The 57,443-nt window shown below is 60.7% G+C and carries 53 protein-coding genes and 1 tRNA gene (2 of these 54 cut by a window edge); 21 read left to right on the forward strand and 33 right to left on the reverse strand.

What is annotated here, in order from left to right; translation table 11 throughout:
- A protein-coding gene (locus BLT89_RS13310) for a lysophospholipid acyltransferase family protein (protein ID WP_197673512.1) crosses the window boundary here: on the reverse strand, positions 1-498 show its 5' portion. The gene continues 273 nt to the left of window position 1, outside the view; 498 of the gene's 771 nt are visible here — the first part of the coding sequence; it begins with the start codon at positions 496-498; its stop codon lies off the left edge, out of view.
- Positions 499-774: 276 nt separating this feature from the next.
- Here BLT89_RS13310 and BLT89_RS13315 point away from each other — a divergent pair, with 276 nt between their 5' ends.
- A complete protein-coding gene (locus tag BLT89_RS13315; RefSeq protein WP_172829133.1) occupies positions 775-1,689 on the forward strand; it encodes a LysR family transcriptional regulator in 915 nt (304 codons plus the stop codon).
- Between the two features lie 210 nt (positions 1,690-1,899).
- Here the strand turns inward: BLT89_RS13315 and BLT89_RS13320 are convergent, their stop codons facing one another.
- Positions 1,900-2,403: a DUF2845 domain-containing protein gene (locus BLT89_RS13320; protein ID WP_090196296.1), complete on the reverse strand. Its 504-nt coding sequence runs from the start codon at positions 2,401-2,403 to the stop codon at positions 1,900-1,902.
- A 37-nt stretch (positions 2,404-2,440) separates the two neighbouring features.
- Here BLT89_RS13320 and BLT89_RS13325 point away from each other — a divergent pair, with 37 nt between their 5' ends.
- A complete protein-coding gene (locus tag BLT89_RS13325) occupies positions 2,441-3,613 on the forward strand; it encodes a hydroxymethylglutaryl-CoA reductase (RefSeq protein WP_090196299.1) in 1,173 nt (390 codons plus the stop codon).
- A 5-nt stretch (positions 3,614-3,618) separates the two neighbouring features.
- Here BLT89_RS13325 and BLT89_RS13330 read toward each other — a convergent pair whose 3' ends face one another.
- Both BLT89_RS13330 and BLT89_RS13335 read right to left on the reverse strand, forming a co-directional pair.
- Positions 3,619-4,422, reverse strand: coding sequence for a formate/nitrite transporter family protein (locus BLT89_RS13330; protein WP_231975022.1), 804 nt, complete (start codon positions 4,420-4,422; stop codon positions 3,619-3,621).
- Positions 4,423-4,587: 165 nt separating this feature from the next.
- On the reverse strand, positions 4,588-5,595 hold the full coding sequence (locus BLT89_RS13335) for an NADP-dependent oxidoreductase (RefSeq protein ID WP_090196302.1): 1,008 nt from the start codon (positions 5,593-5,595) through the stop codon (positions 4,588-4,590).
- 209 nt (positions 5,596-5,804) lie between these two features.
- Here BLT89_RS13335 and BLT89_RS13340 point away from each other — a divergent pair, with 209 nt between their 5' ends.
- Complete coding sequence (locus BLT89_RS13340) at positions 5,805-6,047, forward strand: exodeoxyribonuclease VII small subunit (protein ID WP_090196305.1); 243 nt, start codon at positions 5,805-5,807, stop codon at positions 6,045-6,047.
- On the forward strand, positions 6,044-6,931 hold the full coding sequence (gene ispA, locus BLT89_RS13345) for a (2E,6E)-farnesyl diphosphate synthase (protein ID WP_090196309.1): 888 nt from the start codon (positions 6,044-6,046) through the stop codon (positions 6,929-6,931). The genes BLT89_RS13340 and ispA overlap by 4 nt, the downstream gene beginning before the upstream one ends.
- A gap of 80 nt (positions 6,932-7,011) precedes the next feature.
- Here ispA and dnaB read toward each other — a convergent pair whose 3' ends face one another.
- The 7 genes from dnaB to rnr form a co-directional block, all read right to left on the reverse strand.
- Complete coding sequence (dnaB, locus tag BLT89_RS13350) at positions 7,012-8,406, reverse strand: replicative DNA helicase (protein WP_090196312.1); 1,395 nt, start codon at positions 8,404-8,406, stop codon at positions 7,012-7,014.
- A gap of 209 nt (positions 8,407-8,615) precedes the next feature.
- Positions 8,616-9,062, reverse strand: a complete 447-nt coding sequence (rplI, locus tag BLT89_RS13355) for a 50S ribosomal protein L9 (RefSeq protein ID WP_090196314.1) — start codon at positions 9,060-9,062, stop codon at positions 8,616-8,618.
- 21 nt (positions 9,063-9,083) lie between these two features.
- Positions 9,084-9,977 (reverse strand): hypothetical protein, encoded by an 894-nt coding sequence (locus tag BLT89_RS13360; protein ID WP_090196317.1) that lies wholly within the window; start codon positions 9,975-9,977, stop codon positions 9,084-9,086.
- Between the two features lie 34 nt (positions 9,978-10,011).
- Complete coding sequence (gene rpsR, locus BLT89_RS13365) at positions 10,012-10,242, reverse strand: 30S ribosomal protein S18 (protein WP_090196321.1); 231 nt, start codon at positions 10,240-10,242, stop codon at positions 10,012-10,014.
- A 27-nt stretch (positions 10,243-10,269) separates the two neighbouring features.
- The gene (rpsF, locus tag BLT89_RS13370; RefSeq protein WP_090196324.1) at positions 10,270-10,707 is read right to left on the reverse strand and encodes a 30S ribosomal protein S6; all 438 of its coding nucleotides are present in this window, start codon (positions 10,705-10,707) and stop codon (positions 10,270-10,272) included.
- A gap of 208 nt (positions 10,708-10,915) precedes the next feature.
- Positions 10,916-11,671 carry a 23S rRNA (guanosine(2251)-2'-O)-methyltransferase RlmB gene (gene rlmB, locus BLT89_RS13375; RefSeq protein WP_090196327.1) on the reverse strand — a complete coding sequence of 252 codons (756 nt, stop codon included), beginning with the start codon at positions 11,669-11,671 and terminating at the stop codon, positions 10,916-10,918.
- On the reverse strand, positions 11,668-14,253 hold the full coding sequence (gene rnr, locus BLT89_RS13380; protein ID WP_090196330.1) for a ribonuclease R: 2,586 nt from the start codon (positions 14,251-14,253) through the stop codon (positions 11,668-11,670). Before rnr ends, rlmB begins: the two co-directional genes overlap by 4 nt.
- Before the next feature lie 204 nt (positions 14,254-14,457).
- Here rnr and BLT89_RS13385 point away from each other — a divergent pair.
- Positions 14,458-14,544: transfer RNA gene (locus BLT89_RS13385), tRNA-Leu, on the forward strand.
- Positions 14,545-14,672: 128 nt separating this feature from the next.
- On the opposite strand, the gene BLT89_RS13390 is transcribed toward BLT89_RS13385, so the two are convergent.
- The 12 genes from BLT89_RS13390 to BLT89_RS13445 form a co-directional block, all read right to left on the reverse strand.
- Positions 14,673-15,968, reverse strand: a complete 1,296-nt coding sequence (locus BLT89_RS13390; RefSeq protein WP_090196333.1) for an adenylosuccinate synthase — start codon at positions 15,966-15,968, stop codon at positions 14,673-14,675.
- 51 nt (positions 15,969-16,019) lie between these two features.
- The gene (locus BLT89_RS13395; RefSeq protein WP_090196336.1) at positions 16,020-17,207 is read right to left on the reverse strand and encodes an ATP phosphoribosyltransferase regulatory subunit; all 1,188 of its coding nucleotides are present in this window, start codon (positions 17,205-17,207) and stop codon (positions 16,020-16,022) included.
- 36 nt (positions 17,208-17,243) lie between these two features.
- Complete coding sequence (locus BLT89_RS13400; RefSeq protein WP_090199023.1) at positions 17,244-17,429, reverse strand: DUF2065 domain-containing protein; 186 nt, start codon at positions 17,427-17,429, stop codon at positions 17,244-17,246.
- Positions 17,430-17,554: 125 nt separating this feature from the next.
- Positions 17,555-18,424 carry a protease modulator HflC gene (hflC, locus tag BLT89_RS13405; protein WP_090196339.1) on the reverse strand — a complete coding sequence of 290 codons (870 nt, stop codon included), beginning with the start codon at positions 18,422-18,424 and terminating at the stop codon, positions 17,555-17,557.
- Complete coding sequence (gene hflK / locus BLT89_RS13410; RefSeq protein WP_090196341.1) at positions 18,424-19,572, reverse strand: FtsH protease activity modulator HflK; 1,149 nt, start codon at positions 19,570-19,572, stop codon at positions 18,424-18,426. The genes hflC and hflK overlap by 1 nt, the downstream gene beginning before the upstream one ends.
- Before the next feature lie 97 nt (positions 19,573-19,669).
- Positions 19,670-20,971, reverse strand: a complete 1,302-nt coding sequence (hflX, locus tag BLT89_RS13415; RefSeq protein WP_090196343.1) for a ribosome rescue GTPase HflX — start codon at positions 20,969-20,971, stop codon at positions 19,670-19,672.
- 14 nt (positions 20,972-20,985) lie between these two features.
- A complete protein-coding gene (gene hfq / locus BLT89_RS13420) occupies positions 20,986-21,249 on the reverse strand; it encodes an RNA chaperone Hfq (protein ID WP_090196346.1) in 264 nt (87 codons plus the stop codon).
- 79 nt (positions 21,250-21,328) lie between these two features.
- Positions 21,329-22,285 (reverse strand): tRNA (adenosine(37)-N6)-dimethylallyltransferase MiaA, encoded by a 957-nt coding sequence (gene miaA / locus BLT89_RS13425; RefSeq protein WP_090196349.1) that lies wholly within the window; start codon positions 22,283-22,285, stop codon positions 21,329-21,331.
- A gap of 11 nt (positions 22,286-22,296) precedes the next feature.
- Positions 22,297-24,165: a DNA mismatch repair endonuclease MutL gene (mutL, locus tag BLT89_RS13430; protein ID WP_090199026.1), complete on the reverse strand. Its 1,869-nt coding sequence runs from the start codon at positions 24,163-24,165 to the stop codon at positions 22,297-22,299.
- Positions 24,166-24,179: 14 nt separating this feature from the next.
- Positions 24,180-25,592 (reverse strand): N-acetylmuramoyl-L-alanine amidase, encoded by a 1,413-nt coding sequence (locus tag BLT89_RS13435; RefSeq protein WP_090196353.1) that lies wholly within the window; start codon positions 25,590-25,592, stop codon positions 24,180-24,182.
- Between the two features lie 18 nt (positions 25,593-25,610).
- Entirely contained in the window at positions 25,611-26,045 is a 435-nt protein-coding gene (gene tsaE, locus BLT89_RS13440; protein ID WP_090199029.1) for a tRNA (adenosine(37)-N6)-threonylcarbamoyltransferase complex ATPase subunit type 1 TsaE, read from the reverse strand.
- A gap of 26 nt (positions 26,046-26,071) precedes the next feature.
- Positions 26,072-27,571: an NAD(P)H-hydrate dehydratase gene (locus tag BLT89_RS13445; RefSeq protein WP_090196355.1), complete on the reverse strand. Its 1,500-nt coding sequence runs from the start codon at positions 27,569-27,571 to the stop codon at positions 26,072-26,074.
- A 61-nt stretch (positions 27,572-27,632) separates the two neighbouring features.
- Between BLT89_RS13445 and queG the strand changes: the two genes are divergently transcribed.
- Positions 27,633-28,718, forward strand: a complete 1,086-nt coding sequence (queG, locus tag BLT89_RS13450) for a tRNA epoxyqueuosine(34) reductase QueG (RefSeq protein WP_090196357.1) — start codon at positions 27,633-27,635, stop codon at positions 28,716-28,718.
- On the opposite strand, the gene orn is transcribed toward queG, so the two are convergent.
- Complete coding sequence (gene orn, locus BLT89_RS13455; protein WP_090196361.1) at positions 28,715-29,257, reverse strand: oligoribonuclease; 543 nt, start codon at positions 29,255-29,257, stop codon at positions 28,715-28,717. The genes queG and orn overlap by 4 nt on opposite strands.
- Positions 29,258-29,378: 121 nt before the next feature.
- On the opposite strand from orn, the gene rsgA reads away from it, so the two are divergent.
- The 5 genes from rsgA to BLT89_RS13480 all read left to right on the forward strand — a co-directional run bounded on the left by rsgA (position 29,379) and on the right by BLT89_RS13480 (position 36,384).
- Positions 29,379-30,410: a small ribosomal subunit biogenesis GTPase RsgA gene (rsgA, locus tag BLT89_RS13460; protein ID WP_090196364.1), complete on the forward strand. Its 1,032-nt coding sequence runs from the start codon at positions 29,379-29,381 to the stop codon at positions 30,408-30,410.
- Positions 30,411-30,517: 107 nt separating this feature from the next.
- The gene (locus BLT89_RS13465) at positions 30,518-31,333 is read left to right on the forward strand and encodes a rhodanese-like domain-containing protein (RefSeq protein WP_090196365.1); all 816 of its coding nucleotides are present in this window, start codon (positions 30,518-30,520) and stop codon (positions 31,331-31,333) included.
- Between the two features lie 136 nt (positions 31,334-31,469).
- Positions 31,470-32,321 carry an archaetidylserine decarboxylase gene (gene asd, locus BLT89_RS13470; RefSeq protein ID WP_090196367.1) on the forward strand — a complete coding sequence of 284 codons (852 nt, stop codon included), beginning with the start codon at positions 31,470-31,472 and terminating at the stop codon, positions 32,319-32,321.
- Between the two features lie 133 nt (positions 32,322-32,454).
- Positions 32,455-34,266, forward strand: coding sequence for a molecular chaperone (locus BLT89_RS13475; RefSeq protein WP_090196369.1), 1,812 nt, complete (start codon positions 32,455-32,457; stop codon positions 34,264-34,266).
- Positions 34,267-34,329: 63 nt separating this feature from the next.
- Positions 34,330-36,384, forward strand: a complete 2,055-nt coding sequence (locus tag BLT89_RS13480) for an EAL domain-containing response regulator (protein ID WP_090196372.1) — start codon at positions 34,330-34,332, stop codon at positions 36,382-36,384.
- A gap of 60 nt (positions 36,385-36,444) precedes the next feature.
- Here BLT89_RS13480 and serB read toward each other — a convergent pair whose 3' ends face one another.
- A complete protein-coding gene (gene serB, locus BLT89_RS13485) occupies positions 36,445-37,659 on the reverse strand; it encodes a phosphoserine phosphatase SerB (protein WP_090196375.1) in 1,215 nt (404 codons plus the stop codon).
- 132 nt (positions 37,660-37,791) lie between these two features.
- Here serB and BLT89_RS13490 point away from each other — a divergent pair, with 132 nt between their 5' ends.
- Complete coding sequence (locus BLT89_RS13490) at positions 37,792-39,309, forward strand: AhpA/YtjB family protein (protein ID WP_090196380.1); 1,518 nt, start codon at positions 37,792-37,794, stop codon at positions 39,307-39,309.
- A gap of 32 nt (positions 39,310-39,341) precedes the next feature.
- Here BLT89_RS13490 and BLT89_RS13495 read toward each other — a convergent pair whose 3' ends face one another.
- On the reverse strand, positions 39,342-40,127 hold the full coding sequence (locus tag BLT89_RS13495; protein WP_157718875.1) for a hypothetical protein: 786 nt from the start codon (positions 40,125-40,127) through the stop codon (positions 39,342-39,344).
- Positions 40,128-40,423: 296 nt separating this feature from the next.
- Between BLT89_RS13495 and BLT89_RS13500 the strand changes: the two genes are divergently transcribed.
- The 3 genes from BLT89_RS13500 to BLT89_RS13510 all read left to right on the forward strand — a co-directional run bounded on the left by BLT89_RS13500 (position 40,424) and on the right by BLT89_RS13510 (position 43,860).
- Positions 40,424-41,194: a hypothetical protein gene (locus tag BLT89_RS13500; RefSeq protein ID WP_090196393.1), complete on the forward strand. Its 771-nt coding sequence runs from the start codon at positions 40,424-40,426 to the stop codon at positions 41,192-41,194.
- 230 nt (positions 41,195-41,424) lie between these two features.
- Positions 41,425-41,829, forward strand: coding sequence for a phasin family protein (locus tag BLT89_RS13505; protein WP_157718876.1), 405 nt, complete (start codon positions 41,425-41,427; stop codon positions 41,827-41,829).
- Positions 41,830-42,735: 906 nt separating this feature from the next.
- Positions 42,736-43,860 carry a methyltransferase gene (locus tag BLT89_RS13510; protein ID WP_090196397.1) on the forward strand — a complete coding sequence of 375 codons (1,125 nt, stop codon included), beginning with the start codon at positions 42,736-42,738 and terminating at the stop codon, positions 43,858-43,860.
- Positions 43,861-43,866: 6 nt separating this feature from the next.
- Here BLT89_RS13510 and BLT89_RS13515 read toward each other — a convergent pair whose 3' ends face one another.
- From BLT89_RS13515 to BLT89_RS13530, 4 genes are all read right to left on the reverse strand, one after another.
- Positions 43,867-45,693, reverse strand: coding sequence for a long-chain-acyl-CoA synthetase (locus BLT89_RS13515; protein ID WP_090196399.1), 1,827 nt, complete (start codon positions 45,691-45,693; stop codon positions 43,867-43,869).
- A 179-nt stretch (positions 45,694-45,872) separates the two neighbouring features.
- A complete protein-coding gene (gene dctP, locus BLT89_RS13520; protein ID WP_090196402.1) occupies positions 45,873-46,925 on the reverse strand; it encodes a TRAP transporter substrate-binding protein DctP in 1,053 nt (350 codons plus the stop codon).
- A 144-nt stretch (positions 46,926-47,069) separates the two neighbouring features.
- The gene (locus BLT89_RS13525; protein WP_090196404.1) at positions 47,070-48,395 is read right to left on the reverse strand and encodes a TRAP transporter large permease; all 1,326 of its coding nucleotides are present in this window, start codon (positions 48,393-48,395) and stop codon (positions 47,070-47,072) included.
- Positions 48,392-48,901: a TRAP transporter small permease subunit gene (locus BLT89_RS13530; RefSeq protein ID WP_172829135.1), complete on the reverse strand. Its 510-nt coding sequence runs from the start codon at positions 48,899-48,901 to the stop codon at positions 48,392-48,394. Before BLT89_RS13530 ends, BLT89_RS13525 begins: the two co-directional genes overlap by 4 nt.
- A 151-nt stretch (positions 48,902-49,052) precedes the next feature.
- Between BLT89_RS13530 and BLT89_RS13535 the strand changes: the two genes are divergently transcribed.
- The 3 genes from BLT89_RS13535 to BLT89_RS13545 are packed head-to-tail and all read left to right on the forward strand — an operon-like array spanning position 49,053 to position 53,011.
- Positions 49,053-50,420, forward strand: a complete 1,368-nt coding sequence (locus BLT89_RS13535; protein ID WP_090196407.1) for a glutamine synthetase family protein — start codon at positions 49,053-49,055, stop codon at positions 50,418-50,420.
- A 25-nt stretch (positions 50,421-50,445) separates the two neighbouring features.
- On the forward strand, positions 50,446-51,834 hold the full coding sequence (locus BLT89_RS13540; protein WP_090196410.1) for an aldehyde dehydrogenase family protein: 1,389 nt from the start codon (positions 50,446-50,448) through the stop codon (positions 51,832-51,834).
- Positions 51,835-51,850: 16 nt separating this feature from the next.
- On the forward strand, positions 51,851-53,011 hold the full coding sequence (locus BLT89_RS13545; protein WP_090196414.1) for an iron-containing alcohol dehydrogenase: 1,161 nt from the start codon (positions 51,851-51,853) through the stop codon (positions 53,009-53,011).
- Between the two features lie 197 nt (positions 53,012-53,208).
- On the opposite strand, the gene BLT89_RS13550 is transcribed toward BLT89_RS13545, so the two are convergent.
- Together BLT89_RS13550 and BLT89_RS13555 are read right to left on the reverse strand one after the other, a co-directional pair.
- Positions 53,209-53,544, reverse strand: a complete 336-nt coding sequence (locus tag BLT89_RS13550) for a DUF3703 domain-containing protein (protein WP_090196417.1) — start codon at positions 53,542-53,544, stop codon at positions 53,209-53,211.
- Positions 53,537-54,172, reverse strand: coding sequence for a cation transporter (locus tag BLT89_RS13555; RefSeq protein WP_090196420.1), 636 nt, complete (start codon positions 54,170-54,172; stop codon positions 53,537-53,539). Before BLT89_RS13555 ends, BLT89_RS13550 begins: the two co-directional genes overlap by 8 nt.
- Positions 54,173-54,233: 61 nt before the next feature.
- On the opposite strand from BLT89_RS13555, the gene BLT89_RS13560 reads away from it, so the two are divergent.
- On the forward strand, positions 54,234-54,644 hold the full coding sequence (locus BLT89_RS13560; RefSeq protein WP_090196424.1) for a MerR family DNA-binding protein: 411 nt from the start codon (positions 54,234-54,236) through the stop codon (positions 54,642-54,644).
- Between the two features lie 107 nt (positions 54,645-54,751).
- Positions 54,752-55,975, forward strand: coding sequence for an MFS transporter (locus BLT89_RS13565; protein WP_090196427.1), 1,224 nt, complete (start codon positions 54,752-54,754; stop codon positions 55,973-55,975).
- Positions 55,976-55,993: 18 nt separating this feature from the next.
- On the opposite strand, the gene BLT89_RS13570 is transcribed toward BLT89_RS13565, so the two are convergent.
- On the reverse strand, positions 55,994-56,548 hold the full coding sequence (locus BLT89_RS13570) for a DJ-1 family glyoxalase III (protein WP_090196430.1): 555 nt from the start codon (positions 56,546-56,548) through the stop codon (positions 55,994-55,996).
- A 161-nt stretch (positions 56,549-56,709) separates the two neighbouring features.
- On the opposite strand from BLT89_RS13570, the gene BLT89_RS13575 reads away from it, so the two are divergent.
- Positions 56,710-57,443, forward strand: partial view of an NCS2 family permease gene (locus BLT89_RS13575; protein ID WP_090196433.1) — the 5' portion only. 562 nt of this gene lie beyond the right edge of the window; the window shows 734 of its 1,296 coding nt (coding positions 1-734); the start codon lies at positions 56,710-56,712; its stop codon lies off the right edge, out of view.

A 57,443-nucleotide genomic window follows, 5' to 3' on the forward strand; every position in this document is an offset into this window, starting at 1 on the left:
TTTGGCCAGACCGCGCCCCTCGGAGAGCACGAACAGCGTGTCATGCCCGCCGATAGTGGCGACCGGCACGATGGGCACGCCACTGCGAATCGCCAGCCTGATGAAGCCCTTGCGCCCGCCGAGTACCGCCTGATCGCGCTTGGTCCATTTGCGGTACGCATCAACCTCGCCACCGGGCCAGAGAATCACATCATCGCCGCGCTGGAACGCCGCCTGAATACTTTCACCCGAGGGCGAAATAGTCCCCATACGACGAAAATATCGGCCGAGCAGCTTGTTCTGCATCAGCACATCATGGGCCGTGGCATGCAAGGTGCGTGATCCCTGAAAATGCCGCCACCAGGCCATGTTGACGGTCCAGGCATCCATTGTCAGCGGGCCGCCGGAGTGCACGCCAATCAGCAAGGAAGGCTGTGCCGGTAATTTATCCCAGCCAGCAATTTCCAGACGGAAGTAATACTGCATCAGCCAGTCCCATAGCCCTGCCTGCTTTTGCATCAGCAGCGGATCAGGCCCATACAGGCCTTCTGCGGCGCGAGCCGCAGTGGCTCTGCCGGGAGTACTTACTTTACGGGTAACCGGCTTCTTCGCCACAACCGCAGGTTTGCGGGTGACCGTCGCTGATTTTATTGCCTTGCTTTTCACCGCCTTAGTGGCCATTGGCCTACACCTCCGTGAAGGAGTAACTGGATTTTTGGAATGCACATTTTCAATGTGCATTGCACTGCCGTCCAATGCATAATCTTTAGATACTTAATGCACAGGACGCATGGCATGGATCTGAAGCGCATTCGTCACGCCCTGGCGCTGGCCGAAGAAATGAATTTCATCCGCGCTGCCGAAAAAGTGCACCTCAGCCAGCCGGCCTTCAGTCGCAGCATTCAGGCTCTGGAAAATGAACTGGGCTTACCGCTGTTTGATCGCAGCAAGCAGGGTCTGGCGATCACCGCAGTCGGCGCCCAGTTCCTCGCCCGCGCCAGACGCCTGGCCCATGAGGCACGCAATCTGGAGCGCGACATGGCGCTGACCCGTAACGGCGAAATTGGTCAGGTGAGCTTTGGTTTCGGCCCACTTCCGGCGGCCAGCATGGCGCCAAAATTACTGCAGCAGTTGCGCCAAGGACGGGCGGAATTCCGTGTTTCCTTGCTGGTGAACAATTCAGCGCATCTGCTGACCAGCCTGCTCAATGAGGAGATAGAGTTCTTCATCGCGGACACCCATGACATTCAGGCTGGCAGTGAAATAGCTGTAACCCCGCTGACCAGACAGCACGGCCCGTTTGTTTGCCGGGCAGGCCATCCGCTGCTGGCACTGGACAACCCGCAACTGCAGGATCTGCTGCCCTACCGCTTCGCCTCGCTGAACATTCCCAAAGACCACGCCGACCTGCTGCACCATGTGTTTGGCGTCGCGCCGGATCAGCCACTGCCGGTGGTGCTGGAGTGCGATGACATCAGCGTCCTGACCCAGGTTGTGTGCAATGAGGAGCTGATCCTGATCATCTCGCACGCAGCTGTCGCCAGAGAGATAGCTGCCGGACTGTTGTGCCCGCTGCAGGTGGATGGCATGCCGCCGCTGTTTGCCGAAATGGGTATCGTGCAATTGCGCGGCAGGACACTGTCGCCCGCTGCGCAGCTGGTTATTGGCACGCTGCAGGAACAGATACTGATTGATCAGGTTGCAAACTAGCTACGTAGAAGCCGCACAGTTCCCCTGATCGAATCCAGTCCCGGGCTGGCTGGCGATGCTCAGCACACTTCACAACATACAAGCATGCGCCTGACCGGAGCGGGAACGGCCAGCACCGGTGAACTGGCGCTTGCCTGCTGCAATTTCCCGGCTGGGGAAATGACCTGTCCCGCCTGGAGCCGGCAAGGGTCCATTTATTCCTGAACCGCCTCAGTCCATTGGCAGCGCGGTGATGCGCCCTACCGTGTCATCAGCTGAAAAATAGACCACGATGGTTGGCTGGGTATCGCCGCGGTTGTAAACCCATTGCTCGCCTTCCTTGCTGGTTGGCTCACCGCACCAGCTCAAAACGTCAGCCTTGGCTGCTCCGGTTTCAACCAGATTGGTGCCACAGCGCAAATCGGTATCCGTGCCGTCTTCGGCAAACGATGGAGTAGCTGCCAGCAGTGCTGCGAGCGGCAACAGAAAATGCAAAGCTTTCATGGGAGATTCCTTGTTCTCGGTTTGGCACGCCCGCAGGATGCAGGTCAGCCGTTCAGCGTAATGCGCCACCGATTTCAAGATAGTCAAGCGCGCAACAACTTGCAGCGGCAAGCGCTGGGAAAAAACCAGGCCCGCCGCCCAATCCGGGCGAGTGAACATCAGCGCCATAAACATCCGGCTATTTATCCGGCTATTGATTGCGAATTCATCCGCCAGATCAGCTAGGGTCATTAGCTGACCACCAGCCCCGGACACTCAGGAGACCCCCATGGCCCGTGCAGAATCGATCCCGCGCGACAAGGACAACAACTACAGTGAAGAACAGGCCAGACGCCGGCGTACCTTCATCACCGAAAAAACCGGCGCCGAACTGCCCAGCCTCGCCAGCTACAGCATTGATCCGCAAGTGACCCAGGGCAATATCGAGAACTTCATCGGCTGCGTACAGATGCCGCTGGGCCTGGCCGGACCGATACATATCACCGGTGAGCATGCGCGTGGCGACTTCTACATTCCCATGGCCACCACCGAGGGCACCCTGCTGGCCAGCTACAGCCGTGGCATGCGCGCCATCAGCGAAAGCGGCGGGGTGAAGACCACGGTGGTCAAGCATTCCATGCAGCGCGCCCCGGTATTCCTGTTCGCCGATGCAATGCAGGCCCGCGAATTCGGTGCCTGGCTGGTCAGCCGGTTCGACGCGATCAAGGCCGCCGCCGAAACCACCACGCGCAGCGGCAAGCTGTTCGAAATCGAGCAGTACCCGGTGGCCAACATGCTCTACACGCGCTTCTGCTACACCACCGGCGATGCCGCCGGGCAGAACATGACCAGCAAGGCGACCTTTGCCGCCTGCGAATGGATCAAGGCCAACCATCCGGATCAGCCACGCTACATCCTCTCCGGCGCCATCGACACCGACAAGAAACACTCGGCGATGAACATGATCCAGACCCGCGGCAAGCGGGTGATTGCCGAGTTCACCCTGAAGCGCGAAGTGGCCCGCGACCTGCTGCGCATCGATACCGCACAGCTCTATCGCTACCGGCAGATTGCCGCTGTCGGCGCCTTGCAGGCCGGCTCGGCCTACAGCGGCGCGCACGCCGCCAATGGCATTGCTGCGCTGTTCATTGCCACCGGTCAGGATGCCGCCAACGTGGCCGAATCCCACGGCGGCATCACCTACGGCCAGCTATTGGAGAATGGCGATTACTACTGGTCGGTAACGCTACCGGCGCTGATCTGTGCCACCCACGGCGGCGGCACCGGCCTGCCGAGCCAGCGCGAGTGTCTGCAGATACTTGGCTGTGTCGGCACCGGCAAAGCCGACAAGCTGGCGGAGATCATTGCTGCAGTGGTGCTGGCCGGCGATGTCTCGCTGACCTCGGCGGTGCTGGCCGGCGACTGGGTAAGCAGCCACGATGCCCTGGGACGCAACCGCTGAGGCACTCAGCCGTGGCCGTTGCGCAGATAGGCCAGCCAGTAGACGCCGGCCACCAGCAAGGTTCCCCCGACTATATTGCCTGCCGTAGCCGCCAGCAGATTGCCGGCGGCAGCGCCCGGGGAAATCGAGCTTTGCGCATCCAGCAGCATGGCAAAGGGTAAAAAGAACCAGTTGGCGATCGAGTGCTCGAAACCCAGCGCGACAAAGGCCATCACCGGGAAGATCACCGCAAGAATCTTGTCGGTGACACTGTGTCCACCCATCGCCAGCCAGACCGCCATGCACACCAGCGCATTGCACAGGATGCCGCGACTGAAGGTTTCCAGCAGGCTCAGCTCGCCTTTGCCACGGGCAATCGCCAACGCTGTTTCACCCACCGCGCCATTGCCCATGGCAGCGCTATCCGCCAGCAATACCAGCGCCACCGTGCCCAGACAACCGAGCACATTGCCCAGATAGGACAGCACCCAGTTACGCAGCAAAGCCCGTGAACTGATGCGCCTGCTGGCCCAGGCCATGGCCAGCAGGTTGTTGCCGGTAAACAGCTCGGCGCCTGCGACTATCACCAGCACCAGCCCCAGGCAGAAACCCAGTCCGCCGAGCAAGCGTGTGACACCAAAGCCCAGCTGGCTGTCGGTGATCACTACGGTGAACAACAGGGCTGCCAGTGAGATGAAGGCACCGGCCAATAACGCCAGCACAAAGACTGTCAGTGAGTCGGCATTGGCCTTGCTGACACCCATCGTCTCGATTTTCAGGGCAATTTCTTTCGGGGCATAGGCATCCATCGATGCAAGCGGATTGTCCACTCTTCAGCTCCTGGTTATGTGCATAGCAACCACTGTGCACCAGCCAGCAGCTTCAGCGCCAGTCCGCAGACCCGGGACAAACCTGTTCAGCCAGCCAACCACCCCGGGCGCAACAGGCAGGCTGCCTGATCTGCCTTCTGGCTGCCTGCGACTGCAGCAATCTACTCAGTCAACTTTCAGAACCAGTTTGCCAAGATTCTCGCCACTGAAGAGTTTCAACAGGGTTTCCGGGAAGGTCTGCAGCCCTTCGACAATGTCTTCCTTGCTCTTGATCTTGCCGCTGGCCAGCCAGCCACCCATCTCCTGTGCGGCCTCGGCAAAACGCGGCGCATAACTCATCACCACCATGCCTTCCATGCGCGCACTGTTGACCAGCAGGCTCAGATAGTTTGCCGGCCCCTTGACCGCCTGCTTGTTGTTGTACTGGCTGATCGCGCCACACAGCACCACCCGGGCCTTGTGCGCCAGCCGGGTGAGCACCGCGTCGAGGATGTCACCACCGACATTATCGAAATACACATCGACACCCTTGGGGCATTCGCGTTTGAGGCCGGCGCTGACATCTTCGTTTTTATAGTCGATGGCACCGTCGAAGCCGAACTCGTCGATCAGTGTTTTGCACTTGGCCGCACCACCGGCAATACCCACCACGCGACAGCCCTTGAGCTTGGCGATCTGCCCGGCAATGCTGCCAACCGCACCGGCCGCTCCGGAAATCACCACGGTTTCACCGGCTTTCGGCTGCCCCACATCGAGCAACGCGAAATAGGCGGTCATGCCGGTCATACCCAGCGCCGACAGATACAAGGGCAGCGGCGCGCGACTCGGGTCGACCTTGTAGAACCCTTTTGGCTTGCCCAGAAAGTAATCCTGCACGCCCAGTGCGCCGTTGACGTAATCACCCACGGCAAAGTCGGCATGCCTGGACGCGACTACCTTGCCGACGCCGAGCGCGCGCATTACCTCACCGATCCCGACCGGTGGAATGTAGGACTTGGCATCGTTCATCCAGCCACGCATGGCCGGGTCGAGCGACAGATATTCGTTGCGAACCAGAATCTCGCCTTCAGCGGGCTCGCCCACGGCAGTTTCTGCATAACTGAAGGTTTCCCGGTCAGGCAGACCCAGCGGGCGGCGGGCTAGCAGAAACTGACGGTTGATTTGCGCAGTCATGGAAAAATCTCCTGGATGGTTAGGCAGAAGTTGCCAACACTCTCTGATAGCCCTCTACACGCTTCAGGGCAAGTGTTTCCCTTCAAGCGAATAGCGGCGGATCGATACAGGTGATGCAATAAATTGCCGGTGGACGGCTCGTTCAATTTGCCCGCACCGCGCTGCTCTGCTAGTGTCGCGCCGGTTGCCCGAGCGCCGAGACCCTGCTGATGGCCCGCAAGAAAAGCACACCCGATTTCGAACAATCCCTGGCTGAACTGCAAGCGCTGGTAGAGCGCCTTGAGAATGGCGAGCTGTCCCTTGAGGACTCCCTGACCACCTTCGAGCAAGGCATCCGCCTCAGTCGCGAGTGCCAGACGGCGCTGCAACAGGCCGAGCAGAAAGTACAGATTCTGCTGGAACACGACGGCGAGCTGGCCGAGGCACCCTTCAGCCCGGATGCTGATGCATGATTGCAGGCTATCAACAGCGCTGTCAGGCCCGCGTCGATGCCGCTCTGGAACCGCTTTTCCACGCCCCACGCACAGACCTGCAACCGCTCTATGCCGCCATGCGCTACAGCGTGTTCAACGGTGGCAAGCGCATTCGCCCGCTGCTGGTCTATGCCGCCTGCGAGGCACTCGAAGGCCAACCGCAACAGGCCGATGCCGCCGCCTGCGCGGTCGAGCTGATTCATGCCTATTCACTGGTACATGACGATCTGCCGGCCATGGACGACGACGACCTGCGCCGCGGCCAACCGACCACACACAAGGCCTTTGATGAAGCCACTGCCATTCTCGCCGGTGATGCCCTGCAAAGTCTGGCGTTTGAAGTGCTGGCCGATCCGCAACTGAACGCCCACGAAGCCGAAACCCGCCTGGCCATGCTCGGCAGCCTCAGCCGCGCAGCCGGCCCGGCCGGCATGGTCGGCGGCCAGGCGATTGACCTTGGCGCAGTCGGCAAACAGCTCGACCAGCAGGCACTGGAACAGATGCACCGGCACAAAACCGGCGCGCTGATCGAGGCCAGCGTGGTACTCGGCGCCCTGGCCAGCGGCAAGGCCGATCCGGTCAGTCTGAAGGCCTTGCAGCGCTATGCCGCTGCGATCGGTCTGGCGTTCCAGGTGCAGGACGACATTCTCGACGTGGAAAGTGACACCGCGACGCTGGGCAAACGCCAGGGCGCCGATATTGCCAGAGACAAACCGACCTACCCTGCCCTGCTCGGCATGCCCGCTGCCAAGGCCTATGCACTCGAACTCTGCGAACAGGCGTTGCATGCCCTGCGTCCGCTGGGCAGCAGCGCGGAAGCGTTGCGCGATCTGGCGCGGTTTATCGTGCAGCGCCGCAGCTAGGGGCAAGACATAGCAAAAACGGGCGCTTGCAGCGCCCGTTTTGTTATTCCCTGTCAGTCAGCAATCCGCCAGCAGCGACGTTACTCTTCGTCAAACTGGTAGCTGCCCGGCGCCAGATTATCAAACCGCGTGTACTTGCCGAGGAAGGCCAGTTTGATCGCACCGATCGGGCCGTTCCGCTGCTTGCCGATGATGATTTCGGCAACGCCCTTGTACTCGGTTTCCGGGTTGTATACCTCGTCGCGGTAAACAAACATGATCACATCGGCGTCCTGCTCGATCGCCCCCGACTCACGCAAGTCGGAGTTCACCGGACGCTTGTTCGGTCGCTGTTCCAGCGAGCGGTTGAGCTGCGACAGCGCCACCACCGGACAATTGAATTCCTTGGCCAGCCCCTTCAGCGACCGGGAGATTTCGGAAATCTCGTTGGTGCGGTTTTCGCCGCCCTTGCCGCCCAGCTGCATCAGCTGCAGGTAGTCGACCATGATCAGCCCCAGTTCGCCGTGCTCGCGCACCAGGCGCCGGGTACGCGCACGCATCTCCGACGGCGAAATACCCGCCGTGTCGTCGATGAACAGCTTGCGGTCCTTGAGCAGATTGACGGCCGAGGTCAGCCGCGGCCAGTCGTCTTCATCGAGCCGGCCGTTGCGCACCTTGGTCTGGTCGATACGCCCGAGCGAGGAGATCATCCGCATGATCAATGAGTCGCCGGGCATTTCCAGCGAGTACACCAGCACCGCCTTGTCGCCGCGCAGTACCGCACTCTCCACCAGATTCATGGCAAAGGTGGTTTTACCCATCGAAGGTCGCCCGGCAACGATGATCAGATCAGCCGGTTGCAGGCCACTGGTCTTCTCGTCCAGATCGGTGAAACCGGTGCTGATGCCCGTGATGCCGCCGTCGCTGTTGAACAGGGTATCGATGCGGTCAATGGTCTTGGTCAGCAAATCGTTGACGAAGACCGGGCCGCCGGATTTGGGCCGGGCTTCGGCGATCTGGAAGATCATGCGCTCGGCTTCATCGAGCACTTCATTGCCGCTGCGGCCCTGCGGGGCATAGGCGCTGCTGGCGATATCGTTACTGACGCCGATCAACTGCCGCAACGTGGCGCGCTCGCGGATGATCTGCGCGTAGGCCTTGATGTTGGCCACCGACGGGGTGTTTTTTGCCAGCTCGCCCAGATAGGACAGACCACCAACCTGCGCCAGCTGGCCTTCCTTGTCCAGTTGCTCGGACAGGGTGACCACGTCAAACGGGTGATTGCGGTCCGCCAGCTTTTTAATCGCCCGAAAGATCAGGCGGTGATCATGCCGGTAGAAGTCGCCATCGGAGACCTGATCGAGCACCCGCTCCCAGGCATTGTTGTCGAGCATCAGACCACCCAGCACGCCCTGCTCCGCCTCGATCGAGTGCGGCGGCACCTTGAGCGCGGAAGTCTCCAGGTCGTATTGCTCGGGGATGCTGATATCGTTCATGGCTAGCTGATCCGTTCGACGGACGGGAATTACCGTGAAGTTCGTTCGACCCTGCGGACTGCTACAGCGTAAATACGCAACAGGAAGCAACGAGTATCGCGGCTAAAAATTCTGGACTGAAAAGACAACGGGCACGGCATCGCTTGCGCAATGACGTGCCCGATTGTCAACAGGCTGGCGCTTGTGCGCAAGCCTGCCGGACGAATGACTTAAGCAGCCACCACGATCACTTTGACGATTGCTTCAACATCGGTGTGCAGATGCACATCAACATCAAACTCGCCAAGGTGACGGATAGTGCCGTTCGGCATACGTACTTCGCTTTTCTCTACTTCAACGCCGGCAGCGGTGATGGCATCAGCAATATCATGCGTACCGATCGAACCGAACAGCTTGCCTTCTTCACCGGCTACCGCAGAAATGGTGATCTGCAGCTCGGTCAGCTGGGCAGCGCGAGCTTCGGCTTCAGCCTTCTTCGCGGCAGCTGCTTTTTCCAGCTCGGCACGACGCAATTCAAAAGCAGCGACGTTTTCCGCAGTAGCGGCGGCAGCCTTGCGTTGCGGCAGCAGGTAGTTACGACCGTAACCGGCCTTGACATTCACTTTGTCGCCCAGGTTGCCCAGGTTGGCGATTTTTTCCAGCAGAATGACTTCCATTTGAGTCTTACCTCTTAACTTTTAACCTTCACCATTCGCTGGGCCTGCTCCAGAGTCTGAAACCAGACGCCCGCGAAAATCAATCAGACTGTCGACTACGGCCAACACCACCAGTAACGGATAAACCAGCTGCATAAACAGCAGCAGCGATACATACAGCCCCACCAGCCAGAACCGCGCCAGCTTGCCCTTTGTGACCAGCCCGTGCAGTAGCGCCATACCGGCAAACACCAGCGGAACACTGCACAGCGGCATCAGCATGGCCAGTTCGACGCCAAAATTCGGCGCTACCAGCATGACCAGCAACAACCCGATGGCCATCGGTGCCGGGAGTCGCAGTGCGCGAAATTCGCGACCAAAACCGCCCGGGTTGTACAGTTGTGCCTGCCAGTAGCGACCCAGCAACAGGGCCAGCAAGCTTACAATCTGCAACACCGCAGCCATCAGACCGACCATCACCGGTGCCAGCAGGCTATCCAGTTTGGCCTGTTCAGCTGCCGTGAGCTGCTCGTAAACACCTTCGAGCATCTTCGGCAACAGAGCCTGTAACTCGCTTACCGTGGCGGCAATCAGCTCACCGAACTGCGATCCCAGCACCAGGCTGTAGATCACGCCCAGACCGATGCTGAGCATCAACACCCGGGGCCACGACGTGCTGGTGCGCAGCACCAGAGCCAGACCCAGCGTGCCAAGCAGCACCAGCAGGGTGCGCGGTTCGCCGAAATACCACCAGACCAGTGCCGGCAACATCGCCCATACGAGGATGCCCAGGGCATCACTCAGACCACGTCGCAACAACACCAGACTGCCTGCCGCAGCACTCAGCCAGAACAACATCGGCAGAGCCGCAGCAGCTGCTACCACGAGGGTAGCCTGCATGCGGCCGCGCATGATGAAGTCAGCCAGGGCGCGCATGCGTTTATCCTTTACCTGTGACGTCTAGCCGCAATCAACGACCGTGGCTGTCGGTGTAGGGCAGCAGAGCCAGGAAACGGGCGCGCTTTATAGCGGTGCCCAGCTGACGCTGATACTTGGCTTTGGTACCGGTAATACGGCTAGGAACAATCTTGCCGGTTTCGGAAACATAGGCTTTCAGCGTGTTGAGATCCTTGTAATCGATCTCTTTCACGTCTTCGGCAGTGAAACGGCAGAATTTACGACGACGGAAGAAACGTGCCATGGAGTGGCTCCTCTATAGATCCGTGAATTACTCGTCAGCGTTATCGCTGTCGTCACCGTCACTGTCACCGTCATCGGTGCTGGTTTCGGTTTCAGCGTTATCGCTTTCAGGACGCTCGCGGCGCTCGCGGCGCTCGCTGCGATTTTCCTCAGCCTTCATCATCTCGGACGGGCCAACTTCGGCTTCGTCGCGACGGATGACCAGGTTGCGGAGCACGGCATCGTTATAGCGGAAGTTGTCTTCCAGTTCGGCCAGGGCCTTGCCGGTGCACTCAACATTCAGCATCACGTAGTGAGCCTTGTGCAGATTGTTGATTGCATAGGCCAGTTGACGACGGCCCCAATCTTCCAGGCGGTGAACCTTGCCGCCGTCTTCTTCGATCAGCTTGGTGTAACGCTCGACCATGCCGCCGACTTGCTCGCTCTGATCCGGGTGGACCAGGAACACAATTTCGTAATGACGCATAAATGCTCCTTACGGGTTGTAGCCTGCCGGAAAATCCGGTCAGGCAAGGAGTGAAAGTATCTTCGTTAGTCTTGCCGGCGAAGGGGCGCAAAAGAGCCTGCCCGCACGACAAGGGGCGCCATTCTAGAGAAGGGCACCAGCGGAAGCAAGGTGAACTGGTGATTATTTGTACAATTGCGCCAGCGGGAAATCCCCTGGCGCATGACTCTCAGGACTTCCCGTCAGCTGCCTTGCGCTGTCGCAGCGCCTCGAACAGGCAAATCCCGGTAGCCACCGAAACATTCAGACTGCTGACGCTGCCCGCCATGGGCAACCTGACCAGAAAGTCGCACAGATCACGGGTCAGACGGCGCATGCCTTTGCCCTCGGCACCCATGACCAGCACGATAGGACCGCTCAGATCCTGCTGGTACAACTCCTGCTCCGCCTCGCCGGCCGTGCCGACCAGCCACAGTCCACGCTGCTTGAGCTTCTCCAGCGTGCGCGCCAGATTGGTCACGGCAACCAGCGGGATGACTTCAGCCGCGCCGCAGGCAACCTTGCGCACCGTGGCATTCAGGGTTGCCGACTTGTCCTTGGGCACGATCACCGCCAGCGCACCGGCGGCATCCGCAGTGCGCAGGCAGGCGCCGAGGTTATGCGGATCGGTCACGCCATCCAGCACCAGCAAGAGCGGCACCCCTTCGTGCCGCTCGAGCAATTCCTCGAGCATCAACTCGCCCCAGACCTGACTGGGGCTGACCTCGGCCACCACACCCTGGTGCACCCCCTCCGCCCACTCATCAAGTTCGCGACGGTCCTTGTGCCCGATAGCGATGCGCATCTGCCCGGCCAGTTCGACCAGGGTTTTTACCCGCGGATCATTGCGACTTTCCGCCAGCCACAATTGTTTAACCCTTTTCGGGTGATGGCGCAGCAGAGCCTCGACAGCATGTACGCCAAAAACCTTTTCCAGATCACTCATGGCTTGGCCTTGCGCTTGCGCGGCTTGCCCCCACCAGCAGCTGGTGTGCCTGAAGTCGCCGATCCGCGCCTACCACCCGCGGGCTGCTTGCCGCCACCCGCCGCCGTGGCCTTGCCCGCACCGGCTCCCGCCTTGCCCGCCTTGCCAGCACCTTTGGCGCCGGACAGCAGGGCTTTCTTCACTTCGCGGCTTCTCTCCACGTCGGTATTGCCGGCTGCCGCCTTGCCTGACGCCGGCGCTGCATCAGCCGCGCCCTTGGCACCCCTGCGTCCGCCCTTACCCGGATTGGCCGCATTCGCCCGCGAGCGACCCGGCTGTGCCTTGCCCGCCGATTCCTGCGCCAATTCAAAATCGATCTTGCGCTCATCCAGATCGACACGCATCACCGTCACTTCAACGCTATCGCCAAGACGGAAACTGCGCCCGCTGCGCTCACCGGCCAGGCGGTGGTGGACCGGATCGAAGTGGTAGTAGTCACCCGGCAGGCCGGAGACATGCACCAGGCCTTCCACATAAATATCGCGCAGCTCGACAAACAGGCCAAAGCCGGTAACCGCGGTGATCACCCCGGCGAAACTCTCGCCAACGCGATCCTTCATGAACTCGCACTTGAGCCAGTTCACCACGTCACGGGTGGCCTCATCGGCGCGCCGTTCGGTCATCGAGCACTGCTCGCCCAGCTGCTCCAGCGCGGCCTCGTCGTACGGATAAATCTTCGCCTTGGGCATGCTCACTGCACCGGCGCGCCGCACATGCGGCGTATCCAGCCTGGAGCGCACCACGCTGCGGATGGCCCGATGCACCAGCAGATCCGGATAACGCCGGATCGGCGAAGTGAAATGGGTATAGGCTTCGTAATTCAGACCGAAATGCCCGCCGTTGTCCGCGCTGTATACCGCTTGGCTGAGCGAGCGCAACATCACGGTCTGGATCAGATGAAAGTCCGGGCGCTCGCGAATGCTCTCCAGCAGCTTCTGGTAATCCTTGGGGGACGGGCCGTCCTTGCCACGGTGCAGCGACAAACCCAGCTCGGTCAGGAAGGCCTTGAGCTTCTCCAGACGCTCCGGCGGCGGACCATCGTGCACACGGTAGAGTGAGGGGATTTCGTGCTTGCGCATGAACTCTGCGGTAGCCACGTTGGCCGCCAGCATGCACTCCTCGATCAGCTTGTGCGCATCATTGCGCTGGGTCGGAGTGATCTCGGCAATCTTGCGCCCGCTACCGAAGATGATGCGTGTTTCCTGCGTCTCGAAATCAATCGCACCGCGCTCATGACGTGCCGCCAACAGCACCTGGTACAGCGCGTACAACTGCTTCAGGTGCGGTAGTACTTCGGCGTATTCGCCACGCAGGGCTTTGCCCTCGCTACCCTTGGGCTGTTCGAGCATGGCACTGACCTTGTTGTAGGTCAGCCGTGCATGGGAGTGGATCACCGCCTCGTAGAACTGGTAATCGACCAGCTTGCCCAGCTTGGAGATGGTCATCTCGCAGACCATGGCCAGCCGATCAACATGCGGATTCAGCGAGCACAGACCGTTGGACAGCTCTTCCGGCAGCATCGGCACCACGCGTTCGGGGAAATACACCGAGTTGCCGCGATTCTGTGCCTCTTCGTCGAGCGCCGAACCAACCTTCACGTAATGCGAGACATCGGCGATGGCGACATACAACTTCCAGCCGCCGGAAAACAGCTTCCACGCCGAACTGTTCTTTTCGCAGTACACCGCGTCATCGAAGTCGCGCGCGTCTTCTCCGTCAATGGTGACAAACGGCAAATGCCGCAGATCGACGCGCTTTTCCTTGTCCTTCTCTTCCACTTCGGGCTTGAGTCTGGCCGCTTCCTTGACCACCGCTTCGGGCCACACATGCGGGATATCGTAGCTGCGCAAGGCAACGTCGATTTCCATGCCCGGCGCCATGTAATTACCGACCACTTCGACAATATCCCCCTGCGGCTGGAAGCGCTGGGTCGGCCAGTGGGTGATTTTCACCTCGACAAACTGGCCAATCTTGGCGTTGCCCGCGCGACCCTGCGAGATAAGTACTTCCTGCTGGATTTTCGGATTGTCGGGTATCACAAAGCCGATACCGCTTTCCTCGTAGTAGCGCCCGACCAGTGTTTCGTGGGCACGCACCAGCACTTCGGCAATCGCGCCTTCGCGGCGACCGCGACGATCCAGGCCGGCAACCCGAGCCAGTGCGCGATCGCCATCAAACACCAGGCGCATCTGCGCCGGGCTGAGAAACAGGTCATCACTGCCATCCTCGGGCACCAGAAAGCCGAAGCCGTCTCGATGGCCGCTGACGCGACCGCGTATCAGGTCTAGCTTGTCCACCGGCGCATAGGTGCTGCCACGGGTAAAGATCAGTTGCCCGTCACGCTCCATGGCGCGCAGACGACGACGCAGCGCTTCCAGCTGCTCGTCGGTGCTCAAGCCCAATTCTTCCCGCAATTGCTCGCGACTGGCGGGTGCGCCACGCTCGCTCAAATGCTGGAGAATCAGCTCACGGCTGGGAATCGGGTTTTCGTATTTTTCCGCCTCGCGGGCGGCCTCGGGATCGAGGGTTTGCCAATCGGCCATTAAGAAATTTCACCTTGGTTCATAAAGCGGGCTACTGCCCTGTGTCTATTGAAACGCGAAAACGCCATGCAGGTCAGCTTTCTGCGGATATTAAATTTTTTTGTCCCCGGGGTTTACAAGCAAATACACGATACGTATATTGCGCCCCCACAGCGACGGCAACGTTGTTGTAGTTGAAAGCGATGAGCAATCATCACTCTCAGTGCCCAGGTGGCGGAATTGGTAGACGCACATGGTTCAGGTCCATGCGGTGGCAACACCGTGGAAGTTCGAGTCTTCTCCTGGGCACCAAATTCAAAACAAAACCGAGCTCAGGCTCGGTTTTGTCGTTTCTGGCCGTGGCAAACCGGAACACTCCGGTCCACTCCGTCCAAATACTGCATACCCTGAAGCCGATTGCGGCCTCAGGGTACACCATCTCAGGCATAGGGGTGACGCAGCACGATAGTCTCGTTGCGGTCCGGGCCGGTCGAGATAATATCGATCGGCGCGCCCACCAGCTCTTCCACCCGCAGAATATAGGCCCGCGCATTGGCTGGCAGCTCTTCCAGAGTCTTAGCGCCCACCGTGGACTCGCTCCAGCCCTGCACTTCCTCGTAGACCGGCTGCAGACCCAGATAACTCTCGGCATCTGTCGGCGCATCCACCAGCAGGTTGCCCGCCTGATCCCGGTAGCCGGTACAGATACGGATGGTTTCCAGACCATCCAGCACATCCAGCTTGGTCAGGCACAGGCCGGAAATACTGTTGATCTCGATGGCGCGACGCAGGATAACCGCATCAAACCAGCCACAACGACGGGCCCGCCCGGTAGTCGAGCCAAACTCGTGCCCACGCTTGGCCAGCCGTGCACCTACCTCGTCAAACAGCTCGGTAGGAAACGGACCGGAGCCGACACGTGTGGTGTAGGCCTTGGTGATACCGAGAATGTAATCCAGATACAGCGGACCAAAGCCCGAGCCGGTCGCCGTACCGCCTGCCGTAGTGCTGGAACTGGTGACGTACGGGTAGGTCCCGTGATCAATATCCAGCAGCGACCCCTGGGCACCCTCGAACATGATGTAGGCATCTTCCCTGCGCAACTGGTGCAGGCGTGCGGTCACATCGATAACCAGCGGCTTGATGATTTCCGCATGCTCCAGCGCCTCATCCAGGGTTTTCTGGAAATCGACCGCCGGCTCCTTGTAATAGTGCTGCAGCACGAAGTTGTGGTATTCCAGCAACTCTTTCAGCTTGCTGGCAAAGCGTTCGCGATGGAACAGGTCGCCGATGCGCAACCCGCGGCGCGCCACCTTGTCCTCATAGGCCGGGCCGATGCCACGGCCAGTGGTGCCGATCTTGGCGTCACCACGGGCCTTTTCACGCGCCTGATCGAGCGCCACGTGATATGGCAGGATCAGCGTACAGGCCGAGCTGATGCGCAGACGCTCGCGTACCGGCACACCTTTCTGTTCCAGATTGCTGATCTCGCGCAGCAGGGCGTCCGGCGCAACCACCACGCCATTGCCGATCATACATTCGACCCCTTCACGGAGAATGCCTGACGGAATCAGGTGCAGCACGGTCTTCTCGCCGTCGATGACCAGTGTATGGCCGGCGTTGTGACCACCCTGGAAGCGCACCACGGCAGCCGCCTGATCTGTCAGCAGATCAACGATCTTGCCTTTACCCTCATCACCCCACTGGGTACCCAGGACGACGACATTCTTACCCATTACAGTTGCCCTCTCAGCAATTTAGCTGCCGGCGGCGCCGGCAAATTTCGTTCAGGACGCTACCGGCACGACTTGCCAGCGACCGTCTTGCAGTACCAGCTGCCGATCGCAGCCCGCCACAGCAGCTTCGGCCAGCGCCTGGCCAGGCAATGCCTGCACCACCCTGAGCCCGTCACGCCGCAGCCGTTGAATCTCTTTCCACAAGTACAGGTCGTGCACATCCGGCGCCCACACACCTTCTACCGGGGCGTCCGCAAGTCGCTGCCCCAGCGTCACCAGGGTTTTCAGATCGGTAGAAAAGCCGGTGGCCGGTCTTGCACGTCCGAAAGCGGCACCGATATCGTCATAGCGCCCACCCTGGGCGATCGACTGGCCGACACCCGGCACAAAGGCGGCAAACACCACGCCCGTGTGGTAGTGATAACCGCGCAACTCGCCAAGATCGAAATACAGCGGCAGCTCCGGGTAGCGCAACTCAAGCGCATCGGCAATTGACAGCAATTCATCCAGCGCGGCATGCACGTCATCCGGCGCCTCAACCAGACACGCCTGGGCCAGCTCAAGCACTTCGCGGCCGCCACAAAGTTCCGCCAGAGCCTGCAGCATGCTGGCCAGACCGGCTGGCATACCGGCCGTCAGCTGGGCAACTTCGTCGTGAGCCTTGCGCTGCAGCGCATCAAACAGCTGCTGCTCGGTCTCACCAGACAAACCTGCAGCCCTGGCCAGACCCCGGTAAATTCCGACATGACCAAGATCCAGATGCACGTCCGGCACCCGGGCCAAGTCGAGCACTTCCAGCAACAGGCTGATGACTTCTACATCACTGGCCGGACTGTCATCGCCATACAGCTCGGCACCCAGCTGGATCGGGCTGCGCGATGTCGATAGTGCCCGCGGCCGCGCATGCAACACGCTACCGGCATAACACAGACGACTCGGGCCGTTGCGCCGCAAGGAGTGGGCATCGATGCGCGCGACTTGCGGGGTAATGTCGGCACGAAAACCGAGCAAACGACCGGATTGCGGATCGGTTACCTTGAAGGTGCGCAGGTCAAGATCCTCACCGGCACCACTCAGAAGTGATTCGATATATTCGATGTGTGGAGTAATAACCAGCTCATAACCCCAGCACTGAAAAAGGTCGAGCACCCGTCGACGGGCCAGCTCGATACTGTCCGCTTCCGGCGGCAGTACCTCCTCGATGCCATCTGGCAGCAGCCAGCGCTCTACCGTTGCCATAATGCCTTTTCCTCTTTCGATCAGGGCGGCAAGCCTTCAGTGAAGCCAATACAGGGCGGCCGTTCCAAGCAACATGCTGGCCAACCCGATGAGACGCAATTGCTGGTCTGGCAAACCGGACAACAGCACTACTGACTCACGCCAGCGTTTTGGCGAAAGAAAAGGCAGGACGCCCTCGAACACCAATACCAGACAAAGCGCTATACCGATTTCCTGCCACATGTTTTCAACACACACGAGCGCCACAGACGCAAAAAAGCCGGGATTTTCCCGGCTGAGAAATGGTAACACAGTTTGTCCCGCGGTCATGCCGAGCTCATGCAAGCCTCGGCATGACCGCGGCACGCTCAGGGACCGGGCTTCTCCATGTAACGGAAGAACTCGTTTTCAGGATCGAGCACCAGCATATCGGTCTTCTCGGCGAAGCTTTCGCGATAGGCCTTGAGGCTGCGGTAGAACGCGTAGAACTCCTGATCCTGACCGTATGCCTTGGCATAGATCTCGGCCGCCAGCGCATCGCCATCACCACGAATCTGCTCGGCGTCACGATAGGCTTCGGCGACAATCACACGTTTCTGCCGGTCGGCATCGGCACGAATGCCTTCCGCCAGCTCACGTCCCTTGGCCCGATGCTCGCTCGCTTCACGCTCACGCTCCGAAGCCATACGCTCGAACACGCTGCGATAAACTTCCTTGGGCAAGTCGATAGTCTTGACGCGCACGTCCACCACCTCGATACCCAGCTCTTTCTGCGCCATGCGGTTGAGGTTGGAAGTGATATCAGCCATCAGCGAGTCGCGCTCACCAGACACCACTTCATGCAGCGTACGCTTGCCGAACTGGTTGGACAGCCCGGCTACCAGACGCTGCGACAGGCGATCATCAGCGATCTGCTTGAGGCCCGAGGTGGCGGTGTAATAGCGGCTTGCATCGGCAATACGCCACTTGGCATAGGCGTCCACAATCACCGCCTTTTTCTCCAGCGTCAGCAAGCGCTGCGCAGGTGAATCCAGGGTCAGCAGGCGACCATCAAACTTGCGCACCTGGTCGACATAGGGAACCTTGAAGTGCAGTCCCGGCTGGACGTTGTCCTGCACCACCCGACCGAACTGCAACAGCACGGCCCGTTCGGTTTGCGCCACAACGTAGAAGCTGTTCCAGCCGATGACCGCCAGCAATACGCCGGCAATCAGGGCAAATAATGCTTTATTGCTCATTAGCGACTCTCCCTGGAACGCGTATCGCGCTGCGGTTCAATCTTCGAGTACTGATTGTCGTCCGCGCCGGAGCCGCTGCCCGACGGACTGGCCAGCGGCTTGCCGCGGCCATCCATCATCTTGTCCAGGGGCAGGTACAGCAGATTCTGTCCCTTGTTGCCACTTACCAGCACCTTGCTGGCATTGCTCAGCACTTCCTGCATGGTGTCGATGTACAGGCGTTCACGGGTAATCTCCGGCGCCTTGCGGTACTCGGCAACCAGTTTGCTGAAACGCTCCCCCTCACCCTCGGCCCTGGCTACCACTTCATCACGGTAACCACTGGCGTCCTCGAAGGCCCGTTGTGCCTGCCCGCGCGCTTCGGGAACTACCCGGTTGGCATACGCCTCGGCCTGGTTCTTCTCGCGCTGCTCATCTTCGCGGGCACGGGTTACATCGTCAAAAGCGTCTTTCACTTCGGAAGGCGCTGCAGCGCGCTGGATGTTTACCTGAGTCACCAGAATGCCGGTGTCATAGTCATCGAGAATGCTCTGCAGGCGCTTCTGCACCTCATTACTCATGACTTCACGGCCTTCAGTCAGCACCTGATCCATCGAAGTCGAGCCCACCACATGACGCAAGGCGCTTTCCGTCGCTTCGCGCAGGCTGTTTTGCGGCTGATCGACCTTGAGCACGAAGTCCTCCAGGTTGTTGATCTTGTACTGCACGGTCAGCGGCACTTCGACGATATTTTCATCTTCGGTGAGCATCTGTCCGACCTTGGTGTAGGTACGCTCACCCCTGACATTTTCCTGGAATTTCTTGTCGATCGGCGGCAGATAAAAATTCAGGCCGGGGCCCACAGTTTCGTGGTACTTGCCGAAACGCAGCACGACAGCCTGTTCCTGTTCGTCGACCACATACACGGCGCTGTACAGCCAGGCCGCAGCCAGAATCAGCAGACCGACCAGCAACAGGCCATAGCCTCCGCCCTGACCACTGTCATTGCTGCCGCCGCGCGGCTTGCCACCACCGAAAATATTGCCAAGGCTTTCCTGCAACTTGCGCAATGCCTCATCCAAATCCGGCGGTCCCTTGCGGTCACCGCCTTTACGGCCACCCCAGGGGTCTTGATTGTTCGAGTTGCCACCGGGCTCATTCCAAGCCATAGCGATCTCCATAAATAAAAAGCCAAGGCGTGCCGATGACACGCCGCCCAATGCTACAGAATGCTGAACCCCAGCGCCAAAAACACTGCCCCGGGCATTATTGCAAAGTGTGTTGCTGGATGAACTCGTCCGGCTGAAAGCCTTCACGACTGATCAGGCGATTCAGCTCGGTGCGTGGCACCCGGACTTCCAGCAGCGTCTCGCCGGCCTCGTCATGGGTCTCTTTCAGCACCGCGCCAACGGCAAACAGCTGCGCGCGCAAACGGCCCAGCCTTTGCGGCAAGTGCACGGTGCCGATAAACAGGTCATTACCCAGCAATTCGGCAATCGCCTGCCGCAGAAGCTCAAGACCACGACCATCGCGGGCCGACAGCCAGACACGCTCGGGCCGACCATCCACATCACGCTGGATATGCGGCTCAATGCCTTCGAGCAAATCCAGCTTGTTATAGACCTCCAGCAGCGGAATCTCGGCAGCGCCGATTTCTCCCAGCACCGCCAGAACCTGCTCGATCTGCAACTGCCGCTCCGGTTCGTGGGCGTCAATCACATGCAGGAGCAGGTCGGCATTGCTGGATTCCTCCAGCGTCGCACGGAATGCCTCCACCAGTTTGTGCGGCAAGTGGCGGATAAATCCCACCGTATCGGCCAGCACGACTGGTCCGACATCCTCCAGATCCAGCCGGCGGAAGGTCGGATCCAGCGTGGCAAACAACTGATCGGCCGCGTAAACCCCGGAGCCGGTCAGTGTATTGAACAGGGTGGACTTGCCCGCATTGGTGTAGCCGACCAGCGATACCGAGGGTATTTCGGCCCGGCGCCGCCCACGACGCGCCTGTTCGCGCTGGCTGCGCACCGTATCCAGACGCTTGCGGATCTGCCGGATACGCACCCGCAACAGTCTGCGGTCAGTTTCCAGCTGGGTTTCACCCGGTCCACGCAGGCCGATACCGCCTTTCTGCCGCTCGAGGTGGGTCCAGCCACGTACCAGCCGCGTACTCATATGGTCGAGCTGGGCCAGCTCCACCTGCAACTTGCCTTCATGGGTACGCGCACGCTGGGCAAAAATATCCAGGATCAGCCCGGTGCGATCGAGCACGCGACATTCGAAAGCGCGCTCGAGATTGCGCTCCTGGCTGGGCGTCAGGGTGTGATTGAAAATAACCAGCTCAGCCTGCGTCGACTGCACCAGCTGGTGCAATTCATCAACCTTGCCGCTGCCGATCAGGTATTTCGCCGTCATCTGGCTACGCGGCACCCGCACGAAAGCCACCGCCTCTGCTCCAGCAGACAGTGCCAGTTCCTGAAACTCCTGAGGATCTTCCCGAACCCCGGGCTCCTGGCCCTCCAGATGAACCAGGATTGCCCGCTCACCGCCACCCGGGCGCTCGAAAAACAAATCAGCCCCCTAGGTCAGAAGTTACCCGGCTCAACAGGCGCATCGTCATCGGCCTCCGGCGTGGCCGGCAAACGTACGGGGCGACTAGGCACAACGGTGGAAATAGCGTGCTTGTAGACCATCTGGCTGACAGTGTTCTTCAGCAAAATCACGAACTGGTCGAATGACTCGATCTGGCCCTGCAACTTGATGCCGTTGACCAGATAGATGGATACCGGAACGCGCTCCTTGCGCAGGGTGTTCAGATAAGGGTCTTGTAGCGAATGCCCTTTTGACATGTGTTGCACTCCTCAAACAAACGAAAATTATTCCAGCGAAAACACGCTGCCGACCCAAAGAATAGACGGCAAATGCAACTTACCCACGCAATATTGTGGCTGAATTCAGGTATTTCAAGGCTCGCGGCAGATTGTCGCTGGCCAGACTGTCGAGCCAGTGCACCTGTTCCCAGCTACGCAGCCAGGTAAATTGCCGCTTCGCCAGTTGCCGGGTGGCAATAATGCCACGTTGTTCCAGCTCATCCAGAGTCAGATCGCCCTCCAGATAGGCCCACGCCTGCCGGTAGCCCACCGAACGCATGGACGGTAGTCCGGCATGCAGGTCACCTCGCTTGTACAGCTGTTCCACTTCGGCAACAAAACCCTGCTGCAACATATGCTTGAAGCGCAAGGCAATCCGTTCGTGCAGCAGCTGGCGCTGTAACGGCGCAATGGCCAGGCGGGCGATTCTATACGGCAAACCGGCAGCCAGGCCGAGTTTTTGTAACTCGCGATGACGGCTCATGCTCATGCCACTGACACGATAGACCTCCAGCGCACGAATCAGCCGCTGCGGGTCATTCGGGTGAATGCGCGCTGCCGACTGCGGATCAATCGCCGCCAGCTGCTCATGCAATACCTGCAAGCCGGCGCTGTTGGCCAATGCCTCCAGCTCCGCCCGCACCGCGGGATCGGCTGCCGGCATATCCGCCAGACCTTCTTCCAGGGCCTTGAAATACAGCATGGTGCCGCCTACCAGCAGCGGAATACGGCCACGCGCGCTGATTTCGGCCATTGCCTGCAACGCGTCGGCGCGAAAATCAGCGGCCGAATAGCTGTCCAGCGGATCACGAATATCGATAAGACGGTGTGGAAACGCCTCCAGTGTCTGCCGATCCGGCTTGGCCGTGCCGATATCCATGCCGCGGTAGACCAGCGCCGAATCGACACTAATCAACTCGCAGGGCAACTGTCGCGCCAGCTCCAAAGCCAGGTCGGTCTTGCCGGCCGCTGTCGGACCCATGAGGAAGATTGCCGGTGGCAACTGTTCAGACATCGGCCGGATACCTAACGGCCACGCAGGAACAGCCGATCCAGATCATCCAGCCCCAGCTGGGTCCAGGTCGGTCGGCCGTGATTGCACTGGCCGCTACGCTCGGTCTGTTCCATATCCCGCAACAGGGCGTTCATCTCCGGGACACTCAGTCGGCGGTTGGCACGCACCGAACCATGGCAAGCCATGGTGCCGAGCAATTCGTTGAGGTGAGCCTGGATGCGATCACTGCTGCCATATTCGAGCAGATCCGCCAGCACATCACGCACCAGCTGGGTAGCCTCGGCCTGTTTGAGCAGAGCCGGAGTCTGGCGAATCGCCAGGCTTTCCGGGCCGAGCCGTTGCAGTTCGAAGCCCAGGCGCTGAAACCACTGCTCATGTTCTTCCGCACAATCCGCTTCGCGCTCGCTCAGCGCCAGCGTCTCCGGCACCAGCAACGGCTGCCCGCGCAGACCTTCACTGGCCATGGCCAGCTTGAGCCGCTCATAGGTAATCCGCTCGTGGGCCGCATGCATGTCTACCAGCACCAGTCCATGGGCGTTTTCCGCGAGAATGTAGATACCTTTGAGCTGTGCCAGGGCATAACCCAGCGGCGGTACATCGCCACCGCCTTCCGGCAAGCCAGGGGCAGCAGCCTCTGCCAGCGGCGCGAGGTAATCACGGTAGGCGCCCTGCAATTCCGCCTGGGCGAAACCGCCGGAGGGCCTTGGCCCCTGATAACCCGCACCGGAACCTTGCCATCCTGCAGACACCGGCCGGGCTTCGGGCAGCTGACTGGCCAGTCCCATCTCGCCTTGCGGGCCAAATTCACCCGCGGCCGCTCCGCTGATCGGCGCAGCAGTCGCCGGAGCAGCCAGCTGGTCATCCGGACGTACATCGCCCAGGGCGCGGTGCAAGGTACCGTAGAGGAAGTCATGCACCATGCGGCTTTCACGGAAACGCACTTCGTGCTTGGTCGGATGCACATTGACATCCACCACCGCCGGATCGACTTCCAGAAACAGCACAAAGACCGGATGACGGCCGTTGTACAGCACATCACGATAGGCCTGACGCACGGCATGCACGACCAGCTTGTCACGCACCATGCGGCCATTTACATAGAAATACTGCAGATCCGCCTGGCTGCGGGAAAAGGTTGGCAAACCAACCCAGCCCCACAGATGCAGACCGTTGCGCTCGACTTCGATCGGCAGTGCCTGCTCCAGAAAGGCCGGGCCGCAAACGGCAGCAACCCTGCGCGCGCGACTCAGCTCATCGGCTGCTTCGTGCAGTGTCAGCACACTCTTGCCGTTATGCCGCAGACTGAACGCAACATCGAAGCGCGCCAGCGCCAGACGCCGGATCACTTCCTGCAAGTGGTCAAACTCGGTTTTCTCGGCACGCAGGAATTTGCGCCGCGCCGGCGTATTGAAGAACAGGTCGCGCACTTCCACCGTAGTGCCTACCGGATGTGCTGCTGGCTGCACTCTGGCGGCCATGTCGCGGCCCTCGGTTTCCACCTGCCAGGCCTGCCCGGCATCGGCGGTGCGCGAAGTCATGGTCAGGCGTGAAACCGAACTGATCGAAGCCAGCGCCTCGCCACGGAAACCCAGGCTCATCACCCGTTCCAGATCTTCCAGATCGAGGATCTTGCTGGTGGCATGCCGTTCCAGCGCCAACGGCAGGTCTTCGGCAGGAATGCCGCTGCCGTCATCACGCACCCGCAACAGCTTGCTGCCGCCCTGTTCGACGTCCACATCAATCCGTCGGGCACCGGCATCCAGACTGTTTTCCAGCAACTCCTTGATCACCGACGCCGGTCTTTCGACCACCTCACCGGCGGCAATCTGGTTTGCCAGTCGCGGGCTCAGCAGATGGATGCGACGCGCTTCGACCGGGATTCCCAACGGGTTAGTCAAGGCGTTGCAGCCAGCGTAGTGGCTGGAATATTCAGCACCTGTCCGACCTTGACCGTGTCACTGCGCAAGCTATTGGCGCTGCGCAAGGAGGCCAGACTGATCCGGTAACGCACGGCGATCATCGACAGGCTTTCGCCGGAGGACACCACATGTTCGCGTGGCCCCTGCGGAGTTTTGCCGGACTCGCGCTGGGATGCCAGATAGGTGCCTGGCGGCGGATTCTGCTGGAAGAATTGTCGTATCCCGCCGGTTATCGAGCGGGCCAACGCCTGCTGATGGCTTTTCGTCGCCAGCTTGCCGGACTCGTTCGGGTTGGAGATAAACCCGGTCTCTACCAGAATCGACGGGATATCCGGAGACTTCAGCACCATGAATCCGGCCTGCTCGACACGCTTTTTATGCAGCGGCGTCACCCGCCCCATGTTGGACAGCACTTTCTGCCCCACATTCAGGCTGGATGACATCGAGGCGGTCATCGACAGATCAAGCAGTACACCGGCGAGCATCGGGTCCTTGTCATCCAGGCTGACATTACCGGTACCACCGATCAGGTCCGACTGGTTTTCGCTGTTGGCCAGCCAGCGTGCCGTTTCCGAGGTAGCCCCGCGGTCCGACAGGGCATACACCGATGCACCGAACGCGGAAGCACGTGGCGCCGCATCCGCATGGATCGAGACAAACAGATCGGCACCTTTCTTGCGCGCTATTTCAGTCCGCCGGCGCAACGGGATGAAGTAATCGCCGGTACGCACCAGCTCGGCACGGAAGCCCTTCTCGGCATTCAGCTGGCGCTGCAGTTCCTTGGCAATCGCCAGAACCACGTGCTTTTCACGGGCACCTTTGGGCCCGAGCGCGCCCGGATCCTCGCCACCATGACCTGCGTCAATCGCGATGACCACATCGCGGCGTCCCGATGCTGGCAGGGACGGCAACACCGGCACCGGCGGCTCGACCTGAATCACCGACTGCTTGACCGGAATAGCCGGCTGGCTGGCAACCGCTGTCGAGGCCTCGTCAGCGTCGAACAGATCAATCACCAGACGGTTACCGTATTGCTGATTGGGTGCCAGCGTAAAACTTTTCGGGGTCACGGCTGCGGACAGATCCAGCACCAGGCGCAACTCCTGGGCAGAGCGCTGCGCCGAACGCACACTGGTGATCGGGGTATTGGCCAGATTCAGCTGATCGAAAGCGGTCGCCAGCGACGCGCCCTGAATATCCACGACGATACGGTCTGGCGAGCTGAGGATAAACAGGTTGTGCTGCACCGGCCCGCTGAGATCGAATACCAGCCGGGTATTGTCCGGCGCCCGCCACAGGCGCACACCGCGCACTTCCGAGGCGGCCAGGGCTTCGACACTGATAGCCAGCAACAGCAACGACGCGGCCAACAGCGCGCTCAAGCGCATACCCAACACCCCACTCTCTTATTGATTTGACAGGCCATCGAGCATTCTGCACCAGAGCAAACCACGATCCGTGCCTGGCTGCAATTGCAGTCTCCGACCGCCCGCATACTGGTCAATGGTAATGTCCAGGTCCGCCTTTGGCAAAACCCCGCTGCCGCGCTCGGGCCATTCGATCAGACATAACGCATCCTCGTCGAAATAATCGCGAATACCCAGAAATTCCAGCTCTTCCGGGTCGGCAAGCCGGTACAGGTCAAAGTGAAATATCCGCAACGGGCCGATCTCATAGGGTTCAACCAGGGTAAATGTCGGACTTTTGACCGGCCCGCAGTGCCCAAGCCCCCGCAGCAGGCCTCTGGACAGCGTGGTTTTGCCAGCCCCCAGATCGCCACGCAGAAATATCAGGCCATGTCCCGCACAGACTGTTGCCAGACGCGAGCCCAGCGCCAGCATGGCCTCTTCACCCTCTACTTGCAGGCTCAAACCAGACACGGTGAAAAAACCTCCAGTTGTTCGCGGATGGCTGGCAGCAAATCGCTCGCAGCCATGCCGCGCCCCAGTAATGCCAGCTGCTCGCCAGCACGGGCATGCAGCCAGACGGCCAGGCATGCCGCCGCATAGGCAGGCAAGCCTTGCGCCAGTAACGCGCCAATCAACCCGGCCAGCACATCACCGAAACCAGCACCGGCCATCGCCGGATGCCCGTTGCTGCAGACTGCCAGCTGCCCTTGCGGGGAAGCAATCAGGGTTCCGGCACCTTTGAGCACAATCACCGCCTGATAACGCCGGGCCAGCTCTTGCGCCGCGGCCGGCCGGTCCGCCTGCACCTGTACCGCACTGCAGCCCAGCAGCCGCGCCGCTTCGCCGGGGTGCGGCGTCAGCACCGCGCCTGCCGGCAGCGATGCCTGGCCGGCCGCCAGCAGATTCAGCGCATCAGCATCCCATACCTGCACCTGACGCCCGTTTATCGCCGCACTGAGCAAGCTGCGGCCCCAGGCCATCTGGCCCAGACCCGGCCCGACCACCAGCACATCCGCCGCCGCCACCAGAGGGTACAACTGATTGGCCGAGGCAACCGGCGCGCACATCAGCTCCGGGCGCCGGGCCAGCGCCGCAGCCACATGCTCGCCACGGGTTGCCAGTGACACCAGGCCGGCACCGGCGCGCAAGGCGCTTTCAGCCGCCAGCAAGGCCGCACCGGCAAAGCCGCGATCACCGCCAATCACCAGCAGATGGCCCAACTGCCCCTTGTGCGTCGTGCGCCGGCGCGGCGGCAACTTGGTCAGGGAGCCTGCAGCCAGCCGCTCGGCGACGGTAGCGACCGCCCCGCGCACCAGGGGGTCAGCCTGCAACTCGGCAAACTCCAGACGGCCGACCCGATCGGGGCCGGCTCCGGTAAACAGCCCCAGCTTCAACCCGACAAAAGTCACCGTCAGGCTGGCCCTGATCGCCACGCCCAGCTCGCAGCCGGTATCGGCACACAGCCCGGACGGAATATCCACCGCCACTATCGGCAGGTCGCTGGCATTGGCCAGCCGGATCGCCTGGGCATAAGGTTCGCGCACGGCACCCTGCAAGCCGGTACCCAGCAGTGCATCGACCAGCACACCCTGCAATGGCGCGCACTCACTCCAGGGCTGAATGACCACCCCGCTGGCTAGCGCCTCGGCATGAGCCCGCTGTGCATCGCCCTGCAACTGCGCCGGAGCGCCGACCGCGAGAACCTGTACCTGCCAACCGGCACGCTGCGCCAGCGCGGCGATCAGGTAGCCATCGCCGGCGTTGTTGCCGCGCCCGGCCAATACGGTAAGGCAGCCTGCCGCCGGCCACTGCTGGCGCAAGGCACGCCAGCCGGCGTGGGCAGCACGCTGCATCAACTCATAGCCAGACGTACCGGCGGCAATCAGCCGGGAATCCAGCTCGCGCACCTGGGCGGCGCTGTAAACCTGCTGGGGTAAATGTTCTTGTGAATCCGGCATGCGTGGTCAGCTCCGATGTCTGGCAGAATTATACCTGCACCCGTCAAGGTTTCCGCTTCGCATGTCAGTCTCTTACACATCAGCCGATGCACCTTTACTCGCCGAGCTGGCCGACTCCATTCGCGCCTGGGGCCGTGAGCTGGGTTTTCAGCAGGTGGGCATCAGCGATGTCGATCTGGGCGAGCATGCCGGGCACCTGGAAAGCTGGCTGGCCGCCGGCTATCAGGGCGAAATGGATTACATGGCAGCCCATGGCAGCAAACGCAGTCATCCCGAGCAGCTGGTGCCCGGCACCCTGCGGGTGATTTCCCTGCGCATGGACTACCTGCCGGGCGATACCCAGATGATCCGGGCTTTGAAGGCACCGGAAACTGCGTACATTTCACGCTATGCCCTGGGCCGTGACTACCACAAGCTGATTCGCAAGCGCCTGCAGCAACTGGCCGAACGCATCCAGCAGCAGATCGGCCCGCTGGGTTACCGCGCCTTCGTCGACAGTGCACCGGTACTGGAGAAAGCTGCAGGGCAACAGGCGGGACTTGGCTGGATCGGCAAAAACACCCTGCTGCTCAACCGCCAGGCCGGCAGCTGGTTCTTTCTTGGCGAGCTGTTTGTCGACATTCCCCTGCCCGTCGATGCCGCGCACAGCAGTGAACACTGCGGCAGCTGCACGGCCTGCCTGGACATCTGCCCCACTGCCGCGTTTGTCGGCCCCTATGTACTGGATGCGCGGCGCTGCATTTCCTACCTGACCATCGAGTTGAAAGGCAGCATTCCGCTGGAGCTGCGCCCGCTGATCGGCAACCGCGTGTTTGGTTGTGACGACTGCCAGCTGGTCTGTCCGTGGAACCGCTTTGCCAAACCGACCAGCCAGACCGACTTCCTGCCACGGCACCATCTCGACAGCACCGATCTGGCCGCGCTGTTTCGCTGGACGGAAGACGAGTTTCTCAGCCGCACCGAAGGCTCACCGATCCGCCGCACCGGTTATATCGGCTGGTCGCGCAATCTGGCAGTAGGCCTGGGCAACGCCCCCGGCACCATCGCCGTGATCGAAGCACTGCAACTGCGCCGCAACGACCCCTCGGAACTGGTGCGCGAGCACGTGGCCTGGGCGCTGCAGCGGCACGGGCGTAGCGTCGACTAGATCTTCAGGAAGTGCTGGCGGTAGTGCTGCAACTCGGCGATCGACTCGCGAATGTCATCCAGCGCCTGGTGCGTGCCGCGTTTGACGAAGCTTTCCTTGACCTGCGGCGCCCAGCGCTCGGCCAGTATTTTCAGGGTCGATACATCCAGCGAGCGGTAATGGAAGAAGGCTTCCAGTTGCGGCATGTAACGGCACAGGAAGCGCCGGTCCTGACCGATGCTGTTGCCGCAGATCGGCGACTTGCCCGCAGGCACCCACTGCTGCAGAAACGCCAGGGTCTGCGCCTCGGCCTCGGCAGTATCGATACGACTCTCACGCACACGCCGGGTCAGGCCGCTCTCGCCATGGGTGCGGGTATTCCACTCATCCATGGCGGCCAGCGCTGCATCGCTCTGGTGAATGGCGATGACCGGCCCTTCGGCCAATACATTCAGGTCACTGTCGGTGACGATGGTGGCCATCTCGATAATCACGTCGGTTTCGGGCTCCAGCCCGGTCATTTCCAGATCGATCCAGATCAGGTTCAGGGGGTTCTGCATGGATGACACTCCTTGGTTCATGCACGCAGTGTAATCAATTCGCCTGCCTCCCTGCCTGTCTGCCTCTGTGCGGCGCTTTGCCCGTGCTAGACTCGCGCCGTTTCCAACCCCGGACTATGCAATGAGCAAGCGCCAACTCACCCGCCGCCAGAGCTGGCGCATCGAGAAAGTCCAGGGCGAACGCGCGGCCAGAGCGGCCAAACGGGAATCCAGGGCGCTGGACGAGCTGGAAGGCGGCGATCTGGGCCCGGAACAGACCGGGCTGGTGATTGCCCACTTTGGCGTACAGGTCGAAGTGGAAGCGCTGGAAGGCGAAAACAGCGGACAGATCATGCGCTGCCACCTGCGCGCCAACCTGCCGCAACTGGTCACCGGCGACCGCGTGGTCTGGCGTGCCGGCAATCAGGGCAGTGGCGTGATTGTCGCGCAACTGCCACGCAGCTCCGAGCTGTGCCGCCCCGACACGCGCAACCAGCTGAAACCTGTAGCGGCCAACGTCGACCTGATCGTCATCGTCTTTGCCCCGCTACCGCACCCGCATGCCAACCTGATCGACCGCTATCTGGTGGCTGCCGAGCACGCCGGCATCCAGCCGCTGCTGCTGCTGAACAAGGCCGACCTGGTGGACGAAGAAAACGCCAGCGCGCTCGACCGGCTGCTGGATACCTACCGCACGCTGGGCTACCCACTGCTGGAGGTGTCGGCCCACCAGGGCGCGGGCATGGACGAATTGCGCCAGCAACTGGACGGGCATGTCAGTGTGTTTGTCGGGCAGTCCGGAGTCGGCAAGTCTTCGCTGGTCAACAGCCTGTTGCCAGGCATCGACACCCGCGTCGGTGCACTTTCGGAACTGACCGGCAAGGGTACGCACACCACCACCACGGCGCGGCTGTTTCACTTTCCCGGCGGCGGCGAGCTGATCGACTCCCCCGGCATTCGCGAATTCGGCCTGGGCCACGTCAGTCGTGACGATGTCGAAGCCGGCTTCATCGAATTCCGCGACTTGCTCGGCACCTGCCGTTTCCGCGACTGCAAGCACGATCGCGAGCCCGGCTGTGCGCTACTCAAGGCACTCGAGGAAGGCCGCATCCAGCCACAGCGCATGGCCAGCTACCGGCATATCCTGGCCAGCCTGCCGCAGGCAGAATACTGAGCAGTCGCGACTTTCCATGTCGCCAGTGGCAGACAAACCCTACCCGATACACCCATTTGATGGTCTTCCACTACAATCTGGCGCTTACCCTGTTAGCGGAGACCCGAATGTCCAGCTTTGCTTCCCTGCCCCTGGTGATTGAACCCACTACTCTGGCGACCCGTCTTGCCGACCCGGCACTGATCCTGATCGATCTGACCAGCAGCCAGCGCTACGCGCAGGGCCATGTTCCCGGTGCCCGCTTTGTTGACCCCAGGCGCATACAGCTCGGATTGCCGCCAGCGCCCGGCCTGCTGCCGGCACAGGCCGACCTGGAAGCCCTGTTTGCTGAACTGGGACACCACCGGGATGCGGTGTACGTGGTCTATGACGATGAGGGTGGCGGCTGGGCCGGACGTTTCATCTGGTTGCTCGATGTGATCGGGCACCACAATTACCATTACCTGAATGGCGGACTGCATGCCTGGCTTGGCGAAGGCTTGCCGTTGTCACAGGAGATTCCCGCCGCCCATAACGCAGCCTTGGCGTTGACCCTGCATGGCGAACCCACGGCAACCCGCGAATACCTGCAGAGCCGGCTCGGCGCCAGCGACCTGGCAATCTGGGACGCCCGCAGTCCGGCTGAATACAGCGGCAGCAAGGTGCTGGCAGCCAAAGGCGGACATATCCCCGGCGCGATCAATTTCGAATGGACCGCCGGCATGGACCAGGCCCGCAGCCTGCGTATCCGCGAGGATATGCAGGAGATTCTGAACGCACTCGGCATAACCGCCGACAAAGAAGTCATCACCCACTGCCAGACCCATCATCGCTCCGGTTTTACCTATCTGGCGGCCAAGGCCCTGGGCTATCCGCGGGTCAAGGGCTATGCCGGCTCCTGGTCGGAATGGGGCAATCATCCCGATACACCCGTGGAAAGCTGAGTCTGCCTGAGCGGGACACGGGCAAAAGATGCAGGGCAATCCGCGCCAAGCACGGTAAACTGCCCCATCCGCCTCAAGCCCGATGCCGGCAAACGCCTGCAGAAGACTCTCGCGCCATCGCTAGCAAGGAACACACATGAAAGACCGTCTATTCATTCTCAGTCAGTACCTGTTGCCGCATCACCTGCTCTCGCGGCTGGCCGGGTGCATTGCCGAGTGTCGCCAACCCTGGCTGAAGAACACCTTCACCGAATGGTTTGCCCGCCGCTACCAGGTTGACATGAGTGAAGCGCTGGTTGAGGACCTTACCGCCTACGAGCACTTCAATGCCTTTTTTACCCGTGCCCTGAAAGACGGCGCCCGCCCGCTGGCTGAAGCCGCCGATGCCGTGCTGTGCCCGGCCGACGGGGCGATCAGCCAGCTTGGCCCGATTGAACATGGCCGGCTGTTTCAGGCCAAAGGCCACGACTTCAGCCTGACCGCCCTGCTCGGCGGTGACGCAGAACGCGCAGCACCCTTCATGGGCGGCCAGTTCGCTACCGTTTACCTGTCCCCCAAGGACTACCACCGGGTACACATGCCACTGACCGGCACCCTGCGCGAGATGGTCTACATTCCCGGCCGGCTGTTTTCGGTCAACCAGACCACTGCCGAGAATGTTCCCGGCCTGTTTGCCCGCAACGAACGGGTCGCCTGTCTGTTTGATACCGAGCGTGGCCCGATGGCTGTGGTGCTGGTCGGCGCAATGATTGTGGCCAGCATCGAGACGGTCTGGGCCGGGCTGGTAACTCCGCCCAAGCGGGAGCTGAAAACCCAGCGCTATGACGCCGCCGCCCGCGAGCCGATCACCCTGCAGAAAGGCGCGGAAATGGGCCGTTTCAAACTCGGTTCGACGGCCATCGTGCTGTTTGGCCCGGATCAGGTAAATTGGGCCGGAGAGCTGGTCGCAGGCAGCAGTGTGCGGATGGGTCAGCAGATGGGCCAGTAGGAATTTTCGCAAACTTCACAGCAGGCCAGACTGCAGGCTGCGCAAATGGCGCAGTGCAATCCGGGGTCTGCTAGAGTTCAGAAAAAATGTGGCGGGCATAATCCTGCCACAGGCTATGGAGCTAGAAATTCACATGGGTAATCCGAGTCCGCATTTGCAGTTGCGTATTCCCACTCTCGACAAGCAGTCCTTGTCATTTTGTGATGCCAGCCCACAGGCCATGGGCAAATGGATCGCCAGCCTGCCAAAAGCCAACCTTGGCGAAACGGCCCGCCTGCTCTACCAGTGCCTTGCGGAACTCAATCAACTGCAGACACCCGGCGCCAATCGCATGCGCCTCATGGAGCTGCTGCGTCCGGAGGTCCTGTTTGTCTGCAAGCATCTGGAGAAGCACTTTCTCAATCAGTCGGTCGTTCTGGAAGAGCGCCCGCGCAAGGTTGCCAACCTTTGCCAGGCACTACAGAACCATCTGGGCATCGGCTACAAGCTGATCGTCGCCCAGGAAGCCGAGCAATTGCGCAAAGAGCAGACCCAGCAACTGGCCACTGCCATCGAGCGCAGCCTGGCCAGCATGCTCGGCCCACTGGTGCGCTCCTGCCAACTTTACTGCCCGGTGCCTGACGGCCTCTGGCTGGAAATGCATCTGCTCTACCGGATCGCCTGCCACTTTGAGCTGCAGAATCTGCCGATTGCAGACCCGCTGAGCAACTTCAAAACAGCACAAACGGTTGAGCACACCTATATTGCCGCCCTGATGCTCGGTTGTGCCCGCACCAACCAGATGCGCCAGAATGCTATCGCCAGTCTGGCCGAAGTCATGATTGCCTGGGCGCCACTGGTCCGCCTGGAAACTGCAGACAGCGATTCAGCGCAGTTCTGGGTAGATCTCGAGCAGGATGCCCCGCCGCGCCTGAAGTCCCTGTTCACCGATGCTGACAGGCAGCGCCTGCTCGGCATCAACCCCGGCCAGTTGCTGGCAGCCATTGACGAATATCTGCACGCCGACAAGATCCAGCGAGCCCAGGCCCGCCTGCCGGTCACCGAGCGTCTGCAGCTTGAGCATATTCAGCATCTGGGAGCAGCCTGGGGTGACACTGCCGAACGTGCCTTCCGGCGCATTCCTTCCCAGGGCGAAATCAAAATCTGCATAGGGATGACTTCGGTTCATTACTATCTGGCTGGTGAAAAAGCCTTTGGCGACTCGCTGAAAAACCCCGTAAATGCCGGCAACGCCCGCTTCAAGAACACCAAGGCCGGTGCAAATGATATCTGGTCCAGATCCTTTGACGCACAGCCCACCGCCACGCTGGTCCAGGGTGAGCCCATCGAGGAAATACAATACGAAGGCGCCGATGCTCCACTCGCCAGCTTTGGCGGTGGCGCCGACAATGAAAAATATCCGGTTTATTCCCTGCTGCTGATTAATCACAGTCCAAGCGGCTATCGCCTGAGCTGGCCTCGCGAGGTTCCCGGCCAACTCCAGGCCGGCGAGTTGCTGGGCATTCAGGACACCACGCAGAAAAGCTGGAATCTGGCCGTGGTGCGCTGGATTCGCCAGGTTCGCGGTGGCGGCACCCAGATGGGTGTCGAACTGCTGGCGCCATCGGCCAAGCCCTGCGGATTGCAGCTGACCCGCAAGGCCGAGCAGAGCAGCCAGTTCCTGCGGGCATTGCTGTTACCCGAGATCAGGGCAATTTCTCGCCCACCCAGCCTGATCACCCCGCGCCTGCCTTTCCAGGAAGGCAACCGGGTACTCATCAGCCTGAACGGCGTGGAGCAACGAGCGACTCTGGGTGAAAAACAAAGTGTTACCGGCAGCTTCAGCCAGTTCGAGTTTCACTATAATCAGGCCGCTCCACTCGGCACACAGCATCCCCAGACAGACAAAACAACCAGCGGCCTTCCCGGCGCGGATGATTTTGACTCGCTCTGGAAGTCACTGTAGATTGCGGACACCGTGCCGCTCTGCTCCCTTTCTCCGCGACTCCACGCTCGTTGATTACCCCAGATGTCCATCGATAAAAAGACCATTCGCCTGCTGATCCTCGAAGATTCGCAAAACGAAGCTGAACGTCTCGTCAGCCTGTTTCGCAATTCCGGCCGGTCCACCCGCGTCCATCGCCTGACATCCGCAGAGGATCTGCAGGAAGTACTCCAGCAAACCTGGGATCTGCTGATTGCCGCTCCAAGCAGCGAAAACCTGCCGCCAAACGAGGCCGTGTCGATCATTCGCCGGCTGGCCAAGGACATACCGGTCATCCAGCTGGTTGATGGCCCCGACTTTGACGCGATCACCGAAGCCATGATGCTCGGCGCCAGCTCTGCCCTGCCACAAGGTGAGGACGAGTTGCTGGTATTGCAGGCCAATCGCGACCTGGCCAGCCTGGAGGATCGTCGCGGCAAGCGTGCGGCCGAGATGGCTTTGCGTGAAGCCGAAAAGCGCTGCCAGTTGCTGCTCGACAGCTCAGTAGACGCCATCGCCTACGTTCACGATGGCATGCACATCTATGCCAACCGCAGCTATCTGGCACTGTTCGCCTACGAAGACGCCGACGAACTGGCCGGCGTGCCAATGATTGATCTGGTGTCCGGCAAAGACCAGACGGCGTTCAAGGACTTCATGAAGAATTACCGTGAGGAGGATGAAGCCAGCGATCTGGGCTTCCACGGTACCGCTGCCGACGGTAAAACCTTCAGCGCCCGCATGAGCTTTTCGCCGGCTGCCTTTGACGGTGAACCCTGCATTCAGGTGGTGATCCGTCGCGAGACCAGCGCCCATGGCTCACCGGTAGCCAATGAAGACCTGGTAACCGGCCTGTTCAATCGGCACCACTTCATCGAGCTCATGGACAAAGCCCTGGATCGCTCGGTTCAGTCAGGCAAGGCCGCCAGCCTCGCCTTCATGCGGGTTGACGGGCAGTCCGCCTTGCTCGCCAGCACCGGTATTGCCGGCATGGATCTGCTGCTCGCCGATCTGGCCAAAATGCTGCGCGAACATTTCCCGGAACAGGTTCAGCTGGCACGCTTTTCCGATGACGCATTCACTGCCCTGATTCCGGACCAGTCTCCCGAACAGACCGAAGCCGCACTCAGGGCGCTGCTCAAGAAAGTTGAAACCCACCTTTTTGATGCCGACGGGCGAACCGTGCAGATCACCCTGTCGATCGGAGTTGCCTCGCTGGATGAGCAAACCACCCGCTCCCAGGAGATCATCGACCGCGCACATCGCTGTGCCGACGAACTGAAAGAAGGCAACGCACTGAAGCTGTTCGATCCTGCCGATGAGTTAAAGGCTGCAGCCAGTCGCGGCGACATGGCGGCGATGATCCAGCACGCCATGGATAACGATCAGTTCCGTCTGCTGTTCCAGCCGATCGTAAGCCTGCATGGCGATGGCGATGAGCAATACGAAGTACTGGTACGCATGCTGAGCCCGCAAGGTGAAGAGGTTCCGCCCAACGAATTCATTGCGGCGGCAAACGCCGAAGGGTTGAGCGAGAAAATCGATCGCTGGGTCGTGCTCAACTCGATCAAGAAACTCACCGAGCACCGCAGCAATGGGCATAACACCAGCCTGTTCGTGCACCTCTCCGGCGCCAGCCTGCAAGACCAGACGCTGTTGCCCTGGCTTAATCTGGCACTCAAGGCCGCGCGCCTGCCGGCTGACGCGCTGATTATCCAGCTCAACGAGACGGATGCCGTTCAATACCTGAAGCAGGCCAAAGCCCTGACCCAGGGCCTGGCCGAACTGCACTGCAAGGTATCGCTCAGCCAGTTCGGTTGTGCCGCCAATCCCTTCAATACGCTCAAGCACCTGAGCGTCGACTTTGTAAAAGTCGATGGTTCCTATAGTCAGGATCTGGGCAACCCGGAAAACCTCGAAGCACTGAAAGTCCTGCTGGCCAGTCTGCACGCGCAAGCCAAACTGACCATAGTGCCTCTGGTCGAGACCGCCTCAACCATGGCCGCACTCTGGCAGACCGGGGTGAACTACATCCAGGGCTACTTCCTCCAGGGCCCCAGCCCGAAAATGAACTACGAGTTTTCTTCGGGCGATGAATAAAACACCGCAAATAAAAAAGCCGTCGGCACTGCGACGGCTTTTTTATTGCAACCTGATCGATCAGTCCTGACCCTCGCGATCGCGAAAACCGAGCAGATACAGAATGCCATCCAGCCCCAGAGTGGAAATGGCCTGCTTGGCTGACTGCTTGACCAGCGGCTTGGCCCTGAAGGCTACTCCGAGACCGGCCTGTCCGAGCATCGGCAAGTCATTCGCGCCATCGCCCACGGCGATGGTCTGCTCAAGGCGCAGGCCTTCTTTTTCAGCCAGTTGCTGCAGAAGATCGGCCTTGCGCTGGGCATCGACAATCGGCTCTACCGCCACCCCGGTCAGCTTGCCATCGACTATCTGCAGCTCGTTGGCATACACATAATCGATGCCCAGCTTGTGCTGCAGCTGGCGGGCAAAATAACTGAAGCCGCCGGACAGAATGGCCGTCTTGTAACCCAGCCGCTTGAGTTCGGCGAACAGGGTTTCGGCACCTTCGGTCAAGCGCAATGATGCACCGACCTCTTCCAGTACGGACTCCGGCAGCCCCTCCAGCAGGGCAAGACGCTCCTTGAAGCTGGCACGAAAATCCAGCTCGCCATGCATCGCCCGCTCGGTAATGGCCGCTACCTGCTCACCGACACCGGCAGCCTTGGCCAGTTCATCAATCACTTCGGCCTGGATCAGCGTCGAATCCATATCGAAGACCGCAAGGCGGCGATTACGCCGGAACAGCGAGTCGCGCTGGAAGGCAATATCGACGTTCAGCTCCTGGGCCACGCCGAGAAACTCCATACGCAATGCTGCTGCATCCTCGGGTTCGCCCCGCACAGAAAACTCGATACAACCCTTGCCCTGCTGCTCCGGCATGTCCAGCGGCATGCGGCCGGAAAGACGATCAATATGATCAATGTTCAGGCCATAGCGTTCGGTAATGCTGCTGACCCGATGCAACTGCTCGGCAGTCACCTTGCGCGTCAATAGCGTGACGATGTAGCGCGGCTTGCCCTGGGCACTCACCCAATGTTGATAATCGGCTTCCGCAACAGGAGTAAAACGTACCTGCTGATCCAGCTTGTAGGCGGTAAACAGCACATCTTTGAGCACCGAAGGCGATGTCTGGTTATCCGGCATTTCCACCAGAATGCCGAATGACAGCGTGTCATGGATGACTGCCTGGCCAATATCCAGGATGTTCACCCCTCCTTGAGCCAATACGCCGGTAATGGCAGCAGTCAGGCCCGGACGGTCTTCACCGGTGATGTTGATCAGGACGATTTCACGCAAGGCTGTTTCTCCGCAGTGTGCAGGCCGCCATTCTACCTGCAATCGGCTCTCCACAGGCAGTCACGGCGCTTTGCCGCGTAAACGCCGACCGCTATACTGCGCGCCTGTTTCTCAAGAGAAGAGCCGCGCCCCGTGACCCGGCCCAAATCCGTCAAGCCCGACAATTTCTTTCTGTTGCTGTTCAATGCAGTGCGCTACCGGCGTATTCCGTTGACCCTGCGCATTGCCAGCCACAGCCTGCTGCTGGTCAGCCTCGCACTGCTTATCTGTGCCTGGGTGATGGGCATGCAATTCAACAATGCCATGCATCAGCAGGCCGAAGCCATTGGTCAAAGCCTGGTTACCCAGACCGCGGCTTCGGCAACCGAATTGCTGGTTGCCAATGACACGCTCAGCCTGAATGTACTGTTGAGCAATCTGGAAAAGAACCCGCTGGTCTCGCACGCCGCCATCTATAGCGTGGACAACCGCATTCTGGCCGAGGCCGGCTCACGGCCCAAGCGTGATTTCCTTGGCGAAACCGAAGGCCTGTTTACCAAACCGATAACCTTCCAGGAAGTGATCGCCGGTAATCTGCGCATGTCGCTGGACATGCAGCAATTCAACAAGCCGATGAACATCAGTTTGCAAAGCATGGGACTGCTGGGCGGGATTTTGCTGATCCTCTCGCTGTACCTGAGCCTGCGGCTGGGTCGCAACCTCTCCACACCTTTGCTGCAATTGCGCGTCTGGCTACGTGACCCGGATGATCCGGCACCAGGTTCCGGGCGCCAGGATGAAATTGGCGATATAGCCAGGCAATTGCAAAACCTGCTGGTAGAGCCTGCCGAAGAGCCGGAACTGCATGCCGATAACGGCGAGCTTGCCGATGACGGCTTGCAAGACGAAGACTTCGTCGATGAAGACGACGGACCAACCTTCGAAATTCGCAATCTGCGCGACCCCAGCTTTGACAGCCCGGACAATGACGACGAGCCGGACAGCTATCTGCACCCGGCACAGGAAGAAGATCCGTTTGCCGATCTGCGCGCCGAAGCCGAGGCCATGGCGCCAAAAATCGCCCCCAGCCCCAGGGTGACAACCCGCTGTGCAGTGCTCGCCATACAACTTGGCGCACAGGAGCAACTGCGGCGCTTGCCGCGCGCGCGTCTGATGGAGTTGTTGCAAAGCTACCGCGGTTGCCTGGAGCAGATCGCCAACCTCTATCAGGGCACCCTGCATACGCTCAATGATGGCAGCAGCCTGCTGCTGTTCGACAGCAACCGCAGCGGCGAAGACTACCTGACGCACGCCATGTGCTGTGGCGAACTGATGCGCGCCCTGGGTCATGCCTTGCAGATAGAAGTTGCCGACAGTGGTATCACCCTGCAGTTGCAGCTTGGCCTCACCCTTGGCGCAAACCTCACCGAGCTGAGTCAAGGGGATCTGCTGCTCAGTGAAAGTGCTCAAAATGCCCTGGCCCTCAGCCAGCACAGCCGCAATCTGCTGCTGCTGGAACAGGCCGTTGCAGAAGACCCGCTGTTACGCCAGCGCGCACGCATCCGCTCGATCACCAGCCCGCAGGGCGCCAGCTGTGTAGAGCGTCTGCTTGAGCCCTACCCGGCGCTGCTTGAACGGCAACTGGCGAGATTGCACGAAAGCCGCCACTGATCGCGCTTCACCTCTGCGCCAGGCAGCAATCGTCAGAAAAAGAAGTCGATTTCCGCTTGCCCGCCAAACTGGTTGCCGCCTCCGGCACCAAGGGTCAAACCGGTCTTGAGATTGATCATAGCACTGGGCGCATACAGCAACTCGGGGATCAAAGACGTCTGGTTGACTCCGGAAAAGTCGCCCAGATAACTCGCCTCCAGCACTGGATAGAGATTTTCTGCCCAGGGTGCAAAGCGGTTGGCCAAACGCAGATCAGCCACGGTGAAGTCATCACTGTGATCGGGGTTGAGGTCATCACTCTTGCTGTACGCGCGCACGCCGGTATTGGCATACCAGCGGCCCCAACTGCTCTGACCCTCAGCCAGCAAGCCGGCCAGATATACATCACCCTTGTGGTTGATGATGTCGTACCTCCTGCCGTCATGCCTGGCATCCAGCGTCTTGCGTACCTGGCCAAAGCCGCCGTACCAGCCCAGTACATAGGCATGATCGGTTTCGTTCCATATCTGCGACTGGAATTCCAGCGTGGTGTAATCCCAAACGCCGCCATCACCCTCGATATCCAGATTCGGATAATTGCCCGCAGTCACCGGCCCATAGGACTCCTCCCCGGGCTCTGCGGTCGCCTTGGCATCACCGTTGGTATACAGCGGCGCATTCAACGTCAGCTGGGAAAACTCGAATACCGGCAAAGCGAAGCCGACACCGCCCGTCCAGCCGTCAAAATTCTTCACCTCATCCAGCTTCATGTCAGAAAAACTGGCCGCGTAGGCGCTCAGCATCGGCCCGGAGACCGGTATGGCAGAACGCGTCTGCATTGGCGAAGGCGGGGGTGCCGCCCATGCACTGCCAGTGACAACCAGACAAACCAGACCTGATGCCCAACCAGCCACTGTCATTTTTTCCACCCCGCAAACCGGAAAATAGATAACCTTAAAAATACCGAAGGAGCCGCAAGGCAGATGCCTTACTCCCTTTGCGGTTAATTAAAGCAGAGCAACTGCGCCAGAGTCTGCCGGAGTCACTGACTCCGGCACTGCCCAAAACAGCACTGGCCGCCAGCGAATGCCATCAACCCGCGAACCTCCCGTCAGAGTGAATTTCAGGAGAAGCCATGTCATCAACAACACCAGCGCGGCATCTACGCAATCTGCTTCTGCTCGGCATTTGCGTCTTGTTACTGCTGGCTGCGTGGCTCGCCATGCGCCCGACCTGGCAGCACGACGCGCCACGCAACCTGCCCTGGGCAGTCGCTGACTATCGCCAGGCGCACTTCTCGCACCAGACCCTGCCCAATGGCCAGATACAGCTGGAAATCGACCATCTGCCGCTGATCGGTATCACCCCTGAAATGCTCGCCTGGTGGTACCGGGTATTACCCATCTCGACCGTCGAGATCAACGGCACCACCTACCCGCTCTACCATATCTTCCATCTCACCGAGCACGGCCAGCTATGGGTCGTAGAACCGGCTACCGATGGCTCGCCCGGCATGGGCGAAGGCTCACTGGTGGCACGCCGCGAATGGTTTGGCCCGCATAACAGCGAGGGTGCCGGGCGCGTAATCAGCATTTCCGCAGCGGGTCTCACGGTCCACCCGGAAGTGGCCGGGGTACAAATGGGCGAAATCCGCCACATCTTCAACGCCACCCCGGGCGGCAGCCAGTACCGTGTAGAAAGCCTGATCGGTGTTGATTGGCCCGTCATCGGCCCAATCCTCAACTACCTGCTGCGGCATACCGTGTTCACCGAACACATGCTGCGCGAGTGGGAACGTCATCAGGTCGAGGAAGTCAGCATGCTCAACTATTACCTGCCGCAGCTGTATGCGCAGCGCGGGGATGGTTACAACTTCCATCTGGACACCCAACAGCCTTTGCCCTGACAGCCTGATTGAATTATTTCAGGGCAGCATGACCCGGATGATATCGGGACTATTTTGGCCGGTTACAGCCAGCCTGTAACCGCAAAACCATACGGACGCGTATCCATTCCATTTCATCGCGATAAATTAATATGTGCCTTTAGTATGTGTTTTCTATTTCTGCCCGGTAACCTCAACACATGCCTGACAAATGGCCACTGTTTCAAACCCTATCCAATCTGAGGTGTACCATGACTAAAGCAATCACTAGCAAGCCAGTAACTACCCCGAAAGAAATCATCGCTGACGTTAGAGCGTATTCTCACAAGGTTTATCTCGCCGGTCTCGGACTGTACGGCACAACCAGCCAGCAGCGCCGCAAAAGCTACAACGAAGTAGTCAAGACCAGCAAAGTAATCTTCAAGGATCTGGTCAAGTCGGGTGAAGGCCTGGAGAAGAAAGCCAAGCAACTGATCGACGAGCAGGTTAAAGCCGTCAACAAGCAGATCAACAAACTGACAGCAACTGCCAAGAAAACCATCAAGGCTGATGCCAAGATTGTTGAAAAGGCCGCTGTGAAAGTGCAGGCAAAAGTTGCCGCCAAAAAGGCTCCGGTACGTGCTGCCGCAAAACCACGCGTTGCAGCTAAAGCCTAAGCAATTGTAGTAAGACAGAACGGCTGGCCTTGGTCAGCCGTTCTGCTTTGTAAGTTAAAACGCCTGGCGCTCTGCGTCGGGCGTTTTACGTTCAGATAAGCCCCGTGTTTTGTGGATGCCATAACCTCCAAAAAAACCGTAGCAGATAATTAAGTACGGCTTGTAAATTTTATGCCAGAATTATAAAAGCATTACCAGACAATGCATTTATCATCACTAGCAACTTCATACCGCCACGACAAAATAATTCCTCCCGGATCAACAAGAACAGAATACTGGCAACCAGGAAGCCAGGTAACGTAGTACCTAGTATTGGCGCCATCAGCCACCACATCATCAAATTTGTTTTTATTATCAGCTGCCGCAGACCATAGACTTGACAGGCAATTAGACTCACACAGTGGCGGCCAATAATGCCGATTTAGATTAGTTCCAACCATATCGTCTTGAATGTAAGCCCAATTCGCATGCCCAGACAAACACCCTGACAAAATTAAAATAAATGCATAGCTATTCCTTTTCACTAACCACTCCACCTAGCACGCGATATTTATTGTACAAAGCACCGTAACCTACGATACCTGCCGGAATCATTGTTCCGTAATTCACGAAGTCAGACATATTATTCCAAAGTCCTTTTAACCATGATTCATGTATGGTTGCCACAGCATTAATTCCAGGAATTTGATTCATAAAATTACTAATCGGCCCTCCCTGACACATAGGAAAATAAGTACCACAGGCCTGATTAAGTGCAAAATTATTTCCCTCTCTCAGAAAAAGGTGACTGATTTATTTGCAGCAATGTCCGCAATCGACTTAGTAGCCGCTTCAGATCAACAATTCAGATGATCTTGCCGACCACTCGCGGCATACTGCCGGCCCGTAATCAGGATGACCGGCCGCATGGCACTCTTCACCAGCGCATTTGCCCAACTCGATCTGCTGCGCCAGCCGGAGCAGGCGAACGAGCCGTTGCAGGCGTTTGATGCTGCGGACGAGTACCTGCTCAATCATTTGCATGGGCAAGGGCTGGCGGCCGATAGCCGCGTGCTGCTGCTGAACGACCACTTCGGCGCACTGGCCTGCAGTCTGGCCGGACACTGCCGGCTGACCTCCAGCGGCGATTCGCATCTGGGCTTTATCGCCCTGCAGAAAAACCTGGAACGCAACCGGCTGACAGCGGACAGCGTGACCTTCGTGCCGGCCAGCGACAGCGTCAGCGGCCCGTTTGATCTGGTGCTGATCCGTGTGCCAAAGACCCTGGCGTTATTGGAAGAACAGCTGATCCGCCTGCACGGGCAACTGGCGCCCGGCGCCCGGGTGATTGCCGGGGCCATGCTCAAGCATCTGCCGCGCAGTGCCGGCGAGTTGCTGGAGAAGTACATAGGTCCGCTGCAGGCCTCGCTGGCGGTGAAAAAGGCGCGCCTGCTGTTTGTCACCCCGGCCGACAAACCAGCCGTCCGTTCGCCCTACCCGACCCGCTATCAGCTTGAACAACCGCCGCTGCAGCTGCTCAACCACGCCAACCTGTTCTGCCGCGAAGGTCTGGATATCGGTACCCGCGCCATGCTGCCGCATCTGCCACGCAGCCTAGGGCCACTGCGGGTCGCTGATCTGGGTTGCGGCAACGGGGTGTTGGGCATCGTGTTTGCGCTGGCCAATCCGGCTGCCGAACTGACGCTGGTCGACGAGTCCTATATGGCCGTGCAATCGGCAGCACAGAACTGGCGTGCCGCACTTGGCCAGCGACCAGTGACTATCCGCGCCGACGACGGCCTGGCCGGACAGGCAGCCGAATCACTGGATCTGGTGCTGTGCAATCCGCCCTTCCATCAACAGCAGGTGGTCGGTGACTTGCTCGCCTGGCGCATGTTCACCCAGGCCAAAGCGGCGCTGGTGCGCGGTGGTGAATTATGGATAGTCGGCAACCGCCATCTGGGTTACCACGGCAAACTCAAGCGCCTGTTCCGCGGTGTCGAGCAGGTGGCCGCGACACCCAAGTTCGTCATCCTCAAGGCCATCAAGTAGCAGCTCTCAGAAGCGGTAATCACCTTTGTGAATTTTGCCGTAGAGGGTTTTGCTCAAAGGTTGGTAAACCTTGCTGCCCGGCAGCCGCACCAGCAGCGGATCGCTGGTCTGTGCCGGATCGTAGGCGGTTTTTTTCAGGTCGGATTTCTTGTATTTGAAGGTACCGGTGACATCCACCTCACCGAGCAGGCGGATGAATACCGGCGCGGCATAGGACGGCATGGCCTGGTCCAGATAGGCGGCCAGCGCTGGTTCATCCAGCCGGGTACCGGCGCTCAGGCGCAGTGCCGCCATGCCGCAACGGCCATTGGTCTGCGGAATTTCCACGCCATAGACCACCGCATCCTCGATGCCGGGAAAGGCGCCGAGCAGGCTTTCCACTTCATTGGTGGAGACGTTCTCGCCCTTCCAGCGAAAGGTATCGCCCAGACGATCGACGAACTGCGCGTGATTGCAACCCAGGTCACGCATCAGGTCGCCGGTGTTGAACCAGGCATCACCCTGCTTGAACACATTGCGCAGGATCGCCGCCTCGCTTTTGGCAGGATCGGTATAGCCTTCGAACGGTGCCAGTTTGCTGATTTCTCCCAGCAGCAGCCCCGGCTCGCCGAGCCGGGCTTTCTGCATGTAGCCCCGGGCATCGCGCAGTGGCTGATCGTTTTCCAGATCGTACTGGACCACGGCGTAATTGACCGGTGAGAAACCGACGGTGTTGTCGAAATTGAACAGGTTGACGAAGGCCAGATTACCCTCGCTGGAGCCGTAGAACTCGACCACCCGCTCTATGCCGAAGCGGTTCTTGAACTCGGCCCAGATCGCCGGGCGCAAGCCGTTGCCGATCATGCTGGTCAGGCTGTTGTTCTTTTCTTCGGCACATTCGGGCTGGTTGAGCAGGTAGCGGCACAGCTCGCCGATGTAACAGAAGCAGGTGGCCTGGTACCTGTCGATATCTTTCCAGAAGGCACTGGCGGAAAACTTGCGCCGCAGCGCCAGCGTCGCGCCACCGGCGAGTACCGAGCTCCAGCTGACCAGCACTGCATTGCTGTGATACAGCGGCAGGGTCATGTACAGCACATCGGTGTTGTCCAGCCCGAGCCCGGACAGACCGAAACCGCCATAGGCCTTGATCCATTTGCTGTGACTGATCACCGCCGCCTTCGGCATGCCGGTAGTACCCGAGGTGTAGATGTAGAAGCAGGCATCCTTGAGCCTTACCTGCTGGCTGTCGGGCAGGTTGAGATCACTCTGGTCCTGCGCCAGTGCAGCCAGATTGGCCCAACCGGCGGGCGCCTTGCCGGGGTTTTGCAAGGTGTCGCTATCGCTCAACCAGTAACAGCCGTGCCGGGCGCCATCGACGGATTTGCGTACTTCCTTGAAGGCATCCAGCAGTTCCTCGCCGATCACGAAAAATACCGGCTTGACCAGATTGAGGCTGTGCACCAGCACCTGGCCGCGCTGGGTGGTATTGATCAGCGCGCCGATGGCACCCAGCTTGGCCAGTGCGGCAAGCAGGGCCAGCTGTTCAAGACGGTTCTCCAGCATCACCGCCACCACCGAGCCATGCTGCACGCCATCGGCCTTGAGTGCCCGAGCCAGGCGGTTGGCCCAGGCATTGAACTGCCGGTAGCTGAGCCGGCGGCTTTCATCCACCACCGCCGCAGAGTCCGGATTCAGCCGCGTTGCCTGCTCCAGCGCCCAGCCCAGCGAAAGGGTCTTTTGCGGATTGCTCAGGGTCGAGTAATACATGCCGCGGGTCATGCGCGGCAGACGCCAGAGCGTGCCGTGCATACGGGCGAGGAAACGGACAGGCGAGATCAGATCGGATTGGCTCATGGTGCTCACAGTAATTCCGGAGGCCGGCCGCTGCAGTAATCAACAACGGCCTGCTTGCAGTAAAGCAGATGAGGCTAACGCAATGGGGGCAAAAGCACGCCCTGCCCTTGACCGCTGCTGGCGCAATCGGCGGCAAAAAAAAAGCCGCACAAAAGCGCGGCTTGCTTGCAGCGAATGCATCAGTAGCGATAGGGCGGCCCCGCCTTGGTCATCAGTGCGTTGTACTTCTTGAAGATTTCCACCACCTTGGCGCAGCGCGGGCTGGTCTTGGCGATCTCGTCCCAGAACTTGTGCGCTTCATTCTCCACCGTAGCCCATTCGGCATCCGGAATGGTGGTCAGCTTGAGCTTGTCGCCATTCACCCGCAGGCTCGCCTCGCCACCCCAGTACCAGTACTGCCGGTAGTAGTTGGAGCTGTCCATGCACAGCTTGAACAGGCTTTGCAGGTGCGGTGGCACCTCGTTCCACTTGTCCGAGTTGGCAAAATAGGAGCCACACCAGGCGCCGGAAATGTTGTTGGTCAGGAAGTACTTGGTGACGTTGGCCCAGCCGACGGTGTAGTCCTCGGTGATGCCTGACCAGGCGATGCCGTCCAGCTCGCCGGTCTGCATGGCCACCTCGACATCTTCCCAGGGCAGCGTCACCGGCACTACGCCGAAGCGCGAGAGGAATTTGCCGGCAGTGGGGAAGGTAAAGATGCGCTTGCCCTTGAGATCGGCCAGGCTCTTGATCGGCTCCACGGTAGCGAAGTTGCACGGGTCCCAGGCTCCGGCGCCAAGCCAGGTAACGCCCTTGACCTCATTGTAGGCTTCTTCCCAGATTTCGTTGAGCCCGTACTGGTTGAACAGCACCGGAATATCCAGGCTGTAGCGGGTGGCAAACGGGAAGTAGCCACCGAATACGGCGATGTCCACCGGGGCGGCGATCGAGTCATCGTCGCTCTGTACCGCATCGATGGTGCCGCGCTGCATGGCGCGGAACAGCTCACCGGTGGGCACCAGCTGGTCGGCGAAGTACAGCTGGATCTCCATCTGCCCCTGCGCCACCTGGTTGAAGCGGTCGATCGACGGTTTGATCACGTGCTCGGCCAGCGCCGGGCCGGCGTAGGTTTGCAATCGCCAGACGATTTTCTTCGGCTCGGCGGCATAGATATGCGCCGAGCCAAGGGCTGCAGTACCTACTGCACCGCCGGCAATCGCCGCCGTCTTGATGAAGTCGCGTCTTGTGCTCATGGTGATTCTCCAGTTCCGTTCATGCGGGTGCCTGTCAAGTCCACAGCAGCGGGCCGGCAGGCATCGAACCGGCCCCTTGGTGCTCTGTTGCGGCGCCGCTGCTGCGATCACAGATCAGCATTGCGGTTCCGCTCGATACTTTGCTCAGCCTCCGTAATTCAATCTCGGCAGCCACAGGGCGATCTCGGGAAACTTCATCACCAGCCCCAGTGTCAGCAGCATGATCAGCACGAAGGGCGTCACCGAGGCATAGATATCGCGCAGGGTCACCTCTGGCGGGGCCATGGCGCGCATCAGGAACAGGTTGTAACCGAACGGTGGGGTCAGATAGGCGATCTGGCAGGTGATGGTATAGAGCACGCCATACCAGATCAGATCGAAACCGAGGCTGCCCACCAGCGGCACATAGAGCGGCGCGACAATCACCAGCATGGCGGTGTCGTCGAGGAACATGCCCATCACCACGAAGGACAGCTGCATGAGGATCAGAATCTGCCAGGGGCTCAGGCCCATCTCGCCAATGAACAGGTTTTCAATCGCCTTGACCGCACCGAGACCGTCGAACACCGCACCGAAGCACAGCGCCGCGAGAATGATCCACATGAACATGCAGGTAATGCCCAGGGTCTTGCGCAGGGTTTCCTCCATCACCTTGGCAGTCAGCCGGCCCTTGAACAGTGCCGCCAGCAAGGCCGAGCCGGCACCTACCGCCGAACTTTCCACCAGACTGGTGTAGCCCATCAAAAACAGCCCGGTCATGCAGAAGAAAATCAGCAGCGGCACTATGCCTGCGCGCAACAGGCTGAACTTTTCTTTCCAGCTGATTTGCTGCCGCTCTTCCACGGACAGCGCTGGCCCCAGCGCAGGATTGAAGTAACAGCGAACGGTGATATAGAGCACGAACAGCGTGGCCATCAGCAGCCCCGGCAGAGCCCCGGCCAGCCACAACTGACCGACCGGCTGGCGCGCGATCATGCCGTAGAGCACCAGCACCACACTGGGCGGAATGAGGATGCCCAGCGAACTGCCGGCCTGCACCACCCCGGTGACCATGATCTTGTCGTAACCTCGTCGCAGCAATTCCGGCAAGGCAATACTGGCGCCGATGGCCATGCCGGCCACGCTCAGGCCGTTCATCGCCGAAATCACCACCATCAGGCTAACGGTACCGATGGCCAGGCCGCCGTTTACCGGGCCCATCCATACGTGGAACATGCGGTAGAGGTCATCGGCGATGCCCGATTCCGAGAGCATGTAGCCCATGAACACGAACAGCGGCAGGGTCAGCAGCGGATACCACTTCATCAGCTTCATTGCCGCGCTGAACGGCAACTCGACACCACCGTCGCCCCACAGCATGAGTGCCGCAGCGGCAGCGACGAACCCGATGGCGCCGAACACCCGCTTGCCGGTGAGCAACAACAGCATCATCGAGGAGAACATCAGCAACGCAATCAGATTGTGGTTCACTCGATCGGCTCCCCACGCAACATCGCGATGTCGCGAAATAACATCGCTATGGTCTGCAGCAACATCAGCGCGATGCCGATGACCATGATGATCTTGATCGGTGCCATCCGCGGCGACCAGGAGGAGTAGCTGGTCTCGTCGTACTCCAAGGCGTATTGGGTCGAGGAAATGCCGCCATACAACAGCAGGACCAGATAGAAGATCAGGAAGCCAACGGTGAGCAGATCAACGATGGTGCGTGTGCGCGGTTTCCAGTGGCTGTAGAGCAGGTCCATGCGCACATGGTCGTCCAGTTGCATGGAGTAAGCGCCACCGAGCAGGAAGTAGGCGACCATCAGGAACTGGGCCATTTCCAGGGTCCAGCTGGAAGGATCGAACAGCGCCTTGCTGAAGGAGGAATACAGCAGTACCGCCAGAATGACGAAAATCAGGTACATGCTGCAGCGACCGATGAACCGGTTCATCCGCTCGACCTGACGCACGTACAGCCGCATCGCTTTCAGCATAACCAGGACTTCCAGACAAAAGCCTGAAAGTGAGACTAGACGAAATTTTGCAAATGCAAGCCCGAACCGCTAACGCCTGTCCGAGATTTGTCGGCTAGTATCAAACGACCGTCATTTCGCCGCCCTGCAAACGCTAACCGGAGGTACTTCCATGACCGCTTCCCTGACCCTTGAGCAACTGCGCGAACTGGCCAGCGCCGGCAGGGTAGATACCGTGCTGGCGTGCATGGTGGACATGCAGGGGCGGCTGATCGGCAAGCGTTTTCAGGTCGAATTCTTTCTCGACAGCGGTTACGAGGAAACCCATGGCTGCAACTACCTGCTGGCCAACGATATCGACATGGAGCCGGTGCCCGGTTACGCCGCCGCCAGCTGGGAGCAGGGCTACGGCGACTTCGTGTTCAAGCCCGACCTGAGCACCCTGTGCCTGCTGCCCTGGCTGGAAGGCACCGCGCTGGTGCTCTGCGACGTGCAGGACCACCATCATCAGGACCTGGCCCACAGCCCGCGCGGCATACTCAAGCGGCAGCTCGCCCGGCTCGCCGAGCGCGGTTATCAGGGCATGTTCGCCTCGGAGCTGGAGTTCTATCTGTTCGACCAGAGCTACGACAGCATCCATGAAAACCACTACCTGAATCCGCGCACCATCAACCACCACATCGAGGACTACGGCATCCTGCAGAGCAGCCGTGAAGAACCGGTGATGCGCGCCATTCGCAAACACCTGCAGGCCGCCGGCATCCCGGTGGAAAACTCCAAGGGCGAATGGGGCCCCGGCCAGCAGGAAATCAATGTGCGCTATGCCGAGGCGCTGGCCATGGCCGACCGCCATGTGCTGATCAAGCATGCCTGCAAGGAAATCGCCCTGCTGCAGGGCAAAGCCATCACCTTCATGGCCAAATGGCGCTATGACCTGGCCGGCTCCAGCAGCCATGTGCACAACTCGCTGTGGAGTCTGGACGGCAAACAGGCGCTGTTCCACGACCCGCAGGCGCCCTACGGCATGTCCGCGCTGATGCGCCAGTGGGTCGCCGGCCAGCTCAGGTATGCCGGCGACATCGCCTATTTCCTGGCGCCTTACATCAACTCCTACAAGCGCTTCCAGGCCGGCACCTTTGCACCGACGCGGGCGATCTGGAGTCGCGATAACCGCACCGCCGGCTTCCGCCTGTGTGGCGAAAACAGCAAGGCGATCCGCATCGAGTGCCGCATCGGCGGTGCCGACCTCAACCCCTACCTGGCCTTCGCGGCACTGATTGCTGCCGGTCTGGCCGGCATCGACGAGCAGCTGGAATTGCCCGAGCCTTTTGCCGGTGATGCCTACGGCAACGACAAGCTGCCGGAGGTGGCCAAGACCCTGCGTGATGCGGCTGCCGCACTGGATCGTTCGCAAATGCTGCGTGCCGCGCTGGGTGATCCGGTGGTCGAGCACTACCTGCACACCGCGCGCTGGGAGCAACAGGAATACGACCGGCGAATCACCGACTGGGAATTGCAGCGCGGTTTTGAACGTTATTGACACAGCCCTTTTTCGAGGAGACCCGATGAACAGTATTCAACTGATTTCACCGGTTGACGGCAGCCTGTATGCCGAACGCCCGCTGACCAGCAGCCAGGCACTCGACCAGGCCCTGCGCGCTGCCCGTGATGCCCAGCGCGACTGGCGCCAGCTGCCGGTCGAGGCCCGCGCCCTGTATTGCCTGAAAGCGGTAGAGGCGATGCTGGCCATGCAGGAACAGATAGTGCCGGAGCTGGCCTGGCAGATGGGCCGCCCGGTGCGCTACGGCGCCGGCGAGTTGCGCGGCTTTGCCGAACGCGCCAATCACATGATCAGCATCGCCAGCGAGGCACTGGCTGATGTCGTGCCGCCGCCCATCGACGGCTTCAAGCGCTACATCCGCCGCGAGCCGCTGGGAACCGTGCTGGTGGTGGCGCCATGGAACTATCCCTACCTGACCGCGGTGAATGCCATCATCCCGGCGCTGATGGCCGGCAACGCCGTGCTGCTCAAACATGCCAGCCAGACCTTGCTGGTCGGTGAGCGTTTTGCCCAGGCCTTCCGCACCGCCGGCTTGCCGGACGGGCTGTTCCAAAACCTGGTACTGGATCACGGCCAGACCGCTGCACTGATCGCCTCGGGGCATGTGCAACAGGTCAACTTCACCGGCTCGGTGCACGGTGGCCAGTTGATGGAAAGTGCCGCCGCCGGTCACTTCATCGGCATGGGCCTGGAACTCGGTGGCAAGGACCCGGCCTATGTGCGGGCCGATGCCAATCTGCAGCACGCAGTGGAAAATCTGGTGGACGGCAGCTTCTTCAACTCCGGGCAAAGCTGCTGCGGCATCGAGCGCATCTATGTCGACCAGGCGATCTACCCGGCCTTCGTCGAGGCCTTTGTCGAACTGACCCGCCAGTATGTGCTGGGCAATCCGCTGCAGGAAGCCACCACCCTCGGGCCACTGGTGCGCACCTCGGCGGCGACCTTCGTCCGCCAGCAGATCGCCGCGGCCTGTGCCGGCGGCGCCCGCGCACTGATCGATCCGGCCAGCTTCACCGCCAACGCAGTGGACAGCCCCTATCTGGCACCGCAGGTACTGGTCAACGTCGACCATGGCATGGCGGTGATGCGCGAAGAAAGCTTCGGCCCGGTGGTCGGCATCATGCCGGTGAGCGGCGACGAACAGGCAGTCGGCCTGATGAACGACAGCCCCTTCGGCCTCACTGCCTCGTTGTGGAGTCAGGACCTCGCACGCTGTGAAGACCTCAGCCAGCAGATCGAGGCCGGCACCCTGTTCATGAACCGCTGCGACTATCTGGATCCGGCACTGGCCTGGACCGGCGTCAAGCACAGCGGCCGCGGAGTCAGCCTGTCACGCATCGGCTACGAACACCTGACCCGCGCCAAATCCTTCCACCTGCGCCACAGCCTCTGATCCCCGGAGCCACGCCATGAGCAAGACTGCCAACTGGAACTACCCTACCGCCATCCGCTTCGGTGTCGGCCGCATCAGCGAACTCCCCGAGCAGTGCAAGAACCTGAACATGCTGCGTCCGCTGCTGGTCACCGACCGCGGCCTGGCCAACGCGCCGATCACCCTGGCTGCACTGGAAGCCCTCCAGCAGGCCGGGCTGGCCGCCGCGCTGTTCAGCGACCTCAAACCCAACCCGGTCGAAGCCAACCTGCAGGCCGGTCTGGACGCCTACCACGCCGGCAAGCACGACGGGGTAGTCGCCTTTGGCGGCGGCAGCGGCCTGGACATGGGCAAGCTGATCGCCTTCATGAGCGGCCAGCAACGCCCGGTGTGGGATTTCGAGGATGTCGGCGACTGGTGGACGCGCGCCGACCCCAAGGGCATCGCCCCGGTGATCGCCGTACCCACTACTGCCGGCACCGGTTCGGAAGTCGGCCGCGCCGGCATCCTCACCGACGAGCGCACGCATACCAAGCGCATCATCTTTCACCCGCAGATGTTGCCGAAGGTGGTCATCAGCGACCCGCAACTGACCGTCGGCATGCCGGCCTGGGTCACTGCCGGCACCGGCATGGACGCCTTTTCCCACTGCCTGGAGGCCTATTGCGCACCGGGCTTCCATCCGATGGCCGACGGTATCGCCGTGGAGGGTATGCGGCTGGTCGCCGGCGCACTGGTGCGCGCGGTGCGCCAGCCGGATGACCTCGATGCCCGTGCCGACATGCTCGTCGCCGCCAGCATGGGCGCCACCGCGTTCCAGAAAGGCCTCGGTGGCATGCATGCGCTGGCGCACCCGATCGGCGCGCTGTACGACACCCATCACGGCATGACCAACGCCACCCTGATGCCTTATGTGCTGAAGTTCAACCGCGGCGTGATCGAAGAGCGCATCACCCGCCTGGCCGCTTACCTGCAGCTGGCCAATCCGGGCTTCGACAGCTTTCTCGAACTGGTCATGCAGTTGCGCAGCGACACCGGCGTGCCGCACAGCCTGGCCGAACTGAACGTGGACGACCGCCAGACCGCACTGATCGCCGAAATGGCCATCGTCGACCCGTCTGCCGGAGGCAACCCGCGCCCGCTCAATGCCACCGATACCGCGCAGCTGTTTACCGATGCCCTGCACGGGAGACTCTGAGCAGCGTTAAGCGTATTAGCACACCTGGCGCCGGGCCAGGCAAACAGCACTCGGTAGGAGCGGGCTTGCCCGCGAAGGCTTCACCCGAATACCGAAGTCGTAGAACAGAACCAGAGGCATCGCGGGCAAGCCCGCTCCTACAGATAAAACCTGCGGGGAACTTCTGGTTAATGTCTGGCGCTTTCAGGTGCCGGACGCTACTCCAGCAGGCGCCGCATTTCCTCGCTGAGCGGCATCGGCTGAAAGGCACTGACCCGCGCCCGGCCGTTATTGCCTTGCGGCACCCAGATACGCGAAAACAGCAGCGCGGCGAGTATGCGTGGCAGTTGCCCGGCCACTTCGCGCCAGTCGTGCAGCTGCCAGCCCGCGCGCAGCATCAACCAGTGTGCGCGGGCATGCCGCAGCGGCATGCGCTGGCTGAGAATATGCGCCCGCTCCAGCCAGACCAGAGCCGTCTGCGGATCAGCCTGTTGCAGGGCTGCCTGACCCTCGGCAAACGCCTGTTGCAGCGCTCTGTGCAATGCTTCACCCATGCTCCCGTCCTCCGCCTGCCTGTAGCTCGCCATGGGCCTGGCGCAACACCTGCAGCGCCGCAGAAATTGCCAGGCTGGCCATGACGCCGGCCACCAGCAGATCAGGCCAGGCCGTGCCGCTACCAAACACGCCCAGCGCCGCCAGCAGTACCGCGAGATTGCCCAACGCATCATTGCGCGTGCACAACCAGACACTGCGCATGTTGCTGTCGCCTTCGCGGTAGCCATACAACAAGGCCGCCACCCCCAGATTGGCCAGCAACGCCAGACTGCCGACCAGGCCCATGGTCGGCGCGTCCGGCAACACTCCTCTCCAGGCATTCCACAGCGCCACAGCCAGCACGCCGAGTCCGAACAACAACATGCTCAGCGCCTTGAACTGCGCTGCGCGGGCACGCACGGCCAGTCCCAGACCAAGCACCCACAGGCTGATCGCGTAGTTGGCCGAATCACCGAGAAAATCCAGTGCGTCGGCCAGCAACGACACCGAACCGGCGCGCATTCCGGAACCGATTTCCACGGCGAACATCAGCAGATTGACCGCCAGCGCGATCCACAGAATGCGCCGGTAACCTTGTGTGCGCGGAGCGTTCTGTTCGACTTCGTGATTGCAGCAATGGGCTGACATTTGGCACCTCCTCTGTGAAGATGCAAACTAGGCTAAACCCTGTAGTCACTACGGAGTCAACATGCCCAAACCCATGACCATCGGCGTGCTCGCCCGCGACAGCGGCGTCAATCTGGAAACCATCCGTTTCTACGAGCGCAGCGGCCTGTTGCCAACACCCCAACGCAGCGCTGCCGGCTATCGACACTATCAGGCCGGGGATTTACGTCGCCTGCGCTTTATTCGCCGTGGCCGTGAACTGGGCTTCAGTCTCGATGAAATCCGCAGCCTGCTGGAACTCGCCGAGCAGCCGCAAAGCCCCTGCGCCAGTGCCGACGAGCTGGTTCAGGAGCACCTGAGCGGCATCGCCGCGCGCATCCGCGACCTGCAGAACATGCAGGCCGAACTGCAGAAAATTGCCGGCTGCCAGAGCGGGTATGCCGAACATTGCCGGCTGCTCGAAGCGCTGGACAGTCGCGACTGCTGCGACTGAGTCCGGGGGGCTGGCTGGCGAATACTGCGTTCGCCAATCGCAACAGTGCCGGGCATCCACCATGCTAGGCTGGCGCACCGCCCAATCGCCTGATCCTGTCCGTCGCCATGACCGAACTTTCCCTGCGCCGCCACCGGCCATTTATCGCCTTCTGGCTGGCCCGCGTGTTTACCGCCAGTGGCTTCCAGATGCTCACCGTGGCGATCGGCTGGCACCTCTACCAGCTGACCGGCAGCGTGCTCGATCTGGGTCTGGTCGGTCTCTTCGAATTCCTGCCGCGCCTGCTGTTCATGCTGCATGCCGGGCATGTTGCCGACCGCTTCGAACGGCGCCGGATTGCCGCTGCCTGCCAGGGCTTGCAGGCGCTGGTGGCGCTGGCCCTGCTGCTGGGCAGCAGCACGGACAGCATCAGCCGCGAACTGATCTTCGTGCTGGCCTTTCTGCTCGGACTGGCGCGCACCTTCGAGATGCCGGCGACCCAGGCGTTGCTGCCCAACGTGGTGCCACTGGCACTGTTTCCGCGCGCCGTGGCGGCCTCGGCCGCGGCCATGCAGGCGGCGACCATCATCGCGCCGGCTCTCGGCGGCCTGCTGTATGCCTTCGGTGCGCAGTGGGTGTATGGCCCCGGCGTGCTGCTGTATGTGCTGGCCAGCAGCCTGATGCTTGGCTTGCACGCCGAAGGTCAGGTGTTGCGCAAGGAGCCGGCCAACCTGGAAACACTGCTGGCCGGCATCCGCTTTATTCGCAGCAAACCCGATGTGCTCGGTTCCATCTCGCTGGATCTGTTCGCCGTGCTGCTCGGCGGCGCCACCGCGCTGCTGCCGGTATTCGCCAAGGACATCCTGCTCACCGGCCCCTGGGGTCTGGGTCTGCTGCGCTCGGCGCCGGCAGTCGGTGCCTTGCTGATGTCGCTGTGGCTGGCACGCTTTCCGATCGAGCGGCGCACCGGGCCGATCATGTTCACCTCGGTGGCGGTGTTCGGCGTGGCCACCATCGGTTTCGGCCTGTCCACTTCGTTCTGGTTGAGCATGGCAATTCTGGTGCTGCTGGGTGCGGCGGACATGATCAGCATGGTGATTCGTGGCGCCCTGGTGCAGCTGGATACCCCGGATGCCATGCGCGGCCGGGTCAGTGCAGTCAACGGGCTGTTTATCGGCGCGTCGAACCAGCTCGGCGAATTCGAATCGGGACTCACCGCGCACTGGTTCGGCACGGTGCCCTCGGTGCTGATCGGCGGCATCGGTACGCTGCTGATTACCGGCGGCTGGATCCGGCTGTTCCCGACCCTGGCCCGCCGCGACCGGCTGCACCAGCCGACACAACAGCAATAGACCACCTGCCCGCTAATCTCAGGGCACCAGCATGGCCTCGGCCACCGCTTTGCGTGCGGCCTTGCCGGCCAGCTGCTCGACCAGCGTCAGGGCAAATTCCAGCGCGGTTGCCGGCCCCTGACTGGTAATGCAGTTGCCATCCACCACCACCGGCTGGTCGACAAAGGTGCAGCCACTCAAACGCTCGCTGAAAGCCGGATAACAGGTCATGCGCCGCTGTTTGAGCACCCCGTAGCTTTGCAGCGCCAGTGCAGGCGCCGCGCAGATGGCGGCAAACAACTGGCCCGCCCTGGCCTGTTGCTGCACGCGCTGTGCCAGTGGCATGTACTCCGCCAGCCGCTGTGCACCCGGCATGCCGCCGGGCAGCACGATCAGGTCGAAGTCCTGCGCCAGCACATCATTGAGCATGGCATCGGCGGTCAGACGCACGCCTCGGGAACAGGTGATCATCCGCCGGGTTTCAATACTGGCCACGACCACCTCGATGTCGGCGCGGCGCAGCACGTCGATCAGGGTCACGCTTTCGATTTCCTCAACACCATCGGCGATAGCAATCAGGGCACGCAGGGTCATGGCTGGTTCCGTTTCAAATCCGTGGAGTTTTGCAGCGCGGGACAAATTCTCCGGCTGCAGGCTTGCTGGTATCATGCGCGCCTTCAGCGCCTTGCAGCCATCTCACGCATCAAGCGTGGCGTGCCTTGTGGCCAGCACAACAAGAAACCAGGGAGTTCACCATGCTGGAAAAACTGTTCCAACTCAAGGCACACAACACCACGCTGCGCACCGAGGTACTGGCCGGTCTGACCACCTTCCTGACCATGGCTTACATCCTCTTCGTCAACCCGGCGATCCTCGGCGAAACCGGCATGGACAAGGGCGCGGTGTTCGTCGCCACCTGTCTGGCCGCCGCCATCGGTTCGGCGCTGATGGGCCTGATCGCCAACTACCCGATCGCCCTCGCCCCGGGCATGGGCCTGAATGCCTTCTTCACCTACACCGTAGTGCTGACCATGGGCTACACATGGCAGGTGGCACTGGGTGCGGTGTTCATCTCGGCCATGCTGTTCTTTCTGCTGTCGATCTTTCGCATTCGTGAATGGATCATCAACAGCATCCCGCTGCCGCTGCGTTCGGCGATTACTGCCGGTATCGGCCTGTTCCTGGCGCTGATTGCGCTCAAGGAAGCCGGTCTGGTGGTGGACAATCCGGCCACCCTGGTCGGTCTCGGCGACCTGACTGCTGCCGGCCCGCTGCTGGCGATTCTCGGCTTTGTGCTGATCGTCGCGCTGGATGCGCGGCGGGTAACCGGCGCGGTGATGATCGGCATTCTGCTGGTCACCGCGCTGGCCATTGCCCTCGGCGTCACGCCGTTTGGCGGCATTCTGTCGATGCCACCGTCGATCGCCCCGACCTTCCTGCAACTGGATATCGCCGGCGCCTTCGATATCGGCATGCTCAGCGTGATCTT

It is taken from the genome of Pseudomonas pohangensis (assembly GCF_900105995.1).
In the GTDB taxonomy this organism is placed as follows: Bacteria; Pseudomonadota; Gammaproteobacteria; order Pseudomonadales; family Pseudomonadaceae; genus Aquipseudomonas; species Aquipseudomonas pohangensis.

Bases quoted from the DNA above. Each gene is read 5' to 3' on its own strand.
- BLT89_RS13510 (WP_090196397.1), top strand. From the start codon at position 42,736: ATGGCACTCTTCACCAGCGCATTTGCCCAACTCGATCTGCTGCGCCAG.
- BLT89_RS13465 (WP_090196365.1), top strand. From the start codon at position 30,518: ATGTCCAGCTTTGCTTCCCTGCCCCTGGTGATTGAACCCACTACTCTG.
- BLT89_RS13325 (WP_090196299.1), top strand. From the start codon at position 2,441: ATGGCCCGTGCAGAATCGATCCCGCGCGACAAGGACAACAACTACAGT.
- rlmB (WP_090196327.1), bottom strand. From the start codon at position 11,671: ATGAGTGATCTGGAAAAGGTTTTTGGCGTACATGCTGTCGAGGCTCTG.
- BLT89_RS13550 (WP_090196417.1), bottom strand. From the start codon at position 53,544: ATGGGTGAAGCATTGCACAGAGCGCTGCAACAGGCGTTTGCCGAGGGT.
- BLT89_RS13555 (WP_090196420.1), bottom strand. From the start codon at position 54,172: ATGTCAGCCCATTGCTGCAATCACGAAGTCGAACAGAACGCTCCGCGC.
- rpsR (WP_090196321.1), bottom strand. From the start codon at position 10,242: ATGGCACGTTTCTTCCGTCGTCGTAAATTCTGCCGTTTCACTGCCGAA.
- orn (WP_090196361.1), bottom strand. From the start codon at position 29,257: ATGCAGAACCCCCTGAACCTGATCTGGATCGATCTGGAAATGACCGGG.
- BLT89_RS13480 (WP_090196372.1), top strand. From the start codon at position 34,330: ATGTCCATCGATAAAAAGACCATTCGCCTGCTGATCCTCGAAGATTCG.
- BLT89_RS13435 (WP_090196353.1), bottom strand. From the start codon at position 25,592: ATGCGCTTGAGCGCGCTGTTGGCCGCGTCGTTGCTGTTGCTGGCTATC.
- BLT89_RS13315 (WP_172829133.1), top strand. From the start codon at position 775: ATGGATCTGAAGCGCATTCGTCACGCCCTGGCGCTGGCCGAAGAAATG.
- BLT89_RS13320 (WP_090196296.1), bottom strand. From the start codon at position 2,403: ATGACCCTAGCTGATCTGGCGGATGAATTCGCAATCAATAGCCGGATA.
- BLT89_RS13535 (WP_090196407.1), top strand. From the start codon at position 49,053: ATGACCGCTTCCCTGACCCTTGAGCAACTGCGCGAACTGGCCAGCGCC.
- rpsF (WP_090196324.1), bottom strand. From the start codon at position 10,707: ATGCGTCATTACGAAATTGTGTTCCTGGTCCACCCGGATCAGAGCGAG.
- BLT89_RS13530 (WP_172829135.1), bottom strand. From the start codon at position 48,901: ATGCTGAAAGCGATGCGGCTGTACGTGCGTCAGGTCGAGCGGATGAAC.
- BLT89_RS13560 (WP_090196424.1), top strand. From the start codon at position 54,234: ATGCCCAAACCCATGACCATCGGCGTGCTCGCCCGCGACAGCGGCGTC.
- rplI (WP_090196314.1), bottom strand. From the start codon at position 9,062: ATGGAAGTCATTCTGCTGGAAAAAATCGCCAACCTGGGCAACCTGGGC.
- hfq (WP_090196346.1), bottom strand. From the start codon at position 21,249: ATGTCAAAAGGGCATTCGCTACAAGACCCTTATCTGAACACCCTGCGC.
- BLT89_RS13475 (WP_090196369.1), top strand. From the start codon at position 32,455: ATGGGTAATCCGAGTCCGCATTTGCAGTTGCGTATTCCCACTCTCGAC.
- tsaE (WP_090199029.1), bottom strand. From the start codon at position 26,045: ATGCTGGCGCTGGGCTCGCGTCTGGCAACAGTCTGTGCGGGACATGGC.
- BLT89_RS13445 (WP_090196355.1), bottom strand. From the start codon at position 27,571: ATGCCGGATTCACAAGAACATTTACCCCAGCAGGTTTACAGCGCCGCC.
- rsgA (WP_090196364.1), top strand. From the start codon at position 29,379: ATGAGCAAGCGCCAACTCACCCGCCGCCAGAGCTGGCGCATCGAGAAA.
- BLT89_RS13540 (WP_090196410.1), top strand. From the start codon at position 50,446: ATGAACAGTATTCAACTGATTTCACCGGTTGACGGCAGCCTGTATGCC.
- rnr (WP_090196330.1), bottom strand. From the start codon at position 14,253: ATGGCCGATTGGCAAACCCTCGATCCCGAGGCCGCCCGCGAGGCGGAA.
- BLT89_RS13395 (WP_090196336.1), bottom strand. From the start codon at position 17,207: ATGGCAACGGTAGAGCGCTGGCTGCTGCCAGATGGCATCGAGGAGGTA.
- BLT89_RS13390 (WP_090196333.1), bottom strand. From the start codon at position 15,968: ATGGGTAAGAATGTCGTCGTCCTGGGTACCCAGTGGGGTGATGAGGGT.
- dnaB (WP_090196312.1), bottom strand. From the start codon at position 8,406: ATGAACGATATCAGCATCCCCGAGCAATACGACCTGGAGACTTCCGCG.
- BLT89_RS13360 (WP_090196317.1), bottom strand. From the start codon at position 9,977: ATGCGCGCCCTGGCTGACTTCATCATGCGCGGCCGCATGCAGGCTACC.
- BLT89_RS13505 (WP_157718876.1), top strand. From the start codon at position 41,425: ATGACTAAAGCAATCACTAGCAAGCCAGTAACTACCCCGAAAGAAATC.
- miaA (WP_090196349.1), bottom strand. From the start codon at position 22,285: ATGTCTGAACAGTTGCCACCGGCAATCTTCCTCATGGGTCCGACAGCG.
- BLT89_RS13515 (WP_090196399.1), bottom strand. From the start codon at position 45,693: ATGAGCCAATCCGATCTGATCTCGCCTGTCCGTTTCCTCGCCCGTATG.
- BLT89_RS13495 (WP_157718875.1), bottom strand. From the start codon at position 40,127: ATGCAGACGCGTTCTGCCATACCGGTCTCCGGGCCGATGCTGAGCGCC.
- BLT89_RS13400 (WP_090199023.1), bottom strand. From the start codon at position 17,429: ATGTGGCAGGAAATCGGTATAGCGCTTTGTCTGGTATTGGTGTTCGAG.
- hflK (WP_090196341.1), bottom strand. From the start codon at position 19,572: ATGGCTTGGAATGAGCCCGGTGGCAACTCGAACAATCAAGACCCCTGG.
- queG (WP_090196357.1), top strand. From the start codon at position 27,633: ATGTCAGTCTCTTACACATCAGCCGATGCACCTTTACTCGCCGAGCTG.
- ispA (WP_090196309.1), top strand. From the start codon at position 6,044: ATGATTGCAGGCTATCAACAGCGCTGTCAGGCCCGCGTCGATGCCGCT.
- asd (WP_090196367.1), top strand. From the start codon at position 31,470: ATGAAAGACCGTCTATTCATTCTCAGTCAGTACCTGTTGCCGCATCAC.
- BLT89_RS13570 (WP_090196430.1), bottom strand. From the start codon at position 56,548: ATGACCCTGCGTGCCCTGATTGCTATCGCCGATGGTGTTGAGGAAATC.
- dctP (WP_090196402.1), bottom strand. From the start codon at position 46,925: ATGAGCACAAGACGCGACTTCATCAAGACGGCGGCGATTGCCGGCGGT.
- BLT89_RS13545 (WP_090196414.1), top strand. From the start codon at position 51,851: ATGAGCAAGACTGCCAACTGGAACTACCCTACCGCCATCCGCTTCGGT.
- BLT89_RS13565 (WP_090196427.1), top strand. From the start codon at position 54,752: ATGACCGAACTTTCCCTGCGCCGCCACCGGCCATTTATCGCCTTCTGG.
- BLT89_RS13335 (WP_090196302.1), bottom strand. From the start codon at position 5,595: ATGACTGCGCAAATCAACCGTCAGTTTCTGCTAGCCCGCCGCCCGCTG.
- BLT89_RS13340 (WP_090196305.1), top strand. From the start codon at position 5,805: ATGGCCCGCAAGAAAAGCACACCCGATTTCGAACAATCCCTGGCTGAA.
- BLT89_RS13500 (WP_090196393.1), top strand. From the start codon at position 40,424: ATGTCATCAACAACACCAGCGCGGCATCTACGCAATCTGCTTCTGCTC.
- hflC (WP_090196339.1), bottom strand. From the start codon at position 18,424: ATGAGCAATAAAGCATTATTTGCCCTGATTGCCGGCGTATTGCTGGCG.